General features: G+C 66.0%; 50 protein-coding genes (2 of these 50 cut by a window edge). 12 read left to right on the forward strand and 38 right to left on the reverse strand.

Annotated elements, in window-relative coordinates:
- The 3 genes from addA to FBZ93_RS12615 all read right to left on the reverse strand — a co-directional run.
- On the reverse strand, window positions 1-1880 hold the 5' portion of the coding sequence (addA, locus tag FBZ93_RS12605) for a double-strand break repair helicase AddA (protein WP_167529016.1). The gene continues 1600 nt to the left of window position 1, outside the view; only the first 1880 of its 3480 coding nucleotides appear in the window; its start codon is at window positions 1878-1880; its stop codon lies off the left edge, out of view.
- A complete protein-coding gene (gene addB / locus FBZ93_RS12610) occupies window positions 1874-5020 on the reverse strand; it encodes a double-strand break repair protein AddB (RefSeq protein ID WP_146986285.1) in 3147 nt (1048 codons plus the stop codon). Before addB ends, addA begins: the two co-directional genes overlap by 7 nt.
- Window positions 5021-5086: 66 nt before the next feature.
- Window positions 5087-6007 carry a LysR family transcriptional regulator gene (locus FBZ93_RS12615; protein WP_146986286.1) on the reverse strand — a complete coding sequence of 307 codons (921 nt, stop codon included), beginning with the start codon at window positions 6005-6007 and terminating at the stop codon, window positions 5087-5089.
- A 91-nt stretch (window positions 6008-6098) separates the two neighbouring features.
- Here FBZ93_RS12615 and FBZ93_RS12620 point away from each other — a divergent pair, with 91 nt between their 5' ends.
- Both FBZ93_RS12620 and FBZ93_RS12625 read left to right on the forward strand, forming a co-directional pair.
- On the forward strand, window positions 6099-7025 hold the full coding sequence (locus FBZ93_RS12620) for a hypothetical protein (protein WP_246667458.1): 927 nt from the start codon (window positions 6099-6101) through the stop codon (window positions 7023-7025).
- Window positions 7022-8035, forward strand: a complete 1014-nt coding sequence (locus FBZ93_RS12625) for a DUF2891 domain-containing protein (protein ID WP_146986287.1) — start codon at window positions 7022-7024, stop codon at window positions 8033-8035. The genes FBZ93_RS12620 and FBZ93_RS12625 overlap by 4 nt, the downstream gene beginning before the upstream one ends.
- 12 nt (window positions 8036-8047) lie before the next feature.
- On the opposite strand, the gene FBZ93_RS12630 is transcribed toward FBZ93_RS12625, so the two are convergent.
- The 8 genes from FBZ93_RS12630 to ubiE form a co-directional block, all read right to left on the reverse strand.
- Window positions 8048-8770, reverse strand: coding sequence for a nucleotidyltransferase family protein (locus FBZ93_RS12630; protein WP_146986288.1), 723 nt, complete (start codon window positions 8768-8770; stop codon window positions 8048-8050).
- A 178-nt stretch (window positions 8771-8948) separates the two neighbouring features.
- Window positions 8949-9266 carry a PilZ domain-containing protein gene (locus tag FBZ93_RS12635; protein ID WP_035653764.1) on the reverse strand — a complete coding sequence of 106 codons (318 nt, stop codon included), beginning with the start codon at window positions 9264-9266 and terminating at the stop codon, window positions 8949-8951.
- 98 nt (window positions 9267-9364) lie between these two features.
- Window positions 9365-10888: a tRNA (adenosine(37)-N6)-threonylcarbamoyltransferase complex ATPase subunit type 1 TsaE gene (gene tsaE / locus FBZ93_RS12640; RefSeq protein ID WP_146986289.1), complete on the reverse strand. Its 1524-nt coding sequence runs from the start codon at window positions 10886-10888 to the stop codon at window positions 9365-9367.
- Entirely contained in the window at window positions 10885-13395 is a 2511-nt protein-coding gene (locus FBZ93_RS12645; RefSeq protein ID WP_146986290.1) for a sensor histidine kinase, read from the reverse strand. The genes tsaE and FBZ93_RS12645 overlap by 4 nt, the downstream gene beginning before the upstream one ends.
- Before the next feature lie 319 nt (window positions 13396-13714).
- The gene (dut, locus tag FBZ93_RS12650) at window positions 13715-14173 is read right to left on the reverse strand and encodes a dUTP diphosphatase (protein ID WP_146986291.1); all 459 of its coding nucleotides are present in this window, start codon (window positions 14171-14173) and stop codon (window positions 13715-13717) included.
- Window positions 14170-15594 carry a bifunctional phosphopantothenoylcysteine decarboxylase/phosphopantothenate--cysteine ligase CoaBC gene (gene coaBC, locus FBZ93_RS12655; protein ID WP_146986292.1) on the reverse strand — a complete coding sequence of 475 codons (1425 nt, stop codon included), beginning with the start codon at window positions 15592-15594 and terminating at the stop codon, window positions 14170-14172. The genes dut and coaBC overlap by 4 nt, the downstream gene beginning before the upstream one ends.
- A gap of 65 nt (window positions 15595-15659) precedes the next feature.
- Complete coding sequence (ubiB, locus tag FBZ93_RS12660) at window positions 15660-17234, reverse strand: 2-polyprenylphenol 6-hydroxylase (protein ID WP_146986293.1); 1575 nt, start codon at window positions 17232-17234, stop codon at window positions 15660-15662.
- Window positions 17231-17992: a bifunctional demethylmenaquinone methyltransferase/2-methoxy-6-polyprenyl-1,4-benzoquinol methylase UbiE gene (ubiE, locus tag FBZ93_RS12665; RefSeq protein ID WP_146986294.1), complete on the reverse strand. Its 762-nt coding sequence runs from the start codon at window positions 17990-17992 to the stop codon at window positions 17231-17233. The genes ubiB and ubiE overlap by 4 nt, the downstream gene beginning before the upstream one ends.
- 139 nt (window positions 17993-18131) lie before the next feature.
- Between ubiE and mutM the strand changes: the two genes are divergently transcribed.
- Entirely contained in the window at window positions 18132-19013 is an 882-nt protein-coding gene (gene mutM / locus FBZ93_RS12670) for a bifunctional DNA-formamidopyrimidine glycosylase/DNA-(apurinic or apyrimidinic site) lyase (protein ID WP_146986295.1), read from the forward strand.
- Between the two features lie 37 nt (window positions 19014-19050).
- The gene (gene ggt, locus FBZ93_RS12675) at window positions 19051-20730 is read left to right on the forward strand and encodes a gamma-glutamyltransferase (protein WP_146986296.1); all 1680 of its coding nucleotides are present in this window, start codon (window positions 19051-19053) and stop codon (window positions 20728-20730) included.
- 198 nt (window positions 20731-20928) lie between these two features.
- Here ggt and FBZ93_RS12680 read toward each other — a convergent pair whose 3' ends face one another.
- On the reverse strand, window positions 20929-22302 hold the full coding sequence (locus tag FBZ93_RS12680) for a serine protease (RefSeq protein ID WP_146986297.1): 1374 nt from the start codon (window positions 22300-22302) through the stop codon (window positions 20929-20931).
- A 110-nt stretch (window positions 22303-22412) separates the two neighbouring features.
- Here FBZ93_RS12680 and FBZ93_RS12685 point away from each other — a divergent pair, with 110 nt between their 5' ends.
- Complete coding sequence (locus FBZ93_RS12685) at window positions 22413-23216, forward strand: HesA/MoeB/ThiF family protein (protein WP_146986298.1); 804 nt, start codon at window positions 22413-22415, stop codon at window positions 23214-23216.
- A gap of 9 nt (window positions 23217-23225) precedes the next feature.
- On the opposite strand, the gene FBZ93_RS12690 is transcribed toward FBZ93_RS12685, so the two are convergent.
- Window positions 23226-24233: an aldo/keto reductase gene (locus FBZ93_RS12690; RefSeq protein WP_146986299.1), complete on the reverse strand. Its 1008-nt coding sequence runs from the start codon at window positions 24231-24233 to the stop codon at window positions 23226-23228.
- Between the two features lie 123 nt (window positions 24234-24356).
- Between FBZ93_RS12690 and FBZ93_RS12695 the strand changes: the two genes are divergently transcribed.
- A complete protein-coding gene (locus FBZ93_RS12695; RefSeq protein ID WP_146986300.1) occupies window positions 24357-25268 on the forward strand; it encodes a LysR family transcriptional regulator in 912 nt (303 codons plus the stop codon).
- A 427-nt stretch (window positions 25269-25695) separates the two neighbouring features.
- Here the strand turns inward: FBZ93_RS12695 and FBZ93_RS12700 are convergent, their stop codons facing one another.
- The gene (locus FBZ93_RS12700) at window positions 25696-26700 is read right to left on the reverse strand and encodes a 2-hydroxyacid dehydrogenase (protein WP_050425405.1); all 1005 of its coding nucleotides are present in this window, start codon (window positions 26698-26700) and stop codon (window positions 25696-25698) included.
- 349 nt (window positions 26701-27049) lie between these two features.
- On the opposite strand from FBZ93_RS12700, the gene FBZ93_RS12705 reads away from it, so the two are divergent.
- Window positions 27050-27574 (forward strand): SH3 domain-containing protein, encoded by a 525-nt coding sequence (locus FBZ93_RS12705; protein ID WP_433995406.1) that lies wholly within the window; start codon window positions 27050-27052, stop codon window positions 27572-27574.
- Window positions 27575-27722: 148 nt separating this feature from the next.
- Here the strand turns inward: FBZ93_RS12705 and irrA are convergent, their stop codons facing one another.
- Complete coding sequence (gene irrA / locus FBZ93_RS12710; RefSeq protein ID WP_026192029.1) at window positions 27723-28214, reverse strand: iron response transcriptional regulator IrrA; 492 nt, start codon at window positions 28212-28214, stop codon at window positions 27723-27725.
- 330 nt (window positions 28215-28544) lie between these two features.
- Between irrA and fabA the strand changes: the two genes are divergently transcribed.
- From fabA to fabV, 3 genes are all read left to right on the forward strand, one after another.
- Complete coding sequence (fabA, locus tag FBZ93_RS12715) at window positions 28545-29066, forward strand: 3-hydroxyacyl-[acyl-carrier-protein] dehydratase FabA (RefSeq protein WP_146986302.1); 522 nt, start codon at window positions 28545-28547, stop codon at window positions 29064-29066.
- Window positions 29067-29109: 43 nt separating this feature from the next.
- Window positions 29110-30333, forward strand: coding sequence for a beta-ketoacyl-ACP synthase I (fabB, locus tag FBZ93_RS12720; protein WP_146986303.1), 1224 nt, complete (start codon window positions 29110-29112; stop codon window positions 30331-30333).
- A gap of 78 nt (window positions 30334-30411) precedes the next feature.
- The gene (fabV, locus tag FBZ93_RS12725; RefSeq protein WP_146986304.1) at window positions 30412-31584 is read left to right on the forward strand and encodes an enoyl-ACP reductase FabV; all 1173 of its coding nucleotides are present in this window, start codon (window positions 30412-30414) and stop codon (window positions 31582-31584) included.
- Between the two features lie 111 nt (window positions 31585-31695).
- On the opposite strand, the gene FBZ93_RS12730 is transcribed toward fabV, so the two are convergent.
- From FBZ93_RS12730 to rimP, 11 genes are all read right to left on the reverse strand, one after another.
- The gene (locus FBZ93_RS12730; protein WP_146986305.1) at window positions 31696-32292 is read right to left on the reverse strand and encodes a glutathione S-transferase family protein; all 597 of its coding nucleotides are present in this window, start codon (window positions 32290-32292) and stop codon (window positions 31696-31698) included.
- Window positions 32289-32765 carry a GNAT family N-acetyltransferase gene (locus FBZ93_RS12735; RefSeq protein ID WP_146986306.1) on the reverse strand — a complete coding sequence of 159 codons (477 nt, stop codon included), beginning with the start codon at window positions 32763-32765 and terminating at the stop codon, window positions 32289-32291. The genes FBZ93_RS12730 and FBZ93_RS12735 overlap by 4 nt, the downstream gene beginning before the upstream one ends.
- Window positions 32766-32890: 125 nt before the next feature.
- Window positions 32891-33625, reverse strand: a complete 735-nt coding sequence (locus FBZ93_RS12740) for a superoxide dismutase (protein ID WP_146986307.1) — start codon at window positions 33623-33625, stop codon at window positions 32891-32893.
- Between the two features lie 189 nt (window positions 33626-33814).
- Entirely contained in the window at window positions 33815-35971 is a 2157-nt protein-coding gene (gene pnp / locus FBZ93_RS12745; RefSeq protein ID WP_146986593.1) for a polyribonucleotide nucleotidyltransferase, read from the reverse strand.
- A 313-nt stretch (window positions 35972-36284) separates the two neighbouring features.
- A complete protein-coding gene (gene rpsO / locus FBZ93_RS12755; protein ID WP_050406190.1) occupies window positions 36285-36554 on the reverse strand; it encodes a 30S ribosomal protein S15 in 270 nt (89 codons plus the stop codon).
- A gap of 2 nt (window positions 36555-36556) precedes the next feature.
- Window positions 36557-37666 (reverse strand): tRNA pseudouridine(55) synthase TruB, encoded by a 1110-nt coding sequence (truB, locus tag FBZ93_RS12760; protein ID WP_146986308.1) that lies wholly within the window; start codon window positions 37664-37666, stop codon window positions 36557-36559.
- The gene (gene rbfA / locus FBZ93_RS12765; protein ID WP_050406192.1) at window positions 37663-38076 is read right to left on the reverse strand and encodes a 30S ribosome-binding factor RbfA; all 414 of its coding nucleotides are present in this window, start codon (window positions 38074-38076) and stop codon (window positions 37663-37665) included. Before rbfA ends, truB begins: the two co-directional genes overlap by 4 nt.
- Window positions 38077-38250: 174 nt before the next feature.
- Entirely contained in the window at window positions 38251-40956 is a 2706-nt protein-coding gene (gene infB, locus FBZ93_RS12770; protein WP_146986309.1) for a translation initiation factor IF-2, read from the reverse strand.
- Between the two features lie 108 nt (window positions 40957-41064).
- On the reverse strand, window positions 41065-41751 hold the full coding sequence (locus FBZ93_RS12775; RefSeq protein ID WP_146986310.1) for an RNA-binding protein: 687 nt from the start codon (window positions 41749-41751) through the stop codon (window positions 41065-41067).
- A 15-nt stretch (window positions 41752-41766) separates the two neighbouring features.
- Window positions 41767-43383, reverse strand: a complete 1617-nt coding sequence (gene nusA, locus FBZ93_RS12780; RefSeq protein WP_146986311.1) for a transcription termination factor NusA — start codon at window positions 43381-43383, stop codon at window positions 41767-41769.
- A 3-nt stretch (window positions 43384-43386) separates the two neighbouring features.
- Complete coding sequence (rimP, locus tag FBZ93_RS12785; RefSeq protein WP_146986312.1) at window positions 43387-44172, reverse strand: ribosome maturation factor RimP; 786 nt, start codon at window positions 44170-44172, stop codon at window positions 43387-43389.
- A 346-nt stretch (window positions 44173-44518) separates the two neighbouring features.
- Between rimP and FBZ93_RS12790 the strand changes: the two genes are divergently transcribed.
- The gene (locus FBZ93_RS12790) at window positions 44519-45589 is read left to right on the forward strand and encodes a DUF2336 domain-containing protein (protein WP_146986313.1); all 1071 of its coding nucleotides are present in this window, start codon (window positions 44519-44521) and stop codon (window positions 45587-45589) included.
- Window positions 45590-45807: 218 nt separating this feature from the next.
- Entirely contained in the window at window positions 45808-46647 is an 840-nt protein-coding gene (locus tag FBZ93_RS12795; protein WP_146986314.1) for a phytanoyl-CoA dioxygenase family protein, read from the forward strand.
- Window positions 46648-46697: 50 nt separating this feature from the next.
- On the opposite strand, the gene FBZ93_RS12800 is transcribed toward FBZ93_RS12795, so the two are convergent.
- The 12 genes from FBZ93_RS12800 to tsaB all read right to left on the reverse strand — a co-directional run.
- Window positions 46698-47438, reverse strand: coding sequence for a tRNA (guanine(46)-N(7))-methyltransferase TrmB (locus FBZ93_RS12800; RefSeq protein ID WP_146986315.1), 741 nt, complete (start codon window positions 47436-47438; stop codon window positions 46698-46700).
- Window positions 47435-48559 (reverse strand): M20 family metallopeptidase, encoded by a 1125-nt coding sequence (locus FBZ93_RS12805; protein WP_433995410.1) that lies wholly within the window; start codon window positions 48557-48559, stop codon window positions 47435-47437. Before FBZ93_RS12805 ends, FBZ93_RS12800 begins: the two co-directional genes overlap by 4 nt.
- Before the next feature lie 106 nt (window positions 48560-48665).
- Window positions 48666-49082: a helix-turn-helix domain-containing protein gene (locus FBZ93_RS12810; protein WP_021082652.1), complete on the reverse strand. Its 417-nt coding sequence runs from the start codon at window positions 49080-49082 to the stop codon at window positions 48666-48668.
- A gap of 262 nt (window positions 49083-49344) precedes the next feature.
- Window positions 49345-50958 carry an apolipoprotein N-acyltransferase gene (gene lnt / locus FBZ93_RS12815; protein WP_146986317.1) on the reverse strand — a complete coding sequence of 538 codons (1614 nt, stop codon included), beginning with the start codon at window positions 50956-50958 and terminating at the stop codon, window positions 49345-49347.
- Window positions 50955-52067, reverse strand: a complete 1113-nt coding sequence (locus tag FBZ93_RS12820; RefSeq protein ID WP_167529017.1) for a hemolysin family protein — start codon at window positions 52065-52067, stop codon at window positions 50955-50957. The genes lnt and FBZ93_RS12820 overlap by 4 nt, the downstream gene beginning before the upstream one ends.
- A gap of 1 nt (window position 52068) precedes the next feature.
- A complete protein-coding gene (gene ybeY / locus FBZ93_RS12825) occupies window positions 52069-52566 on the reverse strand; it encodes an rRNA maturation RNase YbeY (RefSeq protein WP_146986319.1) in 498 nt (165 codons plus the stop codon).
- A gap of 68 nt (window positions 52567-52634) precedes the next feature.
- Window positions 52635-53705, reverse strand: a complete 1071-nt coding sequence (locus FBZ93_RS12830; RefSeq protein ID WP_083632723.1) for a PhoH family protein — start codon at window positions 53703-53705, stop codon at window positions 52635-52637.
- A gap of 5 nt (window positions 53706-53710) precedes the next feature.
- The gene (gene miaB / locus FBZ93_RS12835) at window positions 53711-55099 is read right to left on the reverse strand and encodes a tRNA (N6-isopentenyl adenosine(37)-C2)-methylthiotransferase MiaB (protein ID WP_146986320.1); all 1389 of its coding nucleotides are present in this window, start codon (window positions 55097-55099) and stop codon (window positions 53711-53713) included.
- Between the two features lie 94 nt (window positions 55100-55193).
- Window positions 55194-55856 (reverse strand): HAD family hydrolase, encoded by a 663-nt coding sequence (locus FBZ93_RS12840; protein ID WP_146986321.1) that lies wholly within the window; start codon window positions 55854-55856, stop codon window positions 55194-55196.
- A 24-nt stretch (window positions 55857-55880) separates the two neighbouring features.
- Window positions 55881-56333, reverse strand: a complete 453-nt coding sequence (locus FBZ93_RS12845) for a Fur family transcriptional regulator (protein WP_146986322.1) — start codon at window positions 56331-56333, stop codon at window positions 55881-55883.
- Window positions 56334-56401: 68 nt separating this feature from the next.
- On the reverse strand, window positions 56402-56887 hold the full coding sequence (gene rimI / locus FBZ93_RS12850) for a ribosomal protein S18-alanine N-acetyltransferase (RefSeq protein WP_146986323.1): 486 nt from the start codon (window positions 56885-56887) through the stop codon (window positions 56402-56404).
- Window positions 56884-57135 carry the 3' end of a tRNA (adenosine(37)-N6)-threonylcarbamoyltransferase complex dimerization subunit type 1 TsaB gene (tsaB, locus tag FBZ93_RS12855; protein WP_146986324.1) on the reverse strand. Its footprint extends 444 nt past the window's final position, so 252 of the gene's 696 nt are visible here — the last part of the coding sequence; the start codon falls outside the window, past its right edge; the stop codon is at window positions 56884-56886. The genes rimI and tsaB overlap by 4 nt, the downstream gene beginning before the upstream one ends.

Genomic DNA, 57135 nt, shown 5'->3' on the forward strand with positions numbered 1-57135 from the left:
TCGGCGCCGGCGACCGGAATGCCCGCGTGCTTCAGCGCCTGGATCACCGCGTCGAAGGCGTTGCCGCGCCGCCGCACCAGGATCAGCATGTCGCCATAACGCAACGGCCGCCGCCCGCCGGCGCTGCCGGTCATGGTGCCGCTGGTGACCAGGCGCTTGATCTCGGCCTGGATGCGCCGTGCCAGCTTCACCTCGGGGCTGGTCACCGAGACGCCGTCGAACGGCGCGCGCCAGCCTTCGATATCCTGGCGATCGTCGGCGACCGCGAGATCCCACAGCTCGATCTGGCTGGGGCCGGCGTCGGCCATCGCGTTGTGGATCGGGTAGCCGTTCTCGACGGCGTGGATGCTGCGGAAGATCTCCTGTTCGCGGAACACGTGGTCGACCGAATGCAGGATCACCGGCCCCGAGCGGAACGAATAGGTGAACGACACCGGATCGAATTTCAGCCCGGCCTCCTCGAACCGCCGCTTCAGCTCGCGCCGGCGCAGGTCGAATTCGCGCGGCGCGGCGCCCTGGAACGAGAAGATCGACTGCTTCTCGTCGCCGACCGCGAACACCGTGCGCACCAGCCCATCGCGTGCGCCGGCGCCGGAGGTGAACTCGGAGATGATGTGGGCGACGATGTCCCATTGCCGGGGGCTGGTGTCCTGCGCCTCGTCGATCAGCACGTGATCGACGCCGCGGTCGAGCTTGTAATGCACCCAGCCGGAGGAGACGCGGTCGAGCATCGAAAGCGTCTTGTCGATCAGGTCGTCATAGTCGAGCAGGCCGCGTTCCAGCTTCTCGCGCCGGTAGTGCGCAGCCGCCGCGGTCGCGATGTGGATCAGCGCCTCGCTGCGGTCGCGCGTCACCACGGCGCGGCGGCGTTCGATCAGGGGGCCGATGCGCCGGATTTCGGCTTCGAACAGCCGACCGACTGCGGGATTGTTGTCGCAAAACTTTTTCGTCACCACCGATTTGCGCGGTGTGCGGTCGGCATCGGTCAAAAACACGGCCAGATAGGCATCCACCCGCGCGGCGCCAGTGAAGACCAATGCTTCGCGCAGTCGCGCGGCTTGGTCCTTGTCAGACTTGGCGCCGGTGTCGAGCGTGGCAGCGATCCCCTCCCAGCCGGTGTGCCTCAGATGGGGACCATCAACGATCTCACTCTCGACATCCTCGATGCGATCATCAGCGGCGACGCCGAGCGCGGCCGACATCTGCGCGGCGGCGGCCGCGGCGTTGCCGGCGGTATCGGTCCAGGCCATGAAATGGTCGCGGCTGAGGCAGGCCTCGCGGACCACCTCCTTGAAGGTGACGTCGGCGGCATTCGCCATCGCCGTCCGCAGCGCGCGGCCGATCGGACTGTCGGGAATCCGCGACGCTTCGAGGAACACCGCGAGATTGGCGCGTTCCATCATCTCGTTCTGGTCGCGGTCGTCGAGCACGGCGAAGCGCGCCGGCACGTTGGCCTCGAACGGGAACTGCTGCAGCAGGCGGGTGCACAGCGCGTGGATGGTCTGCACCTTCAGGCCGCCCGGCGTCTCCAGCGCGCAGGCAAACAGTTTTCGTGCCTCGCGCCGTAGCGAAGCGCCGGGATGCGCGATGCCGGCTTCGCGGATCGCGGTATCGAGCCGGGCGTCATCCAGCGTCACCCAATGGCCGAGCGTCGTGAACACCCGCTCCGCCATGTTCGCCGCTGCGGCCTTGGTGAAGGTGATGCAGAGGATCTTCTCCGGCGGCACGCCCGACAGCAAAAGGCGGATCACGCGCTGCACCAGCACATGGGTCTTGCCCGAGCCGGCATTGGCCGACACGAAGGTCGAGGCCTTGGGATCGGACGCGCGGGCCTGCGCATCGCGCACTGCAGGCGGAATCGGACGCGGGGCTTTCACCATTCCTCGATCCCCAGGCCGCCGGCGGCGGACCATTCCTTGATCCGCGCAAGGTCGTCATAGGCGCCGTAGCGGTTGGCCCACATCGAGAGGTTCAGCGAGGTGTAGGCCTGGCTCTCGTCGTCGAAGGCGCGGATCAAGGCTTCGAGCTTGCGCCGCGCGCTGTCGGCGGCTTCATCTGGCGGCTGCGGCGTGTCGTTGGTCTTGATCTTCAGCTCCAGCGAACGCTGCTCGCCCGGCGGGTTGTTGCCGCTCAGCCTGACATAGACGAGGTCGCCGACCGAGGAATCGGCCGGGATGTCGGCGAAGCCGCCTTCGCGCAGGATCGCAGCTTCCAGCGTGAGCTGCGGCGACAGCCCCATCCGCACCTGCTTGCCGGTCGGCGGCTGGCCGGTCTTGTAGTCGAGGATCGCGAAGCTGCCGTCGTCGCGCCGCTCGATGCGGTCGGCGCGCGCGGAGAGCGTGAATGTCCTGGCATCGTCGAGCGCAATGCCGATTTCGCCGCGGATCTCGGCCTTGATTGCGTCGATACCGCCGCGCCGCGCCTGTTCCCATTCGGCAAACCACGCCGCGATGCGCTGGAAGCGCGGCCACCACAGCGCGCGCGCCTCGGGCCGCTCCATCAACGGCGCAAAATGCTTGGCCCCGATGTCGCGCAGCGCGCTCTTGATGTCGTCCGGCAGCGCATCGGCATAGACCTGTGTGAACTCGCCGAGCGATTCGTGGATGGCGGAGCCGCGATCGGCCGCCGACAGCGCCATGTCGACCGGGTCGAGCGGATCGAGCCGCAAAATGTAGCGCGCGTAGATCGTGTAGGGATCGCGCAGCCAGTCCTCGATAGCGGTGACCGACATCTTCAGCGGCCGCGCCTCACGCGGCGGCCGCGGCTCCGGCTGCGGCACCGGCTCGACCTTGTCGGGTCGGTCGAGCTCGGCGGCATATTGCACATAAATCTCGCCGGCCGATGTCGCGGCCTTCCAGCGCGCTTCGCCCGCAACCGCTTCGAGCCGGTGCAGGAAGCGCGAGGCGACCGCAGGCGCGCCGCCAACCTTTGCGGCGTGGGTCAGGATCACCTCGTCATGGCCGAGCAGCTGCGCAAAGTCGTGCGCGGAAAGGCCGATGCGCCGCTCGGGCAGATCGAGCCCGAGCTCGTGCCGCATCGGCCGGCTCAGCCACGGATCGATCCGCGGCGCCGGCGGCCAGACACCCTCGACCAGGCCGCCAAGGATGATGCGATCGGCTTCGGTCAGACGCGCTTCGAGCGAGCCGTAGATATTGAGCTGCGCGCGCGCCGCTTCCGGCCGCCGCACCATGCGGTCGGCGAACGCGGTCTGGAACACCTCGGGATAATCTGACAGCGGCGTCATCAGCCCGCTCGGCTGCTGCCTGGCGAGCAGCTCGTCGAAGGCGGACGCGAGCGATGCGCCGGCGCGCTCCTCGAACACGATTGCGACGCCATTTTGATCGGCCGACAGTGCGATCAGCGCCTCGCGGTGGCGCGCGGCCAGCTCGGCGAAATCAAACGGCTTTGACGACGCCATGCCTTCGAGCGGCGCCAGCGCCGCCTGCAATCTGGTGATCAGGTCCTGGGCCTGGTTGAGCTCGTTGTCGCGCAGCCGGGCGCGCGGCTCCATGGCGTGCAGCGACGAGGTCTCGCCGCCATGCAGCTTGACCAGCTCGGCGCGGAAGCGCGCGAAGTCGCGCGCAAGCCCGCCGGTCCCCGGTTGCGGTCGCGTGCCGCGCAGCAGCGCGATCTCCAGCACCTCGATCGCGCGCTTCAGTGCGTTATGCGCGCCGCCGAGCCGCAACAACGGATGCTTGAGCAGCGCGAGCAATGTCGGCGGCTCCAGCCCCTTGGCGGCAGCCTCCGCGGTAAGGCGCGCGAACACGCCGGCCGGCGTTTCCATCAGCGCATCGCCGCCGGAATCGTCGAACTCGAGATTCCAGCGTGTCAGCGAGGCCATCACGCGGCGCGCCAGCGCGCGATCCGGCGTCACCAGCGCGGCCGATTTGCCGAGATGCCGCGCCTCGCGCATCGCGACCGCGATCGCCAGCGCCTCCATCTCCGGATTGGGCGCCTCGACCACGGTGAGATTGGTCATCCCGGCGGAAATCCGCGCCACGATCTCCGGCCGCTCCAGCCGGTCATGCCATTGCGCGGTCGCGGTCGAGGGACGCATCGTCTCCGACACCAGCACCTCGCGGCCGAGCGGTGCGGGCTGAGCAAGGCTCTCGACATCGCGGCGCTTGATGCCGAAGCGGTCGAGCAAAGCGTGCATCGCGAATTGCGGATGGTTCGACGAGGGCGGCGTCGTGAATCGGCCATCGTCGCCACGCTCGCCGCCGATCGTGTCCCAGCTGTCCTCGTCGAGATCGGTGTCGAGCCCGGGCAGCACCACCGCGCCGTTCGGCAGCTTCGCCACCGCGTGCAGGAATTTCGCGGTCGCCGGCATCGAGCCGGTCGAACCGGCAGCGATTACCGGGCCCGTGGGGTGCGCGGTCAGCCGCGCCGCTTCCGCCTCGATCAGCAGATCGCGGCGCGCCGCGGGTTCGATCCGGCCGATCTCCTTGAGGTAGTTCGGCCAGGCGTCGCGCGCGATGCGCAGGAAGTCGAGCGAATGCTGCCAGTATTTGTCGAGCTGGTCCGGCACCAGACGGTCGAGCTGGCGCCAGTCGACGCCGCGCGTCACCATGTCGTCCATCAGCCGTGCGAGATCGCCGGCGAGTTGCAACGTCGAGGCGGGTCCGCCGACCACCAGCGGCGCCGACACCGGCGTCTTCGCCCACGCCGCGACCAGATGCGCCAGGGTCAATCGGCGCTCCAGCTCGCCGAGCCGTGGCGGAATTTCCAGCGGCGCAGCGCCGCCGACATCGTCGCCTTGGTCCGCGAAGGCAAGCTCGTCCTCGTCGATCTCGCCGAGGGCTACGATGCGCGGCAGCACCGCGGCGTCGGAATCGAGCACGTCGAGGAAGATTTCGCGCGCCAGCCGGCCGGCGCGGCGGGTCGGCAGATACAGCGTGGCGTTGGCGAGCTTGGCCGGATCGTTGCGTGCCTCGAATCCCGCCACCAGGCGGCCGTCGACCAGCGCCGAGATGACGGTGCGCAGGAACGGCGCGGAAACGGGAACGCTGAAGACGCGCATGGGCTGCCTTGTTCGAATCAGGCGCCAATATAGGAAGCGGCGGCCGTCGTTAGCCACCCCTTACGCTTAATGTCGTAGCGGGCCCGCGCAGCGATCGACGGCATCCAGGAACCAGCGCAGCGCCGGATCCTGCGCGGCGCGGCTGGTATGGATCAGGTCGATTGCGAAGGCGGGGATCTCGATCGGCGGCATCACGACGGCAATGTCGGCAAGATGCGTGAAGCGCCTGGCGACGCGCTCGGAGAGCGTGGCGATGAGATCGGTGCCGGCCACGGCGAACGGAACGGCCACCACATGCGCAAGTGTCACGGCCAGGCGCCGCTTCAACCCATGACGCGCCAGCAGCGCGTCGATCACGCTCGGCAGGCCATCGCCGCCGGCCGCCGAGAACAGCGCGTGCGGCAGGATCGCATAGTCCACCAGGCTGAGCGCCTCCGACCGGCTCGCGCGCGCACCGTCGCGGATGCAGACGAAGCGTTCCTCGAACAGCCGGTGCCGGACGCAGCGCGGCGTCTCCGGCAGATGGCCGCCGATCAGCGCATCGAGCTCGCCGCGCTCGAGCTTTGCGAGAGCCGCCGTCGCATCCGTCAGCGGGCGCACGGCAAGGTCGATGCCGGGCGCTTCCATGCGCAGCAAGCGGGTCAGCTCCGGCACCAGGACGAGATCGCCATAGTCGGTCGCAGCGATGGTGATGCGCCGTCGCGCGGTGGCCGGATCGAAGCTCCGATCGGGCGCCAGCGCGCCCCGGATTTGCCGCAGCGCCTCTCCGATCGGGCCCGCCAGCGCCAGCGCTTTCTCGGTCGGCTGCATGCCCGCGCCCGCGCGCAGGAACAATTCGTCCGCAAACAGCGCGCGCAGCCGCCGCAACGCGCTGCTCATCGATGGCTGGGCGAGGCCAATGCGCTCGGCCGCGCGGGTGACGTGGCGCTCCTCCATCAGCGCCTCGAAAGCGACCAGCAGGTTGAGATCGACGGTGGCTAAATTCATCACAACAATAATGGTAATAATAATAATCGATTTCAACAATGATCTGGATCGGCCTAGGGTCGTCGCAGGCACGACGACGAGGCCGGAAGATTTGGGACGACCATTTGCGAGACTGATGCCGCGCGGGCCGACATTGCTGATCATCGGCGTGTTGGCCGGGCTGGCCTTGCCGTCCCTGGCGGACGGCCTGCGCCCGCTGATGGCGGCCGCGATCTTTATGCTGGTGCTCGGCACCTTCCTCCAGGTCGACGGCGCCGCGTTCCGGGGCGCGTTGCGGCGTCCGCTGGTCTGGCTGCTGTTGCCGGCGCTTGCGATGCTGGTGAGTCCGCTTGCGGTCGGTTTCGCGGCGCGCGGCGCCGGATTTGCGCCGGAGCTCGTCGTCGCGCTGGTGCTGTCTGTCTGCGCGCCGCCGTCGAGCGGCACCGCAGCGGTCGCGCGCATGCTCGGCTTCGATGCCACCGTTCCGCTCGCCGTAACGTTGCTGTCGATGGCGCTGGCCCCGGTCACCGTGCCGCTGATCGCAGCAGGATTTGCCGGCCTTGCGCTCGATCCGCTGGCGCTCGCGGCGCGGCTGGCGCTGCTGGTCGGCGGCGCCGGCGCGCTGGCGTTGCTGCTGCGCCGTCAGGCGGCGGCGCAATTGGTGCAGCATGCGCGTCTCATCGACGCCCTCGTGCTTGCTTCGCTGCTGCTGTTCGCGATTGCCACCATGGCCGGGGTGCGCGCGCAGATCGAGGCGCAGCCGATCGCTGCGGCGACCTGCGTCGGCCTTGCCTTCGCCTGCAATCTCGCCTTGCAAGGGCTGGGCGCACTGCTGACGCCGGGCCCGCTCGCCGAGCGATTGACCACGGGCCTCATTCTCGGCAACCGCAATGTCGGACTGGTCTGGTCGGCGATGGGCGCGGCGGTGTCGCCGATGACGGCGCTGTTCTTTGCGGCGACACAGTTTCCGATCTACATGACGCCGCGCCTGATCGAGATGCTCGTTCGCCGCGCGCGAAAGGAGAATGCCGCACCATGAGCGAGACGATCCTGACCGAACAGCTCGCCGTCCGTTTCGCGCGCATCGCGCTCGGCCATGTCGGCCGCGAATATCCGAACAAGCCGGATCATGTGCTGGCGGGGGCGCAGGACGCGCGCACGCCGCGCGAGCTGCATCCGGTGTTCTTCGGCAGCTACGACTGGCACTCCTGCGTCCATAGTTATTGGATGTTGGCCTGGCTGCTGCGCCGTTATCCGGCCTCCGAAGCGGCGGATGCGATCCGCGCTCTGTTCGACGCGCAGTTCGTTGCGGAGAAGATCGCGGCCGAGTGCGCTTATCTGGCGGCCCCGACCGCGCGCGGCTTCAAGCGGCCTTACGGCTGGGGCTGGCTGTTGAAGCTCGCGGCGGAGCTCGCGCTGCTCGACGACGTCGGCTGGCGCGAGCAAATCGCACCGCTTGCCGCAATCTTCGCGCAGCGCTTTCGTGATTTCCTGCCGCTCGCCACCTATCCGGTGCGGGTCGGCACCCATTTCAACACCGCGTTCGGGCTCCGCATGGCCGCCGACTACGCCGCGGCGACGCGGGACGATGCGCTCAGTGCGCTGCTGCGCGAGACGGCACTGCGCTGGTACGGAGCCGATCAGGATTGTCCCGCCTGGGGCGAGCCGAGCGGCGACGATTTCCAGTCGTCCGCGTTGATCGAAGCCGAGTGCATGCGCCGGCTGCTGTCGCCTCGCGACTTCCCGCCCTGGTTCGATCGCTTCCTGCCGCACCTCGCGCAACGCGAACCCGCAACCTTGTTCCGGCCCGCGACGGTGACCGATCGCAGCGACGGCAAGCTTGCGCATCTCGATGGGCTCAATCTCAGCCGGGCGTGGTGCTGGCGTGCGCTGGCGGGCGCGTTGCCGGAGGGCGATGCGCGGCGTCCGATCCTGCTGGATGCGGCACAACGTCATCTCGACGCCGGCCTGCCGCATATCGCCGGCGACTATATGGGCGAGCACTGGCTGGCGAGTTTTGCGGTGCTCGCCATCGATACGGATAGCTGAGGATGAAGCCGCTTACGCGACGCTTTCGAGGTAGGCTTCTTCCGCGGCCTGGATCGCGTCGGGGGTTCCGACATGCATCCAGACGCCGTCGAGGCGCAGGCCGAACAGCCGCTCCTGCTCGTTGGCGCGATCGAACATCTTGGTCAGCGAGAACTCGCCGGTCGGCGCGTCCGCGAACAACGCGGGCGACATGATCGCGGCGCCGGCATAGACGAACGGCACCACCTGGTTTTCCCGCCGCTTGCGCAGCGCGCCGTCCGGCAGCATCGAGTAGTCGCCGCGGCCGCTATAGCCGATGCTCGAGGCGGTCGGTGCCATCAGCAGCAGGATATCCATCCGCGCGGGATCGAAGGTCTCGGCCAGCCGCGCCAGATTGGAGCGCACGCCGTCGATCCACATCGTATCGGCATTGAGATGGAAGAACGGCGCATCGCCGAGCAGCGGCAGCGCCTTCACCACTGCGCCGCCGGTGCCGAGCACCTGGTCGCGCTCGTCGGAGATGATCACATGCGGGCGGCTGCGGGGCTTGACGTGCTCGATGATCTGGTCGGGCAAATAATGCACGTTGACGACAGCTTCGCTGACGCCGGCGCCGGCGAGCTTGTCGAGCACATGGTCGAGCAGCGGCTGGCCGGCGACGCTGACCAGCGGCTTCGGCATTGTGTTGGTCAGAGGGCGCATGCGCACGCCGAGGCCCGCAGCGAGCACCATGGCTTTATGGGGAGTGACGGGCATTTTCCGGATATTCTCGGTCATCATCTCTCATGCGCCGATCATATCACGGCGATTCGGCAAGCACATCAATCAGACGCCATAGTCATGAGACATGACGGCCGTAAGACGGCAATAACGACGACCCTTTGTTGGAGCATGATCTTGCCGGAAAACCGTCTCCACTCTTCCGGATCATGCTCTAGACGTCGGCTTGCGCACCGCGTCTGGCAGTTTTCTTCTTCTTGTCGCCTTGTTTGAGGAAGTTGACGCCAATCTGGTCGCCATTGACCCATGCCAGCTCGCAGCGGCGATAGGCCAATCCTGTGGACGACAGCAGCAGAAAAAACTCCTTCAGGGCCAAGCCCTCGACCGAACCCTCGACGGTCAGCTTGGCGCCCGTCTCGGACACGTCTTCCATGGTGCAGTCGCGCCGCCAGGTGCCGTCGATGCCCATCATGTGCGCGGCTATGCCGCGCTCAAACGTGACACGATCGCCCCTGCGTCGTTCCGTCCCCATCGTGTGGTCCCGCTCCCGATCCGGCCGCGCCATGGATGAGGTGCGGACTCTGCGAGCTTAGGGGACCCAAGACTAATAAAGGGCTAATAACCCGTAAACTAAGGTACCGGGGGAGGGACGTTGGCCGTGTACCAGATGCGGAAGGTCGTCAGCGCCGGATGGGCGAGCGAGCGTTCGAGATAGGTCCAGATCCGCGGCTGGTGCTTGAGATATTGCGGCTTGCCGTCGCGGCGGTTGAGCCGTGCGAAGGTGCCGAGCAGGCGGGTGTTGCGCTGCGCCGACATGATCGCATAGAGCTCGGCGAAGCCGGCCGGATCGAAGCTCGCGTCGGTGGCGCGCCGCGCCTTGATGTAGCGGGTCAACAGCGACAGTTCGAGCTGCTCAGGCACGTCGATTCGCGCGTCCTGCAACAGCGACACCACGTCGTAGGCCGCAGGCCCGAGCAGCGCGTCCTGGAAGTCGATGATGCCGACGCGCAGGATGCCGGTGCGCTCGGCAAGCCAGATGATGTTCGGCGAATGGAAGTCGCGGATCACCCAGGTCTGCGGCGCCGCGGCGGGCTTTTCCAAGAGGCCGCGCCACATCCCGAGGAATTCGGTGCGCAGCTCCTCGCTCGGTTGCACGCCGCGCTCGGGCAGGTACCATTCCAGCATCAGCCCGATCTCGATCAGCCAGGCGTCGATATCGAACACCGGGATGTCGTAGTTCTCGTCTGCCGTCAGCGGCAGCGTGTCGGGCAGTGACTCGCGATGCAGCGCCGCCAGCATGTCGACGGCGGCCTCGTAGCGCTCGGCGGTCGGCTGCGGCGGATCGCCCTCGATGATGCCTTCGGCGCCGAGATCCTCGGTGATGAGGAAGCCGGATTCGAGATCGATGTGCCGGATCGCCGGTGCGGAGAAGCCATGTTTGCGCAGGCCGTTGCCGATCGCGACGAAGGGCCTGACATCCTCGGCGAGATGCACCGCGGCGCTGTAGGAGCTGCCGTTGTAGATCGCCGGGCCGTCGGGACGGCGCGGCGAGTTCATCAGGATGACGCTGCCGTCGTCGTTGCGCAGCCGTGCATAGGAGCGCGTCGAGGCATCGCCCGGCATGCGCTCGCGCCGCGCGTTGAGGAAGCCTGCGCGATCGAGGAACTGGCGCAGCTCGTTGAGCCGCGCGACCTTCGCGGCGCCTTTGCCGTAGCCGGTGATCTCGGCGGCCCGCGCCGCCGATCCAAGCGCCGGGCGGTGGCTGAAGGCGATATCGATGCGGTCAGCGGGCATCGCGCCGGGCGCGCGTTCCGGCCACTCGATCAGCGCCACGATGTCGTCGGGCAGCGGCGACAGCCCGATCTCCTCGAGCTCGCTGGCATCGTTGATGCGGTAGAGATCGGCATGAACGAGCGGGAACGGCGGCAGCTCATAGGTCTGCGCCAGCGTAAAGGTCGGGCTCGGCACTTCCAGCGTGTCGTCGGCGGCGAGGTAGCGGATCAGGGCGCGGGCGGCCGCGGTCTTGCCGGCGCCGAGGTCGCCCGAGAGCGTGACGACGTCGCCGGCGCCGATCAAGAGCGCAAGGTCGGCCATCAGCTCTGACGTCGCGGTTTCGTTCGCGAGCGCCACCGAGAATGTCGAGGTCGCCGTCATTCAGCAGCGTTGCGGTGTGCGGTCTGGTCGATCGGGAAGTCGCAGGTCACGGTCGTGCCGCGGCCGACGGTCGAATCGACGCGCACCCGGCCACCATGCAGTTCGACGAAGGAGCGCACCAGCGAGAGGCCGAGCCCCGCGCCGCGATGCCGCGAGCCGTGCGAATGGCTCTCGAACCAGTTGAACACCTTGTCGCGCATCTCGGCCGGAATGCCGGGACCGGCGTCGGTCACCGCAAACACCACGCTGTGCTCGGTGCGGTGCGCGCTGATCGTGACGGTGGCGTCATGCGGCGAGAAGCCGACGGCGTTGGCGAGCAGATTGTAGAGCACCTGCACCACGCGCCGCTCGTCGCCGACGAAGGCGCCGATGTTGGGCTCGATATCGACCTTGAGCGTGATGCGGTCGGTCGCGAGGCGGTCCTGGATGCCTTCGGCGGCGGCCTCGATCGCCTGGCCGATATTGACCGGGCCGAGCTCGAGCTTCATCGCGCCGGCGTCGATGGTGGCGAGATCGAGGATGTTGTTGGTCAGCGCCAGCAGCGCGTTGGTCGATTTGGTGACGTAGTCGAGATACTCGGCCTGTTTCGGCGTCAGCGGTCCGGTCGAGGGATCGCTGAGGAAATGCGCGAAGCCGATGATGGTGGTGAGCGGCGCGCGCAGCTCGTAGGAGACGTGGTGGACGAAGTCCACCTTCATCTGGTCGGCGGTTTCCAGCGCCTCGTTGCGCTCGCGCAGCGCCCGCTCGACATTCTCGGTGTCGGTGATGTCCTGGAAGGCCAGCAGGGTCTTGCCGTCGGGCAACGGGATGGTCATGCAGTTCAGCACGCTGCCGTCCTTGCGCTCCAGCTTGAGCGCGACCTGGGCGCGGTTCTCGATCGCGGTGATCGATTCGCGCAGCGTGCGCCAGGTCAGCGCGTCGTCGAACAGCGGCCGGCACAGCGCTTCCACCTGCTCGATGTGCGGTTCGCCCTGCAGCGCGTCGGCCGGCAGCTTCCACATCTTGGCGAAGGGCGGGTTGAACAGCTCGGCGCGGCCGTTGCTGCCGAACACCGTGACCGCTTCGCCGAGATTGTCGAGGGTCTCGCGCTGCACCCGGGTCAGGCGGTCGTAGCGGCGCGCGAGATCGAGGCTCTCGGTGACGTTGTCGAACAGATAGGTGACGCCGCCCTCGAGGTTCGGCGTGGTGACGACGCTGATGGCGCGGCCGTCGGGCAGGAACCAGGTGTAGGTCTCGGATTCGACCGCGCGATAGGCTTCGTGCAGCTTGGCCTTCCAGGCGCGAAAATCAGGCTGCTCGGGCAGCTTGCGGTTGGCGCGCAGCCGGTCCAGCACACTTGAATCGTCGGGATTGCTGTCGAGGAAGGCCTGGTCGAGGCCCCACAGCCGCCGATAGGACTCGTTGTAGAAGGTGAGCCGCCGGTCGGCATCGAACACGGCGACGCCCGAGGACAATTGGTCGAGGGTGCGGCGGTGCGCTTCGACCATCCGCGCGATCGCCGCGCGCAGCGCTGCGGCCTCGCTGGCGTCGATCGCAATCCCGGCGCTGCCGCCGGAGAGCTTCAGCGCCTGCACGTCGTAGATCCGCCGCTCGCCGCTGACGACGATCGGCAGCCGCGCGGCATAGCTCGCATTGTCATTGAGCGCGCGGGTCAATTCGCCGCGCTGGTCGCTTTCGAGCAGTTCGAGATTGCGCTGCAGCGCGTCCGACACGCTTTTGCCCTCGGTGGCGCGGACATAGGCGGCGTTGGCATAGCGCAGATTGCCCTCGAGGCTCTTGGCCCAGATCGGCCAGGGGGCTGCGGCGGCGAAATCGCGCAGCAGCTCGGTCTCCTCCTGCAGCGTCTTGTAGCGCAGGTTGGATTCGGCGAGTTCGCGGCGCAGCCCGCCGAGCTCGCGGATCCGCACGATGGCCTGGCCGCCGATGGCGCGGCCCATCGCCTCGATGGCGCGGCCGGCCGAGGTCGAGATGTTGAGCAGGAATGCCTCGCCCTTCTCGCGCAACGCGTCGACCGCGTGGTCCATCTGCAGCGCCGGCTCGGGCGGCAGCCAGGTTCCGAAGGCGAGGATGCGTTGCGGCGAGCCCTCCTGCGACATCACCAGCGAGATGTCACCCGAGATCTGCGGCCGGTTGTCGCCGGCGGCCCAGGAGATCAGCACCTGCGGCTCGACGAACAGCAGCGCGCGCAGCCGGTCCGACTGCGCCTGCAGATCCGTGATCTCGGATTGCAGCTGCTCCTCGTTGCGGGTCGCGCGCAGGCGGGTGCGCATCAACAGGATCGCGGCGACGGCGGAGAAGCCGACCAGCGCGAACGACGTCGCGAGAACCGCAACTTCCTGGTGATTGAAGCCGAAATGATCCGACATCGCCTGGGCGACCAGGCTCTCGGCGGCAAACGAATTGCGGGCCGGCAGCAATGCTGACATGGCGAGCCCAATCATGCCGTCGCGCGCCAGTGAGGTGCATGACAGCAGGGTTCGACGCATTGCCGCGACTACGCCCGACATATGTTGCCCCAGAACGCACAAACCTTAGGGCATGATCCGGAAAAGAGGAGACCGGTGTTCCCTTACGGCAAACGTACGACGCTTGTCCGGGGATCATGCCCAAGCAGGACCCGACAGCCCGACGAAGACCCCCCGTCGCGCTCGAATCAATCCAGAATAATCCCAACGGGACTCGGCGAGTAAGAGTCCAGACCGTGAACGCAGAATCCGCTGTGAAAAAATGCCGCCGGTGGTGTGGATTTTACGCGAATTGACTCCGTAATCGTGCGGAGAGCGCGCGCGAAGCGTGATCCCCTAGAGGCGGTCCGCACACTTCGCGCTAGCGGCCGGTCGAGCCGAAGCCGCCGCCGCCGCGCTCGGTTGACGACAGCACGTCGACCGGAACCAGCTCGGCCCGTGTGACCGGCGCGATCACCATCTGCGCGATGCGCTCGCCGCGCCGGATCGAGAACACCTCCCGGCCGTGATTGATCAGCAGCACGTTGATCTCGCCGCGATAGTCGGCGTCGATTGTGCCGGGCGAGTTCAGCACCGTGACACCGTATTTGGCGGCAAGGCCGGACCGCGGCCGGACCTGCGCCTCATAGCCCGGCGGCAACGCGATCGTCAGTCCGGTCGGAACCATCTCGTAGCGGCCCGGCAGCAGCAGCAGCGGCGCCGACCGCGGCACCGCGGCCAACAGGTCCAGCCCGGCTGCATCAGCGGTCTGGTAGATCGGCAGCAGGAGATCTGCGCCGTGCGGCAATTGATGGACTTCGACCTTGATGGTGGCGCTCACGATCCGGTTCCTACTTCTCGTGCGATCCGCGACACCAGCGCGGTCGCGACTTCTTCCTTGGTCATGACCGGCCAGGAGTCGACGGTGACGTCCTTGCCCTCGCGCGAGAGCAGGTGAACGGTATTGCGGTCGCCGCCCATCACGCCGGTCGCCGGCGAGACGTCGTTGGCGACGATCCAGTCGCAGCCCTTGCGCGCGAACTTCGCCTTGGCGTTCTCGATCAAATGCTCGGTCTCGGCGGCAAACCCGATCACCAGCGGCGGCCGTTTCTCCTTGAGCTTGGAGATCGTCGCGAGGATGTCGGGGTTCTCGACCAGTTGCAGCGGCGGCATGCCGGCCGCGGTCTTTTTCAGCTTCTGGCTGCCTTCGCTGGCGACCCGCCAGTCGGCGACCGCGGCGGCAAAGATCGCAACGTCGACCGGCAGCGCCGCTTCGACCCGGTGCAGCATGTCGCGCGCGGATTCGACGCGCATCACGGAAATGCCCTGGGGATCGTCGAGCTCGACCGGGCCGGTCACCAGCACCACCTCGGCGCCGGCGGCGCGCGCGGCGGCGGCAATGGCAAAGCCCTGCTTGCCGGACGAGCGGTTGGCGATGTAGCGGACCGGGTCGATCGCCTCATGGGTCGGCCCGGCGGTGATCAGCACGCGCTTGCCGGCGAGCGGGCAGGGCTGCGGCGGCCGCAGCATGCGGTCGGCGGCAGCGGCGATCTCGGTTGGCTCCGCCATCCGCCCGACCCCGGCCTCGCCGGCTTCCGCCATCTCGCCGGCATTGGGGCCGACGGTGTGGACGCCGTCACGGCGGAGCTGCAGCAAATTGCGGCGGGTGGCCGGGTTGTTCCACATCAGCGGGTTCATCGCCGGCGCCAGCAGGATCGGCCGGTTGGCCGCCAGCAGCGTGGCGGTGGCGAGATCGTCGGCGTGTCCCTGCGCCATCTTGGCCATCAGGTCGGCGGTGGCGGGCGCCACCACGATCAGGTCGCAGTCCCGCGCCAGGCGGATATGGCCGGCGTCGAATTCGCTCTCGGCGTCGAACAGGTCGGTGTAGACCCGCTCATGCGACAGCGCGCTGGCGGCGAGCGGGGTGACGAATTGCTGGGCCGCCCTGGTCAGCACGCAGCGGACCTGGATGCGCCGCTCCTTGAGCCGCCGGATCAGATCCAGCGCCTTGTAGGCGGCGATGCCGCCGCCGATGATCAGGGTCACCTTGGGCTCGCCGGCCGCGCTGGCGGTCCGTGGGGCCGGGGCTGCAACGGTCAGGGAACCGGCGCCAAGTGCCTCCGTGGGCTCCGTACCGCCGTCTGCGAGCTCCCGGAGGATGACCCGGACCTCCTCCTCGACCGAGCGCCCGTTCTTGGCGGAGCGAAGCCGCAGATAGGCCTTCAGCGTGTCGTCGAGTTTGCGGATGGTCAGGCTGGCCATGGCGTGCCCCAGGCATCATGCTCAAACAGTGATAGCGATGCTATCACATCATGCATGCATTGCAATCAATGGGCCCGGATGGCGAAGTAGATTGCGATCGAGGCGATGGCAATGACCCAGAGGCCGACGGTCTGCACCCGCGCCTTGCGGGCCTCGGCGCGGGCCATTTCATCGATCGAGTCCGACGACAGCATGTGGCCCTCCCGCGTCATGGTCTCGAGCTGCTCGAGCACCGTCACGGCGCGGCTGGCGATCGACGGCAAATTGGCGAGGACGCGGCCGAGCTCGCCGGCGCCCGAAATCGCGCCCTGGATGCGCCCGGCGGGGCCGAGATTGTGCGTGATCCATTCGCGCACCACGGGGTCGGCGATCTTCCAGATGTCGAGCTTGGGGTCGAAGCCGCGCGCCACGCCTTCGACCACCACCATGGTCTTCTGCAGCAGGATCAGTTCGGGCCGCGTCTGCATGTCGAACAGGCCGGTGACCTCGAGCAGAAGCGTCAGCAGCTTCGCCATCGAGATTTCCTCGGCGGTGCGATTGTGGATCGGCTCACCGATGGCGCGGATCGCCTGCGCGAAATTCTCCACCGAATGGTGGCCCGGCACATAGCCGGCCTCGAAATGCACCTCGGCGACGCGGCGATAGTCGCGGGTGATGAAGCCGAGCAGGATCTCGGCGAGGAAGCGACGCTCCTTCAGCCCGAGCCGTCCCATGATGCCAAAGTCCACGGCAACGAGCCGGCCGGCCTCGTCGAGGAACAGATTGCCCGGATGCATGTCGGCATGGAAGAAGCCGTCGCGCAGCGCGTGGCGCAGGAAGCTCTGGATCACCTTGCGGCCGAGATCGGGCAGGTCGACCTTGGCTTGCGCGAGGCGCGCGTGATCGTTCAGCGCGATGCCGTCGATCCACTCCATCGTCAGCACGCTGTGCGCGGTGCGATCCCAATCCACCGTAGGCACGCGGAAATCCGGATCGTCGCGCGTGTTCTCGGCCATCTCGGACAGCGCGGCCGCCTCGAGCCGCAGGTCCATCTCCATCGCGACCGAGCGCGACATCGTGTTGATGACTTCGATCAGCCGCAGCCGCCGCGCCTCGGCGGAATGCGCCTCGGCCTTGTGCGCGACGAAGAAGAAATCGCTGAGGTCGCGGCGGAAGCGCGCGGCGACATTGGGTCGGAGCACCTTGACCGCAACCTGCTGCCGCACGCCGTCGCGCTCGACCTCGCCGCGATGCACCTGAGCAATCGAGGCCGCGGCAACTGCAGGCCCGAGATGCACAAAGGCCTGCGCCAGCGGCCGTTCCAGCGATTGCGTGACGACGGCTTCGGCCTCTTCCTGCGCGAACGGCGGCAGCCGGTCCTGCAGGCTTTCGAGATCGCGCGCCATCGCAACGCCGACCACGTCGGGCCGCGTGGCGAGGAATTGGCCGAGCTTGAGATAGGCCGGCCCGAGCCGGGTCAGCGCGCGGGACAGCCGTGGACCGGACTTGCCGTCGCGGCGCTCGATCAGCCGCGCCATTTTCAGCGCGAGCTGGCCGGGCGGCGGCACCAGCGCAGGATCGACGACGCCGAACACGCCCTCGCGCGCAAACACGAAACCGGCGCGGGCAAGGCGCGTAATGTGGGACAGTGCAGAGATCACAAACGCCAGCCCGAATGCAGCGCCACGATGCCGCCGGAGAGGCTCTGCCACTTCACGCGGGCAAAACCGGCGGCGGTGATCATCTCGGCGAACGCGCTCGGCCGCGGGAATTTGCGGATCGACTCGACGAGATATTGATAGGACTCGGCGTCGCCGGTGACGGCGCGGCCGAGCGGCGGGATCACCTTGAAGGAAAACAGGTCGTAGATCCTGTCGAGGCCGGGCACGTCGACGGTGGAGAATTCCAGGCACAGGAAGCGGCTGCCCGGCTTGAGCATCCGATAGGCCTCGCGCAGCGCCAGCTCGATCTGCGGCACGTTGCGGATGCCGAACGCGATGGTGTAGGCGTCGAACGAACGGTCGGCGAAGCCCAGCGCCTCGGCATTGCCCTCGACGAACGAGACGCGGTCATCGAGGTGCTGCCTGGTGGCGCGCTCGCGGCCGACCGCGAGCATGTCGGTATTGATGTCGCAGACGGTGGCGTGGAAGCCGGTGCCCGCGGTCTTGGCGGCGCGGAACGAGATGTCGCCGGTGCCGCCGGCAACGTCGAGCAGCGCGAACGGCCGGTCGCCCTTCGGCGGATCGAGCGTCGTGATCATGACGTCCTTCCAGGCCCGGTGCAGGCCGCCCGACATCAGATCGTTCATCAAGTCGTAGCGCTGTGCCACGCTGTGAAACACGTCGTTCACCAGCGTCTGTTTCTCGCCCAGGGGCACGTCCCTGAAGCCGAAATGGGTGGTTTGATCCGGCCGATCCATCACTCAGAACTCTTACCTTTTTGGTCGCGTTTTCTTCACGCGAACCGGGGCCCGCTTCGCTCGAAAACGCTCCAGCCAAACCATAGCGCGGCGGCCGCAATGGCGCTATCACGTCACTTCCAAAAGGTGAATGCCTGCCATGCCGGAATTACCCGAAGTCGAGACCGTCCGCCGCGGCCTGCAACCGGCCATGGAAGGCTCCAAAATCCTCAAGGCCGAGGCCCGCCGCAAGGATTTGCGGTTTCCGTTTCAAAAAGACTTTATCGCCCGGCTCGAGGGCCAGACCATCACCGGGCTCGGCCGACGTGCCAAATATTTGATGGCGGATTTGAACTCCGGCGACGTGCTGCTGATGCATCTGGGCATGTCGGGCTCGTTCCGGGTGCTGAAGGGCGAAGGCGGGGCGACGCCGGGACAATTCCACCATCCGCGCAGCGACGATCGCGCGCATGATCACGTCGTGTTCCACATGTCGTCGGGCGCGGCGGTTGTATTCAACGATCCCAGGCGCTTCGGCTACATGAAGATCATCGCCCGCAACGCAATCGAGGATGAGCCATTGCTGAAGGGGCTCGGGCCCGAGCCGCTCGGCAACGAGTTCGACGCGGCGATGCTGGCGCGCTCCTGTCACAACAAGAAGACCAGCCTGAAGGCCGCGCTGCTCGACCAGCGCGTGGTGGCGGGACTTGGCAACATCTATGTCTGCGAGGCGCTGTTTCGCTCGCATCTGTCGCCGCGGCGATTGGCCGCGACGCTTGCGACCAAGAAGGCAGAGCCCACCGACCACGCCAAACGGCTGGTCGACGCGATCCATTCGGTGCTCAACCAGGCGATCAAGGCCGGCGGCTCCTCGATCAGCGACCATCGCTTGACCAACGGCGATCTCGGCTATTTCCAGCATTCGTTCCAGGTCTATGACCGCGAAGGCGAGACATGCCGCACCTCTGGCTGCGAGGGCATCGTCAAGCGCTTCACCCAGAACGGCCGTTCGACGTTCTGGTGCCCGAAATGTCAAAAATAACAACGACGCAAAAATAACAACAAAGGGAGTGCGGATGATGGGCGGCAACTGGCGCGATCGCGCCGCGACAAGTTTTCAGTGCGAGAAGCAGCCGGCGACCAGCAGCCGCGGCATGGTGGTGAGCAATCATCCGCTGGCCTCAGCTGCGGGCGCCGAGATGCTTGCGGCCGGCGGCAATGCGATCGATGCGGCGATCGCCACTCTGTTCACGCTGACCGTGGTCGAGCCGATGATGGTCGGCATCATCGGCGGCGGCATGGCGCATATTCGCCTCGCCGACCGCAGCCATCGCTTCATCGACGGCCAGAGCACGGTGCCGCAGGCGGTGAAGCCGGATACCTACACCTCGAGGCCCGGCTCGGCGCATGACGTGTTCGACACCGTCGGCAACGAGAATCTGAACGGGCCGAAGGCGGTCGCAGTGCCGGGCTCGCTGAAGGCGTGGTGCGAAACCTTGCGCCGCTTCGGCACCATGAGCCTTGCCGACGTGATGCAGCCCGCGATCAAGCATGCCGCGCGCGGCTATGCGGCGACGCCTTACCTGCATGAATGCATCACCGACGGCGCCGAAGAGATGCTGAAGGACAAGCCGATCGCGGCGATCTATCTGCCCAACGGCATCCCGCTGAAGCCGGGCGAGCGCGTGGTGCAGGCGGAATATGCCGAGACGCTGAAATACATCGCCGACCATGGCGACAACGCGCTCTACCAGGGACCGCTCGGCGACATCCTGGTCGACTACATGAAAAAGAACGGCGGCTTCATCGCGCAGCAGGATCTTGCGACCTACAAGACCGTCGAGCGGCAGCCGATCCGCTGTGACTATCGCGGCTGGGAAATCCTCGGGCCCCCGCCGCCGGCAGCGTCAGGCGTGCACATCACAGAGATGCTCAACATTCTCGAAGGTTATGACATCGCGCGCCTCGGCTTCGGCACGACCGAGACGATCCATTATCTCGCCGAGGTGCTGAAGATCGCCTTTGCCGATCGTGAAGCTGCGAGCGGCGATCCCGCCTATATCAACGTGCCGGTGGAGCAGCTGACCTCGAAGGCCTATGCCGAGGAACGCCGCCGCGCGATCGACCCCGACCGCGCGCAGGCGTGGGGCGCCGGCGTCACGCAACTGGAAAGCGCGCACACCACGCACATGACGGCGGCGGATGCGATGGGCAATGTGGTCGCGACCACCCAGACCATCAACAATCTGTTCGGCCCCAAGATCCTGATCCCGGGCCTCGGCACCGTGCCGAACAACTACATGAATCTGTTCGATCCGCGGCCGGGGCACGCGCTGTCGCTGGCCGCCGGCAAGCGCGTCACCACCTCGATGTCGCCGATGATGGCGCTGCGCGACGGCAAGCTGGCTTATGCGCTGGGCTTACCGGGCGGAAAGCGCATCTTCCCGAGCGCGATGCAGGCGCTGATCAACCTCATCGATCACGGTATGGACCTGCAGGAAGCGGTCGAGGCGCCACGGGTCTGGACCGAGGGCAATGCGCTGGAGGTCGAGCAGGCGGTGCCGGAGAGCATCCGCGCCGCGCTGTCAGCGAAGGGCCACAAGGTGCAAGTCGTGCCGACGGTCGCCGGCGGCATGAACGCGATCCAGTTTCACGCCGACGGCACCATGTCCGGCGCAGCCTGCTGGCGCGCCGACGGCACGCCGGTCGGCATTGCCGGTGGCTTGGCGCGGGCGGGGGTGCGGTTTGCGCTGAGGTGACGTCGACTACGCTGTTGGCAGGTTGAGCCGAGCACCATCCTCAACGTCGTCCCGGCGAAGGCCGGGACCCATAACCACAGCCCGCCATTGTTGTGCGCTGCTGAAACGACGAGTCCCGCCTACAACGCCTGCTGCGGCGTATGGGTCCCGGCTTTCGCCGGGACGACGAATGGACAGAACCCGGGCTGCTCTGCCGAACTACTTCCTGACGCAGATCACGCGGACCACGGCTGATTTGGCATCAGCGGATTCGCCCGTCGCGTTGACGCCATGCGCCTTCAGGAAATTGCGCACCGTGTCGGCCGGCACCAGCGCGGCCTGCGCCGGTGGTGCCGCGTTTGCGGGACCTGCAACGATGACGGGCTTCAGCAATGCGATGCCGGCAAACTTGCCGCCGCCGTCGAGCGCCGCTGCGCCCGAGAACCCGAGCGCGGGCGGTGGTGACAGTGCCTGATCGCCGCCGCCGAGCTGCGCCACCGAGGCCTTGACGCTGCTTGCGGCCGCGCCGCCGCCCTGGTTCTGCGGATCGGCGATGCCGGTGACGTCGAGCGCGGTCTGCGTCGCCTGGCCTGCGATATTGAGCGGCTTCAACCCGTGCGCGCCGTAGATGCGCAGCAATGCGAGATCGTGATCCTTGTCGTCGGCGACCCGATCGGCATTGCCGTAGCCCGGGATCGTCAGCGCGATGCAGTCGCTGGTCGCCACGCGGTCAGTTATGATCGCGCCATCGTCGCTGACCACGACGCCGGTGGCATATTCGACGGTCTTGCGCGGCGGCGGGCCGGCCTGCACGCCAGATGGAAATGCGTTGAAGGCGCTCGACATCGCGATCACCACCGGCTCGACGGTGGTCTGCATCGCCTGGTCGTAGAGGATGGTGAGGATGCGGACCTCGTCGCCCTTCAAGGTGCCGCGCAGATAGAACTTCTTCAGCCCCTGCATGCCCGACAGCACGAAGAAGTCCGGCTTCACCACGGTGTAGTCGATGGTGCGGCCGGCCGGCTCCTTCTTCTCCTGCTCGGCAAGCTTCGCGGTGGTCGGGCTCGCCTCCTTGCGCCGGGCCAGCAGCACCTGGACGGTGCCGGTCGGCGAGGTCCATTTGGCGCCGGAGGCGTCGCTGGTGAGCTGCGGCACCAGTTTGGTGGGAATGCCGAGCCGCGCCCCGGTGGCAGGCTCGGTGACGATCCGCCAGCCGACGCTCTCCTGCTTGCGCCGCGCGGTGTCGGCGAGCGCGCCGCGCTCCTGCGGGTTCAGCACGCCGGTCGGCTTGCCGCCGCGGTTCTTCTGGAATTCCTTGATCGCATTGACCATGCGCTCGCTGAGGTCGCCGGTAATGGCGCCGTTATATTCGCCGACCCAGGCGAGGTCGGATTGCAGCGCCAGCCGCTCGGCCTGCGCCATCGCATTGGCGGTATCCTCCGGCTTCTGCAGCGCGGGGCGGATCGGCACGGTCGTCACGGTCTTCGGCTTGGCCCCGGCCGTCGATGGCGGCGTCAACTGAGCATGTGCCGCGCCCATACCTCCAACCGTCACGGCCGCGACCATCAATGTTGCCGAAAGCATCAATCTCATGACAAATCCGGGGAAATGACTGAAACCATTGACGTCGACGCAATTAAGCACATCTGCTTGGTCGGCAACAACCGCGCTCCGGTTCAGGGAACAGCGCGCAGGACATCAAGATGCTGAGTGCCGATGAACTTGAACGCTATGCCCGCCACATCGTGCTGCGCGAGGTGGGCGGTCCCGGGCAGAATGCGCTGAAGCAGGCCTCCGTGCTGGCGATCGGCGCCGGCGGCCTCGGCGCGCCGGCGCTGATGTATCTGGCCGCGGCCGGCGTCGGCCGCCTCGGCGTGATCGATGACGATGTCGTCTCGCTCTCCAATTTGCAGCGCCAGATCATCCATACGACGTCCGACATCGGTAAACGCAAGGTCGACAGCGCGGCGGCGCAAATCCATGCGCTCAATCCGCATGTGGCTTTCGAGGCGCATCCGATGCGGCTCACCGCCGACAATGCGATGGCGCTGATCGGAAATTACGATCTCGTGCTCGACGGCTCCGACAATTTCGAGACCCGCTACCTCGTTGCCGATGCCTGCTTCCTCGCGAAGCGGCCGCTGATCACGGCGGCGCTGGGCCAGTTCGACGGTTCTCTGACCACGATCCGCGCCCATGAGAAGAATGCGGACGGCGTCTTCAACCCGACCTATCGCTGCCTGTTCCCGGAGGCACCCCCGCCGGGTACCGTGCCGGCCTGCGCCGAGGCCGGCGTGATGGGGGCGCTGGCCGGGCTCATGGGATCGATGATGGCGCTCGAAGCGATCCGCGAGATCGTCGGCTTCGGCGAGGGGCTGGTCGGCCGTCTCCTGATGGTGGATGCGCGCGCGATGCGGTTCGAAACCCTGCGCTACGCGCGCGATCCGCAGAACCCGCTTAACGGCGATGCTGCCGTGATCACCGATCTGAGCGGGCATCGGACCTGATTGCCGCCGTTATCGGGTGGCCGGCTTCTCGCTGTCGAGATGCGCCATCTGCTCGGCCGCATAGCGCGTGCCGGCAGCGATATCCGGCGGGAAGGCTTTCGCCAGTGCTGCGAGATGTGCCTGCGTTAGCGTCAGCCTGGTCGCGCCGAGCGCTTCGGTGAGACGGTTGCGGGTGCGGGCGCCGACCAGCGGCACGATCTCCTTGCCCTGTGCCGCCACCCAGACGATCGCGACCTGTGCCGGTGTTGCCCCGATCTCGGCGGCAATGGCGCGCAACTGCTCCGCCAGCGCGAGATTGGCGTCGAGGTTCGCACCCTGGAAGCGCGGCGTCATCAGCCGATAGTCCCTGCCGATCTTGCCAGAATCCTTCGACCAGTGACCGCTGATCAGCCCGCGCGCCAGCACGCCGTAGGCTGTGATGCCGATGCCAAGCTCGCGGCAGGTCGTCAGGATGTCGCGTTCGATGCCACGCTCGATCAGCGAGTATTCGATCTGGAGATCGACGATCGGATGCACGGCATGGGCACGGCGGATGGTGTCGGAGCCGACCTCGGACAGGCCGATATGTTTGATGTAGCCGGACTTCACCAGATCGGCGAGGCCGCCGATCGTCTCCTCGATCGGAACGTTGGGATCAAGACGTGCCGGGCGGTAGATGTCGATGTAGTCGGTGCCGAGACGTTGCAGCGAATAAGCGAGGAAGTTCTTCGTCGCGGCCGGCCGCGTGTCCATTCCGGCGAATTCGCCCGCGGGGCCGCGCAGTGCGCCGAACTTGACGCTGATCTGGAGCCGGTCGCGCGCGACATCCTTCAGGGCTTCGTGCACCAGCATCTCATTGTGGCCCATGGCATAGAAGTCGCCGGTATCCAGCAGCGTGATGCCGGCATCGAGCGCCGCATGCACCGTGGCGATGCTCTCGCCGCGATCGGCTGGGCCATAGACCTCAGACATGCCCATGCAGCCGAGGCCGATCTGCGAGACGGTGGGGCCGGTGAAACCGAGTTTGCGTGTATCCATGGTGGTGTTCCCTGCGTGTCGCGGCGTGCGATCACGCCGCCAAAATCGCGAGGCTGATATGGGCCGACCCGGGTTTCGGGATAAGCTGGACAATCCGGAATAGCTTGTTCACTATATCGAACAATGCAGGATTTCGACCTTCGCGACCTCGACGCCTTCGTGGCGGTGGCGCGCACCCGCAACTTCCGGCGTGCCGCGCTCGAGCAGCGCGTCTCGGTGTCCAGCCTCAGCCAGCGGCTGCGCGACATGGAGGAGCGGCTCGGCGTCCGCCTGATGAACCGCACCACACGAAGCGTATCGCTGACCGAGGCCGGCGAGCTGCTGCTCGCCCGCGTCGCGCCGGCCATGGTCAATGTCGCGGATGCGATCACCGAGGTGCGCGGCCTGCGCGCCGAACCGTCCGGGCGCCTGCGCATCAACGCGCCGCCGCCCGCGGTCGATCTGGTGCTGGCGCCGATGATCGCGCCGTTCCTCGCCAGATATCCGCAGGTCGATCTCGACCTCGTGGCCGAGAGTGCGTTCGTGGACATCGTCGCGCAGGGATTTGATGCCGGGGTGCGCTACGGCGAGCATCTGGCGCAGGACATGGTGGCAGTCCCGCTCGGCGCGCCGCAGCGCTACGCGGTCGTGGCGTCGAGCGACTATGTCGCGAAGCATGGCCGGCCGATGCATCCGAAGGATCTGCTGGCGCATGCCTGCATCCGCAGCCGCTTCAGCAACGGTGTGATGTTCGATTGGGAGTTCGAGAAGAACGGCCGCGTGGTGAAGATTTCGCCGCCGGCCAAGCTGACCGCGACCCATCTCGGCCTCGCGCTGCGCGCGGTCCATGACGGCGTCGGCTATTGGGCGACGTTCGAGGGCTATATCCGCTACGGCGTCAAATCCGGCGCGCTGGTCAGCGTGCTCGATGACTGGTGCCTGCCGTTCGACGGACCGTTCCTCTATTATCCCAGCCGTCGCCAGCCGCCACCGGCGCTCGCCGCCTTCGTGTCGTTCGTCGCCGACTGGCGCAAGCAGGCGCGGCGGAAGAAATAGGTCGAGCTGTCACCACCTCGTCGTCCCGGCGAAAGCCGGGACCTATAACCACAGCTCTTGCAACGACGAAAGCTGGAGCCGCAGCTCAGTCCAACCATGAACATCGGTGGTTATGGGTCCCGGCCTTCGCCGGGACGACACCGAATGTGTGTTTGCAGCACGTGCCGGCCGGCGCCGGCTCCTTTGCATGGGGTTGTTTTCGATATTTTGGCAGTAGCCGAATGACTGGCGCAAGCAGCAGCCGCGGCGGAAGAAATCGGGCGAGACAAACCCCCATCGTCGTCCCGGCGAAAGCCGGGAACCATAACCACAGCCCGCGCAGTGACGGAGGCTGGGGCCCCAGCTCGGTACAACCATGAACATCGGTGGCTATGGGTCCCTCCCGTGCGCAATTGCGCACTAGGCAGGGACGACACCGGATGTGTGTTTACAGCATGCTCGGCAGCACGCGATCCGGCGGCTTGTGGGCGTCGAGGAAGGTCCGGATGTTGATGATCACCTTCTCGCCCATCTCGACGCGGCCTTCGATGGTGGCCGAGCCCATGTGGGGCAGCAGCGTCACCTTGCCGGCCCTGGCGAGCCGCACCAGCTTCGGGTTGACCGCGGGCTCGTGCTCATAGACGTCGAGCGCCGCGCCGCCGATATCGCCGGCTTCGATCAGCTTGATCAGCGTGTCCTCGTCGATCACCTCGCCGCGCGCGGTGTTGACGACATAGGCCTCCTTGCGGATCAGCTTGAGCCGCCGCGCCGAGAGCAGGTGATAGGTCGCCGGCGTGTGCGGGCAGTTCACCGAGATGATGTCCATCCGCGCCAGCATCTGGTCGAGGCTTTCCCAATAGGTCGCCCCGAGCTCTTCGGCGATCATGGGCGCCACCGGGCGGCGGTTGTGATAGTGGATCTGCAGGCCGAAGGCCCGGGCGCGACGCGCTACCGCCTGGCCGATCCGGCCCATGCCGACGATGCCGAGCCTTTTTCCCCCGATGCGGTGGCCGAGCATCCAGGTCGGCGACCAGCCGGCCCAGTGCTGCTTGCCTTCGGTCAGGATCGAGGCGCCTTCGATCAGCCGGCGCGGCACCGCGAGGATCAGCGCCATGGTCATGTCGGCGGTGTCCTCGGTCAGCACCTTTGGGGTGTTGGTCACCGTGATGCCGCGGGCATGCGCCGCGGCGACGTCGATATTGTCGACGCCGTTGCCGAAATTGGCGATCATCTTCAGCTTGCAGTCGGGCTGGTTGATCACATCCTCGCGGATCATGTCGGTCACGGTCGGCACCAGCACGTCGGCGGTCTTCACCGCCTCGGCGATCTGTTCCGGCGTCATCGGCGTGTCGTCGAGATTCAGTCTGGCATCGAACAGCTCGCGCATCCGGGTCTCGATCGAGTCCGGCAGCTTGCGGGTGACGACGACGAGAGGCTTTTTCTTCACCGACATGTCCTGCTTTCATGAGGCGCGTGGCTCGCCAAAAACCGAGCCGTTGAGGCCTCATTAACCCGGTTGTTCGACACTGCTGATAGCCGCGCTGTCCCGGCGTTTCCTTCGCGTTTCCTAGGGTTCCCCGATACTTGCCCCGGCTTTCGTCAGGGGAAATTCGGGTGTTCTGGCTCTTTGGCGTTCCGTCCTCTCTAGCAGAAGGCCGGGCCAAGACAAGAACCCCTCGGACCTGCGGTGCGGGAGCGGACAGCGCAGGCGCAGGGGCCTGAGACTTTAGGCGTGGGTTTGGATTTGGGTTTGGGTTGCGGCTCGCCGAATGCGGTTGGGCATCCCGGCAGGAGACGAGTTGATGGTCTGGCGTTTCGGTTCATTGGTGACTCTGGTCGGGAGCATGCTGAGTGCGTCGGTCAGCCCCGGACATTCCGCCAAGGATTTGAGCCCCACCACCAGCGGCCTGCCGATTCCGCGCTATGTCAGCCTGAAATCCGATCATGTGAATGTCCGGGCCGGCCCGACCAAGGACAATGACGTCGCCTGGGTCTACACGCGCTCCGGGCTGCCGGTCGAAATCACCGCCGAGTTCGAGAACTGGCGCCGGGTGCGCGATTCCGAAGGTGCCGAAGGCTGGGTCTATCATTCGCTGCTGTCCGGCCGCCGCACCGCGGTCGTCACGATGAAGAACAAGGACGATCTGGCCTCGCTGTACGATCGTCCCGACGCCACCAGCTCCATCGCGGCGCGCCTGCAGGCCGGCGTGGTCGCACAGGTCAAGAAATGCGCCAACAGCTGGTGCCGGGTCACCGGCAACGGCTTCGACGGCTGGATCGAGCAGCAGCGCCTGTGGGGCGTCTATGCCGACGAGAAGGTGGACTGAGATTTGTTGTCGTCCCGGCCGAGTGCGCAATTGCGCACGGGGGCCGGGACCCATACCGCGTGATTTATCGTTGGCGCGCGGTAGGAGACGCCGTTAGCAGCAACCAAGATTTGTGGTTATGGGTCCCGGCTTTCGCCGGGACGACAAGTTAGCGCTTTTTGCGCAGCCGCACGACCATGTCGACGCGGGAAATCTCGTAGCCTTCCGGCACGTCGGGCATCTTCGACAGCACGAGGTTCGGGTCGGGAATATCGACCAGCTCGTGATTGTGTTCGAGGTAGAAGTGATGATGCGTCGACACGTTGGTGTCGAAATAGGTCTTGGTGCCGTCGACGCTGACCTGGCGCAGCAGGCCGGCGTCCGTCAGCTGGTTGAGCGTGTTGTAGACGGTCGCCAGCGACACCGGAACCTTGGCCAGCGTGGCTTCCTCGTACAGCATTTCAGCGGTCAGGTGGCGGGCACCCTTGCCGAACAGCAGCCAACCCAGCGCCATGCGCTGACGGGTCGGCCGGAGGCCGGCAGACTGCAGCATCTCGTTGACGTCATGCCACGGGCAGCCGGTCAGGGCAGGGTGGTGCCCAGCGCCCCGGGCAGCCGGGTGCACGGCATCATCGTTCACAGCCGGTACTTCCTCGTTCATATCCACTCTATGCACCCAACTCAGGCAATATTCCTCATAAATATAAAAAGGATGGCTATCAGATGCAAGTTTTTCGCAACTAGAACGAATCCAAGCTGCGGTAGAAACCTAAGGCAAGGCGGTCATTTATCATCGGAATGCCGCTTTGCTGGCCAGTTAACCCTATGTTAGAGAGCGCGCGGACCACATATGCGCTTTCGGCAGAGATAACAGGCCGGTCGCGTACCCAGGTAGCGCCAAGATGCGGGACGGGTTATTCCGGTTCCCGTGGGTAGATTAAGGTCCGACCAAGCAAAAGCGCTTCATCGGGACATCAGAGGTGGAAAGAGGATGCTGGATCGGCGCGGCGGTTACGAATACGAGGATTTGCTGGCTTGCGGACGGGGCGAGCTGTTTGGTCCCGGCAACGCCCAGTTGCCGCTGCCGCCGATGCTCATGTTCGATCGCATCAGCGAAATCTCGGAAACCGGCGGCGAGTTCGGCAAGGGGCTGGTGCGCGCCGAGCTCGAAGTGAAGCCGGATCTCTGGTTCTTCGGCTGCCATTTCAAGAACGATCCGGTGATGCCGGGCTGTCTCGGCCTCGATGCCATGTGGCAAATGGTCGGCTTTTACCTTGGCTGGATCGGTGGCGAAGGTCGTGGCCGCGCGCTCGGCCTCGGCGAGCTGAAGTTCTCCGGACAGGTGCTGCCGCACGCGCGCAAGGTTGTGTACAACATCGATATCAAGCGCGTGATGCGGTCAAAGCTCGTGCTTGGAATCGCCGACGGGTGGCTTTCCATGGACGACGAGATTATTTATCGCGCCAAGGACTTGAAGGTCGGATTGTTCAAGCAGGGCACGGCGCCATCTTGAGCAGGATCATCATGCGGCAACATAAAGGCAGGGCGAGGCGAACATGAGGCGGGTTGTCATCACGGGGATGGGTATTGTCTCGTCCATCGGTAACAACACCCAGGAAGTGCTTGCGAGCCTCTACGAGGCGAAGTCGGGCATTTCACGCGCGGAGAAGGCCGCGGAACTCGGCTTTCGCTCCCAGGTGCACGGTGCGCCGACACTCAATCCTGCCGAGGTGATCGATCGCCGCGCCATGCGCTTCCTTGCCGAAGGTGCTGCCTGGAATCACGTCGCCATGGAGCAGGCGATCCGCGACTCCGGCCTCGAGGAGAACGAAGTCTCCAACATCCGCACCGGCATCATCATGGGATCCGGCGGACCGTCGACGCGCACCCTGGTGGAAGCCGCCGACATCGCGCGCGCCAAGGGCCCGAAGCGCGTCGGTCCGTTCGCGGTGCCGAAGGGCATGTCGTCGACCGCATCGGCGACGCTCGCGACCTGGTTCAAGATCAAGGGCGTGAACTACTCGATCTCCTCGGCCTGCGCGACGTCGAACCACTGCATCGGCAATGCCTACGAGACGATCCAGATCGGCAAGCAGGACATCATCTTCGCCGGCGGCTGCGAGGAACTCGACTGGACGCTGTCGGTGCTGTTCGACGCCATGGGCGCGATGTCCTCGAAATACAACGACACGCCGGCCACCGCCTCGCGTCCCTACGATCTCAATCGCGACGGCTTCGTGATTGCCGGCGGCGCGGGTGTCGTGGTGCTCGAAGAGCTCGAGCATGCCAAGGCGCGCGGCGCGCGCATCTACGCCGAGGTCGTCGGCTACGGCGCGACCTCTGACGGATACGACATGGTCGCGCCGTCGGGTGAGGGCGCCGAGCGCTGCATGCGCATGGCGATGTCGACGGTGAATACGCCGGTCGACTACATCAATCCGCACGCCACCTCGACGCCGGCCGGCGATCCGCCGGAGATCGAGGCGATCCGCAAGGTGTTCGGCACCGGCGACAAGTGTCCGCCGATCTCGGCGACCAAGGCGCTGACCGGCCATTCGCTCGGCGCGACCGGCGTGCAGGAAGCGATCTACTCGCTCTTGATGCTGAACAACGGCTTCGTCTGCGAGAGCGCCCATATCACCGAGCTCGATCCGGTGTTCGCCGACATGCCGATCGTGCGCAAGCGGATCGACAACGCCAAGCTGACGACCGTGCTGTCGAACTCGTTCGGCTTCGGCGGCACCAACGCGACGCTGGTGTTCAGGCGGCTTGACGCGTGATTTCGCCTCTCCTCGCTTGCTGAGGGAGGTCCACAGCAAGCGCATGGGAATATTGCAACGATCCGGAATGGGGTGGGAATGATTATCGAACCGCGCGTGCGAGGCTTCATCTGCACGACGGCACATCCCGTCGGCTGCGCCACCAATGTCCGCGAGCAGATCGCCTACGTTCTGAAGCAGGGCCCGGTCGCCGACTGTCCGAAGCGCGTCGCCGTGCTGGGCTGCTCAACGGGCTATGGCCTCGCGAGCCGCATCGTCGCGACCTTCGCCGGTGGCGCCGATACGATCGGCGTGTCGCTGGAGCGCGAGCCGTCGGAAAAGAGGAGCGCCAGCGCCGGCTGGTACAACAACCGCGCCTTCGAGATCGAGGCCGCGAAGATCGGACGCTCGCCGCTCACGCTGGAGGGTGATGCGTTCTCCGACGAGATGAAGAAAGACTTCATCGAGCGGGTGCGCGAGAAATTCGGGCAGCTCGATTTGCTGGTCTACAGCATGGCCGCGCCGGTCCGCACCGATCCCGACACCGGCAAGACCTATCGCTCGGTCATCAAGCCGCTCGGCGCCCCGGTCGAGATCAAGACGCTCGACACCGAGACCGGCGAGGTGTTCCAGACCACCCTTGAGCCTGCGAACGAGGAGCAGACCGCGGCGACCGTCGCTGTGATGGGCGGCGACGACTGGAAGCGCTGGATCGACCAGCTCGCCGATGCCGGCGTGCTGGCGCCGGGCTTCCGCACGCTCAACTACACCTATATCGGCAGCGAACTGACCTGGCCGATCTACTGGAACGGCACGCTCGGTCGCGCCAAGGTCGATCTCGATGCCAAGGCGGAAGCGATCCGCGGACGGCTCGGCGCGGACGCCGCCCGCGTCGTCGCGCTGAAGGCCGTCGTCACCCAGGCAAGCTCGGCCATTCCGGTGGTGCCACTCTATGGCACGGTGCTGTTCAAGGTGATGAAGCAGCTCGGGCTGCATGAGGGCTGCATCGAGCAGATCGATCGCCTGTTCCGCACCCGGCTCGGCAAGGACGTCGCGCTCGACGATGCGCAGCGCATCCGGGTCGACGATTGGGAGCTTTCGCCCGAGGTGCAGACGGAAGTGTCGCGGCGCTGGCCGCTGCTCACCACCGAGACGCTCGGCGAATTGGCGGATCTCGGCGAGTACAAGAGCCAGTTCCTGCGCCTGTTCGGCTTCGGCATCGACGGCGTCGACTACACGCAGGACGTCGATCCGCGCGTCGTGCCGGGTTAAGCTGGCCACTGCTTCGTAGCCCGGATGAAGCGCAGCGCAATCCGGGACTTTTCTCCGCGGAGAGACCACCCCGGATTGCGCTTCGCTCCATCCGGGCTACGCGAGACTATCTCATCCCGCCGCGATCTTCTCTGCGCGCTGGAACGCAGGCCGTGTCACGCAGCGGTCGATGTAGGCCTCGAATGACGGCCGCGGCGGCACCATCTTGAAGATGCGCACCGCAAAGTTCAGTCCTGCGCCGATCGCGATGTCGGCGGCGGAGAATTGCTCGCCAAGGATCCACGGGCCCTTCTGCAGCTCGGCATCGAGCACGTCGAACACCTGCGCCGCGCTGCCCCACGCCGCGGTGCTGGTCGGCACCTCGAGCTTGGTGAAGAGCTGGATCAGCGCCGGCTCGATGCAGCTCGGCGAGAAGAACAGCCATTGCAGATAGCGGGCGCGCTTCGGGTCGGTCGTGGCCGGCGCGAGCTTGGTCTCGGGATAGCGATCGGCGATATAGGCGCAGATCGCCGCCGCCTCGGCGAGCTGTGCATCGCCATCGGTCAGCGCCGGCACCTTTCCCATTGGGTTGATCTTGAGGAACTCCGGCGACTTCTGCGCGCCGGTGCTGATGTCGGTCAGCACCCGCTCATAAGCCAGGCCGGATTCCTCCAGCAGCCAGATGGCGGAGAACGAGCGCGAGCGCGGCGACCAGTACAGCTTGATCATGGGTTAACCTCCGACGTGTGGTTTGCTCTCTTCCACCGGTAGTGCTTCATCGTGAAGCCGGTCACCGGACTGAGGGATTCCTTCTCGAACCCAAATCCTTCGCGCTCGTACCAGCGCCAGGCCTTGTCATTCTCGCGGACGCATTTCAGCCAGATCTCGTCAGGCATTTGCCGGCGCGTGAAGGCGAGCAGATGGCGTCCGAGGCTACGGCCCTGATGGCTTGGCGCGACCATCAGCTGGTCGAGCAGCAAGGTCGGCAGATGCAGCGCCAGCATGGCGGCGATGGTGCCGTGATCGTCGGCGACGAACAGGCTCCAGCCGCCGGCGATCTCGCGCGGCGGGCGGGCGCGCAGATCGTTCAACAGGCTCTCGCTTGCCTGTGAGAGCCCGGTCGAGACCCAGCTCTCCATCCAGACGCGCGCGATCACGTCATGTTCGTCGGGGCGGCCACGGCGGATGGTCGGCAGCGTCATCGGCGATCCCTATGGCGCTCGACACCGGCAGCGCGACGCCGTGGACGTAAGGGTGAAAGCCCCGCGGAGCGATCGCGGGGCGCTCGAACGTAACGCAGTTCCTGGCGAGCGGCGAGCCTAGCGGCTCACACGCCGAGCGTGCCGGCCTTGGCGGCCGCATAGCGCTCGGCCACGGCCTTCCAGTTCACTGTGTTCCACCACGCCTTGAGGTAGTCGGGCCGGCGGTTCTGGTAGGTCAGGTAATAGGCGTGCTCCCAGACGTCGTTGCCGAGCAGCGCACGCTTGCCGTCCATGATCGGATTGTCCTGGTTCGGCCGCGTTTCGATCGCGAGCTTGCCGTCCTTGGTTACGGTGACGAACACCCAGCCGGAGCCGAACACGCGTCCGCCGGCGGCATTGAAGTCGGTCTGAAGTTTCTCCATGCCGCCGAGGTCGCGGTCAACAGCGGCGAGCACCTCGCCGTCGGGCTTGCCGCCGTTCGGACCCATGATCTGCCAGAACATCGTGTGGTTGGCGTGGCCGCCCATGTTGTTGCGCACGCCGGTGCGGATCGCCTCCGGCACGTTGCCGAGATTGGCGAGCACCTCGACGACCGGCTTCTCGGCGATCTGCGGATTGTCCTTGGCGAAATTATTGAGGTTGCTGACATAGGCCTGGTGATGCCGGTCGTGATGGATCTCCATCGTCTTGGCATCGATATGCGGCTCCAGCGCATTGGCGGGATAGGCCAGCGGATCCATCTTGAACGGTCCGCCCGGCGCCGGCGTCGCGGCCTGCGCGAATGCGGCGCGTGACGAGGCGGCGGCTGCGGCGAGGCCGCTTGCTGCGATGATCAAGTGGCGTCGGGACATCAAGGACATCGTCGTTCTCCATGCTGGAAAGTGTCCTGATGTTAGGCGCAAGTTGTGAACGGGTTCCAACAGAGCCGGTCACAATGTCGGGTCAAAATCGCGCGCGCGGATAAGCGGGGATTGATTTGCGGCTCCTGCGACAAACTAAAAAGGGCGGCCACAGGGCCGCCCTTTTCGCAACAATCGATTTGCCTTGGCTTACTCGCCGGCGGCTTCGCGCGGCGCCGGAGCGTCGCTCTTCTGCTTGGCCTCGAGGTCCTCGCCGGTCTCCTGGTCGACCGCCTTCATCGACAGGCGGGTCTTGCCGCGATCGTCGAAGCCGAGCAGCTTGACCTTGACCTTGTCGCCTTCCTTGACGACGTCGGAGGTCTTCTGCACGCGATTGGCCGCGAGCTGGCTGATGTGGACGAGGCCGTCCTTGGCGCCGAAGAAGTTCACGAACGCGCCGAACTCCATCACCTTGACGACGGTGCCCTCGTAGATCTGGCCGACCTCCGGATCGGAGGCGATCGACTTGATCCACTTGATCGCAGCCTTCATCGCCTCGCCGTCATTGGAGGCGACCTTCACGGTGCCGTCGTCCTCGATGTTGACCTTGGCGCCGGTCTTCTCGACGATCTCGCGGATCACCTTGCCGCCGGTGCCGATCACTTCACGGATCTTGTCGGTGGCGATCTTGAAGGTCTCGATGCGCGGCGCGTATTCGCCGAGCTCGGCGCGCGCCGCGGTGAGGGCCTTGGCCATCTCGCCGAGGATGTGGATGCGCCCTTCCTTGGCCTGGCCAAGCGCAACCTTCATGATCTCCTCGGTGATGCCCTCGATCTTGATGTCCATCTGGAGCGAGGTGATGCCCTGGTCGGTGCCGGCGACCTTGAAGTCCATGTCGCCGAGATGATCCTCGTCGCCGAGGATGTCCGACAGCACCGCGAAGCGCTGACCCTCGAGAATCAGGCCCATGGCGATACCGGCGGTCGGCCGCTTCAGCGGCACGCCGGCGTCCATCAGCGACAGCGAGGCGCCGCAGACCGAAGCCATCGAGGACGAGCCGTTCGACTCGGTGATCTCGGAGACCACGCGGATCGTGTACGGGAACTCGTGGTGCGGCGGCAGCACCGGGTGGATCGCGCGCCAGGCGAGCTTGCCGTGGCCGATCTCGCGGCGCTTGGTGCCGCCGAGGCGGCCGGTTTCACCGACCGAGTAGGGCGGGAAGTTGTAGTGCAGCAGGAACGTTTCCTTGTACGTTCCCGACAGCGCGTCGATGTACTGCTCGTCCTCGCCGGTGCCGAGCGTGGTCACCACCATCGCCTGGGTCTCACCGCGGGTGAACAGCGCCGAGCCGTGGGCGCGCGGCAGCACGCCGGCTTCGGCGATGATGTTGCGCACGGTCTTGACGTCGCGGCCGTCGATGCGCTTGCCGGTGTCGAGGATGTTCCAGCGAACGATCTTGGCTTCCAGTTCCTTGAACACGGCGGCGACGCGGAGCTTGTCGTATTTCGGCTCCTGGCCTTCCGGGAAGAAGTGCGCCAGCACCCTCTCCTTGACGGCGCCGACCGCGGCATAGCGTTCCTGCTTGACCGGGATCGCGTAGGCCTTGCGGAGGTCCTGCTCGGCAAGGCCAAGCATTTCCTTCTCGATCTCCGAATTGTCGATCGTGGTGACTTCGCGCGGCTCCTTGGCAGCCTTCTCTGCGAGCTCGATGATCGCGTTGATGACAGGCTGGAAGTGGCGGTGGCCGAACATGACCGCGCCGAGCATCACGTCTTCGTTGAGCTCCTTGGCTTCCGACTCGACCATCAGCACGGCGTCGGCGGTGCCGGCGACGACGAGGTCGAGCTGGGTCTCGGTCATCTCGTCCAGCGTCGGGTTGAGGATGAATTCGTCATTGGCGAAGCCGACGCGGGCGGCGCCGATCGGGCCCTTGAAGGGGGCGCCCGACAGCGTCAGCGCGGCGGAGGCGGCGACCAGCGACACGATGTCCGGATCGTTCTCCATGTCGTGCGAGAGAACGGTGACGATCACCTGGGTCTCGTTGCGCCAGCCATCGACGAACAGCGGACGGATCGGACGGTCGATCAGGCGGGAGACCAGCGTCTCCTTCTCGGTCGGACGGCCCTCGCGCTTGAAATAGCCGCCGGGAATGCGGCCCGCGGCGTAGGTCTTCTCCTGGTAGTCGACCGTCAGCGGCAGGAAGTCGACGCCTTCGCGCGGCGCCTTCGCCGCGACGACGGTGGCAAGCACCACGGTCTCGCCGTAGGTCGCCATCACGGCGCCGTCGGCCTGGCGGGCGATCTTGCCGGTTTCTAGTTTGAGGGGACGTCCACCCCAGTCGATCTCGACGGAATGCGAATTGAACATTTCGGTTTCTTTCATGGTTTCACGAAAGCACGGCGCCCTGAAACACAAAGACCATGCCAAGACGGCGAGACACTGACGCGCTGCTGCGGTCAGCATCCGGCGATCCTGCCATGGTCCCTGGATTTCGGATGGCGTCCATCCTTTCGGTCATCTGGGCATCTTGCCCGGTCCAGCGGCCGGATTGCTGCTGGACGCTAGTTGGCATGGCGCGACTGCCATGCTGCGCATGATCATCTTTCGACAATTCGAAAGCCCGGGTTCACGGACGACCATGCGAAAACGCGCGCGAACCTTCGCGCGCGTGCTTCTCAAATCAACGACGGATGTTGTGCTTTTCGAGCAGCGCCTTGTAGCGCGCCTCGTCCTTGCGCTTGATGTAGTCAAGCAGGGAGCGACGCGTCGACACGAGCTTCAGGAGGCCGCGGCGTGAATGGTTGTCCTTCACGTGGCTCTTGAAGTGCTCGGTGAGGTTATTGATGCGTTCCGACAGGATCGCGACCTGAACCTCGGGCGAGCCGGTGTCGCCGGCTTTGGTGGCATTCGTCTTGATGACTTCCGCTTTGCGCTCTGCGGTAATCGACATCGTCAGTTACTTTCATTGTTGCGAGCCGGACCGGCAGTCAGTCCGTTCAGGTTGAACACGCGCTTGGGGATGAGTTCGCCATTGCCAATTTCAGCAAGCGCGAGAAGCCGGCCTGCCACCGTGACATAGACTGTGCCGCTAGTATTGGGCGCATCCCGTCCGCGCAACAAAACGGCCTGGCCCCTGTGGAGCCTTGCCGCATCAGCCCGTGTGACGGCCAGTGCCGGGATGTCGTCCAGCGCGGTCTCAACGGGCAAAAGCGCGTCGGCGAGGCTGCCCTCGCCAGACGCGGCTCTATTGCATAAAGCCTCCAACTGTTCCAGCGGAATCATGTCCGCTTCCGTAAACGGACCGACCAGGGTCCGCCGCAGGGCGCAGATATGGCCGAAACAGCCCAGAATCCGGCCCATATCGCGGGCCAGGGCCCGAACATAGGTTCCCTTGCCGCATTCGGCCTCAAACACGGATTGTCCGTTATCTCCATGTTCCACAAGGGTTAATTCGTGAATTTCGACCGGGCGGGGCTTCAGTTCCACTGTCTCGCCGTCGCGCGCCAGATCGTAGGCCCGCTCGCCCTGCACCTTGATGGCCGAATATTGCGGCGGGATCTGCTCGATCACGCCGGTGAAGCGCGGCAGCAGCTCGCGGATCGAATCGGCGGTCGGCCGGTTTTCACTGGTCCGGACCGGCCGCCCCTCGGTGTCGTCGGTGTCGCGCTCCTCGCCCCAGCACACCGTGAAGCGGTAACGCTTGCGGCCGTCCATCACGAACGGCACCGTCTTGGTGGCCTCGCCGAGCGCGATCGGAAGCCCGCCGGAGGCGAGCGGATCGAGGGTGCCGGCATGGCCGGCGCGCTTGGCCTGGAACAGGCGCTTGAGCACGGCAACCGCCTGTGTCGAGGTCATGCCGATCGGCTTGTCGAGCACCACCCAGCCATGGACATCGCGCTTGTCGCGGCGCGGCTGCTGGTTCTGCTTGCCCTGCCTCTGGCGCGGGTCGTTGTGGCTGCGGCGCGCATCGTCGCTGCGCTGCCCGGCAAAGGCATCCCGCTCAGCGTCGCGCGCGTCGGTATCCTTCGCGTCGATCACGCTGTTGGTCGTCATCACAATCATTCCTCGTCGTCCGAATCGGGTGCAAGGTCGCGCTGCACCGCAGGTGTCCGCAGTAGTTTTTCGATGCGCTCCGCCTCGTCGAACCGCTCGTCGACGCGGAAGCGAATGTCGGGTGCAAATTTCAGATTGACGCGATGCGCGATCTCACCGCGAAGGAACTTCTTGTTGCGCTCGAGCGCAGATATCACCGTGTCGGTGTCGCGGCCGCCGAGCGGCATCACGTAGATCGTCGCGAGCTTCAGGTCCGGCGACATACGCACCTCGGGCACGGTGATGATGTGGCCTTCGAGATCGGGATCGTGGACCTCACCCTGTGACAGAATCTCGGCAACCGCATGGCGAACCGTTTCGCCGACCCGCAGCTGACGTTGTGAGCCGCCGGGGCTGGAACTCTTCTTTTGACGGGGCATGACCTTCTTCCAAAACCGTCGCGCCCGCAGGCCGTGGCCGCGGGCATCAATGTCCTAGCTTTGCTTTCAATCGGGCAATGCGCGGGTGGCCGGACCAAAGTCCGGCCACGCCGTCGCATTTTCAATCAAATGGACCCAACGCTTAGTAAGATCTGCGCTTCGTAAGATTTGGACTTACAGAGAGCGCTGGATCGTCTCGATGCGGTAACACTCGATCACGTCGCCGACGCGCATGTCGCCGTAGTTCTCGAAGGCCATGCCGCATTCCTGGCCGGACTGCACTTCCTTCACTTCATCCTTGAAGCGCTTCAGCGTCGACAGCTTGCCTTCGTGCACCACGACGTTGTCGCGGATCAGGCGAACGTTGGCGCCGCGTTCCACGGTGCCGTCGGTGACGCGGCAGCCCGCGACCTTGCCGACCTTGGAAATGTTGAACACTTCCAGGATCTGCGCGTTGCCCAGCATGGTTTCGCGCAGCGTGGGCGCGAGCAGGCCGGACATCGCCTTTTTGATGTCATCCACGAGGTCGTAGATGATGTTGTAGTAGCGGATCTCGATGCCGTTGCGCTTGGCCGCGGCCGCCGCTTCCTTGTTGGCGCGGACCGAGAAGCCGATGATCGCGGCGTTGAAGCCTTCCGCCAGCGTGACGTCGGACTCCGAGATGCCGCCGACGCCGGCATGCAGGATGCGGGCGGCGACTTCGTCGGTGCCGAGCTTCTCGAGCGAGCCCAGGATCGCTTCCAGCGAGCCCTGCACGTCGGCCTTGACGATCAGCGGGAACTCCTTGCGGCCCGCGGTCTTGAGCTGCGACATCATCTGCTCGAGCGAGCCGCGCATGCCGGAGATCGAGGCAGCCGCGTTCTCGCGCTTCTGGTGCGCGCGGTAGCTCGTGACCTGGCGGGCGCGGGCTTCGTTCTCGACGACGGCGAGACGGTCGCCGGCTTCCGGCGGACCGTTGAAGCCGAGCACCTCGACCGGCACGGACGGACCGGCCTCTTCGAGATTCTCGCCCTGGTCGGAGATCAGTGCGCGGACGCGGCCCATCTCGGCGCCGGCCACGATGATGTCGCCGACGCGCAGCGTGCCGCGCTGCACCAACACGGTCGCGACCGGGCCGCGGCCGCGATCGAGCTTGGCTTCGATCACGGTGCCTTCCGCCGGACGCTCCGAATTGGTCTTCAGGTCGAGGATTTCGGCCTGCAGCGCGATCATCTCGAGCAGCTTGTCGAGATTGGTCTTGTTTTTCGCCGAGACTTCGACGTCGACGACGTCGCCGCCGAGCGATTCGACCTGCACCTCGTACTGCAGCAATTCGGTGCGCACGCGCTCCGGCCGCGCATCGGGCTTGTCGATCTTGTTGATCGCCACGATCATCGGCACCTTGGCCGCCTTGGCGTGGTTGATCGCTTCGATCGTCTGCGGCATCACGCCGTCATCGGCCGCGACCACCAGCACGACGATGTCGGTGACCTTGGCGCCGCGGGCGCGCATCGCGGTGAACGCGGCGTGGCCGGGCGTGTCGATGAAGGTGATCTTGGTGCCGCTCTCGGGCGACAGCACCTGGTAGGCGCCAATATGCTGGGTGATGCCGCCGGCTTCGCCCGACACCACGTTGGCATGGCGCAACGCGTCGAGCAGCGAGGTCTTGCCGTGGTCGACGTGACCCATGACGGTGACCACGGGCGAGCGCGGCTCGGTATCGGTGGAATTGTCGACGACGTCGAACAGGCCCTCTTCGACGTCGGACGCGGCGACGCGCTTGACGCTGTGGCCGAGCTCTTCGGCGATCAGCTGCGCGGTGTCGGCATCGATCACGTCGGTGATCTTGTGCATCGCGCCCTGCTTCATCAGCATGCGGATGACGTCGACCGCGCGCTCCGACATGCGGTTCGCGAGTTCCTGGATCGTGATCGCTTCCGGGATGGTGACTTCGCGGATCAGCTTTTCCTTGGGTTCGTTCGACGCGTGCCCCTTCAGGCGCTGGGTGCGGCGGCGGAACGAGGCGATCGAGCGCTCGCGTACGTCATCGGCGTTGAGCGCCGTGGTCAGAGTGAGGCGGCCGCGCTCCTTCTGCGGACCGGGCTTGTGGGTGGTCTTCGGGGCCGCGGCGGGGCGCACGGCGCCGCCGGGGCGCCGCACCAGGCGCGGACCCTCGTCTTCGTCCGGCCCGGCCGCAACCGCCGCCGGCCTCGGCGCAGAGGTCGGTGTGCGCGCGGTGGTCGTGGTCGCCGGGCGTGCCGCGGGAGCGCGGGCGGCCGGAGCAGATGCAGCTGCGGCCGGCTTGGCCGGTGCAGCGGCGGCCGGCGCCGCGCCAGGCTTGGCCTCACCTTCGCCGAACCGGCGCTTGGCCTCGACCTCGGCCTTGCGCTTGGCCTCTTCCTCGTGGCGATGGCGCTCCTCTTCCGCCTTGCGGCGGGTTTCAGCGGCCTCGCGCTCTGCCTTCTCGGCAGCCTCGCGGACGGCACGGCGCTTGGCTTCCTCTTCGGCCTGGCGGCGCTCCTCGATGTCGCGCTGACGGGCGTCGGCAAGCGCGTTGGCGCGCGCCGAACGCTCATCCTCGGTCAGGGTCGGCAGCACCACGCCGGAGCGGGTGTTACGCTGCGGCTGGCCCGACGACGGAGCTCCGGGGCGGCCGAGCGGCGGCCTTGCGGCCGGCGGCGGCGGGGCGGCGGGCTTTGCAACCACGGGCTCCGGCGCATGCGCCTCGCCGGGACCATCGCCACCGACGCGGCGCTTGCCGCGCTTCTCGACCACGACCTGCTTGGTCCGGCCGTGGCTGAAGCTCTGGCGCACGGTGCCCGTCTCGACGCGCGGCTTCAGCGACAACGTCTTGCTCGGGACACTCAAAGTCTTGTCGCCAGGGGTCTTGGTATCAACCATTCAGCAGTCCTAATCTCGTTTCGCTGTGCGTTTGCCGCACAAATCGTTCAACCTGTCGTCGTTTGCTGAGCATGATCCGGTCGGAAAGACGGCGTCCGCCTTCCTGGATCACGCTCTGGAATTTCTGGCCGCTTCGGCGGTCTTGTCGTCGTCGGCCATCCGGTATCGGACCAGCATCTGGCAGCGCGACAGGAACGTCTTGCTCGCTGGGCCCGCGAGCAGCGCAGCATGTATCACATTTGACCGCCCAAGTGCCAAATCCAATTCTTCCGACGTCAAAACATTGACGACGGCAATTACCGGCGATTCACCACGTTTTTCGCCCCTTTGCCTGACGATCGCGTCCAATTTGCGGATTCCGTCCGCTGCGCCGTCGGAAGCGTGGATCAGGGCTGCAGTTTCGTTCCGGTTGAGTGCGTCCTCGACCTTGCCGAAGCCCGCGACGACCTGACCGGCCTTGGCGGCCATCGCCAGGGCCTCGGTGACGCTGCGCACCAGCAGTGCGTCGGTATCGGCGGGAAGGGTCGGCGCGACACGGACATCGCGCTTGAATCCCTTGTTAAATTGGTGACGGCGGACCGCTTCCGCAACGCTGCGCCGCGATGCGGAAACCCATAATCCGCGGCCGGGCAGCTTGCGCTTCAGATCCGGGATCACCTCGCCCGTGGGCGCGACGACGAACCGGATCAGCTCGTCGATCGGACGCACCTCGCGGCTGACCGCGCACATCCGCGTGGTCGCGGACTTCTGCGTCCGCGGCCCATCGTCGAGATCGGGGTCAGCCTGAGCGAGCATCCGTGAGCCATCTCCTTACGACGCCGCTGTTTCTGCTTCGGCGGCGTCGGCCTCCTCGGCAGGCTTGGCGAGGTCGGCCTCGGTGATCCAGCCGGCCTTGACGCGGGCCTGCATGATCATGGCCTCGGCCTCGTCGCGCGAGATCTCGATGCCATCGAGGAACCCGGCATGCTTGGTCGGCTCGCCGCCTTCCTTGCGCTCGGTCCAGCCGACCAGGTCGTCGGTGGCGCAGCCGGCGAGGTCCTCGACGGTCTTCACGTCGTTCTCGCCGAGTTTGACCATCATCTTGCCGGTGATGCCGGGGACGTCCTTCATGGCGTCCTCGACGCCGAGTTCCTTGCGCTTGGCCTCCAGTTCGGCCTCGAGCTGTTCCAGATATTCGCGGGCGCGGGTCTGCAGCTCGGTCGCGGTTTCCTCGTCGAAACCTTCGATGCCGGCGAGTTCCTTGACGTCGACCAGCGCGAGTTCCTCGACCGAGGTGAAGCCTTCGGAGGCGAGCAGCTGGCCGACCACTTCGTCGACGTTGAGCGCTTCCATGAACACGCGGGTCGAGTTCTCGAAGTCGGCCTGGCGGCGCTCCGACTCTTCCTGCTCGGTCAGGATGTCGATGTCCCAGCCGGTCAGCTGCGAGGCGAGGCGAACGTTCTGGCCGCGGCGGCCGATCGCCAGCGACAGCTGATTGTTGGTGTCGGGAACCACGACCTCGATGCGCTCGCGGTCTTCGTCGATCACGACCTTGGCGACTTCAGCGGGCGCCAGCGCGTTGACGACGAAGGTCGCGATGTCGGGCGACCACGGAATGATGTCGATCTTCTCGCCCTGCAGCTCGTTCACCACGGCCTGCACGCGCGAGCCGCGCATGCCGACGCAGGCGCCGACCGGGTCGACCGAGGAATCGCGCGAGATCACGCCGATCTTGGCGCGCGAACCGGGATCGCGGGCGACCGCCTTGATCTCGACGATGCCGTCGTAGATTTCCGGCACTTCCTGCGCGAACAGCTTGGCCATGAACTGCGGATGGGTGCGCGACAGGAAAATCTGCGGACCGCGGGTTTCGCGGCGGACGTCGAAGATATAGGCGCGGACGCGGTCGCCGTTGCGGAACACTTCGCGCGGCAGCATCTCGTCGCGGCGCACGATCGCCTCGCCACGGCCGAGGTCGACGATCACGCTGCCATATTCGACGCGCTTGACGATGCCGTTGACGATGTCGCCGATGCGGTCCTTGAATTCCTGGTACTGCCGGTCGCGCTCGGCCTCGCGCACCTTCTGAACGATCACCTGCTTGGCGGACTGCGCCGCGATGCGGCCATATTCCAGCGGCGGCAGCGTGTCGGCGATGGTGTCGCCGACCTGGGCGCCCGGATTGGCGCGCTGCGCATCGAACAGCGAAATCTGGTTGGAGGAGTTCTCGACGACGTCGACGACCAGCATGTGGCGCGTCAGTCGCAGCTCACCCTTTTTGGCGTCGATCTCGGCATGGACGTCGGTCTCGCTGCCGTAGCGGGCGCGTGCGGCCTTGGCGATGGCGTCTTCCATCGCCGCGATCACGATGGAGCGGTCGATCGACTTTTCGCGCGCAACTGCGTCTGCGATCTGCAGCAGTTCGAGTTTGTTGGCGCTGACTGCCATGGCTTAGTCTCCTTCGAATGGATCGATCTCGCCACGGCGCGCGCGCTCGGCGGCCAGGCGGTGCTTTTTCGTGTTGGTCGGGGCCGGCTTCTTGCCGGGCTTGTGACCAGTATGATCGGGCTTGGGTTTCGGCTTCTGGCTCTTCGCCGGATCGCTCTTCTTGGCGTGGGCCGGCTGCGGCGGCGCGAGGCCGAGCTCGCGGCGCAGCTCGCGCTCGGCGGCCTTGCCGCGGCGCATCGATTCCTCGATCAGCTCATCGGTCAGCACCAGCCGCGCGTCCGAGATGTCTTCCATCACCAGCAGAACTTCGGCGTCCTCGGTGGGACGCGGATCGTCGCGCTTGACGCGCACCGCATTGCCCTCGACGCCGGCGAGCAGGCCGCGGAACCGCTTGCGGCCCTGATGCGGCACCGCCATCTCGATCTTCACGAGATGCCCGGTGTAGCGCTCGAAGTCGGAGCGGCGCACCAGCGGGCGGTCGATGCCGGGCGACGAAATTTCCAGCCGGTAGGCGCGCTCGATCGGGTCGGCGACATCGAGCACCGGCGACAGCGCGCGCGAGATCGCCTCGCAATCCTCCAGCTGCATCGAGCCGTCGGGGCGTTCCGCCATGATCTGCACGGTGCAGCCGGCATCGCCCGAAACCTTGATGCGCACCAGGCGATAGCCCATGCCCTGCAGCACCGGCACCGCGACTGCGGCGACGCGGGCCGCGACCCCGGGCTCGACGACGAGCCTCGGCTCGGCGAGCAGTTCGGTGTCCACGGACGTGGCGGTCGGGTCGGTCATATCGAGTGTCAAAGGCTGTCTAAGGTCTAGAGGCTGATGAGGTCTGTTGTGTTGTTCAGGTGGCCTTAAGGGGCCGCTAACGCTACCCAAACTGGATCCGGCCTCGCCGGGTCCCGTCAGGTAATAAAAAAGAGCGGGTCCCGGGGGGCCCACTCTCCTACGCGATCGTATGAGATACCATAAGTTGCGCTGGATATAGCCCTTTTGCCGGGGTCCGGCAAGGCCTCCTGTCCCGGCGGAAGGCGATTTTGCCGCTTCACGGGTGCAGGTTTGACCTAACCCTCCGTTTACGAACGGGGCCATAGATTGCCGAAAATCGGCAGAAGTCGCCGGTTGGACAAGGCTCATGACGACAGCCCCCGCGCTGATCCCGGAACTCGACGACATCGTTCGACGCGGCGACCCCAAGCGCCGCGCCGAGGCCGCACGGCGGCTCGGCGAGCTGTTCCTGCAGGGCGCCGCGAGCTTTCGCCCCGACCATATCGACCTGTTCGACGGGGTGCTGACCAGCCTGGTGCCGCATGCCGAGCTTGCGGCGCGGATCGATCTCGCCGAACGGCTGGCGCTGCTCGCCAACGCGCCGCGCCATCTGATCGGGCAACTCGCCCGCGAGGACGAGGTCGCGATCGCGGGGCCGGTGCTGCGCAAATCGCCGGTGATTGACGAAAAGGTGCTGGTCGAGATCGCCAATGCCAAGGGTCAGGGCCATCTGCTGGCAATGGCCGAGCGGTCCAAGCTTTCGACCGCGCTGACCGACGTCATCGTCCGCCGCGGCGATCGCGATGTCATCCGATGTGCGGCCGGCAATGAAGGGGCCGCGTTCTCGGACGCATCCTTCACGACGCTGGTGCGGCGCGCCGGCCAGGACGGTGTGCTGACGCTGCGGATCGGACGTCGCGACGATCTTCCGCCGGCGCATTTGAAGAACCTGCTGGCCGGTTCGATCGACGTGATCCGCCGCCGCTTGCAAGTCGTCGCCAAGCCGGAGCGGCAGGCCGAGATCAAACTGGCGATGAGCGAGATCGAGGGCGTCGTCGCGCAGGTCGAGGGCCGCGATTTCGCCGCCGCGCAGCGCGCGATCCTGGCGCTGCATCGCGCCGGCGAGTTGAACGAGGCCGCGGTGGCAGGCTTCGCAAAGGCCTTCAAATATGAGGAATGCGTCGCGGCAATCGCCGCGATGACCAGCGTGAAGATCGTCACGCTCGATCGCCTGATCTCCGGCGATCGCTACGACCCGATCCTGATCGCCAGCAAGACGATCGGCTTCGAATGGCCGACCGTGCGCGCCCTGATCCTGATGCGGCTCGGGCCGAACCGCGTGCCGTCGCCGGCCGATATCGAAGGCGCGCGGGTGAACTTCACGCGCCTGATGCCGTCGACTGCGCAGCGCGTCGTGGATTTCTGGAAGTCGCGGTAGTTGAAGCGCCTAACGCCACCATCGGCGACGAACTCTCTCCCCGTCATTGCGAGGAGCGAAGCGACGAAGCAATCCATATCTCCGATGAGGAAGCATGGATTGCTTCGCTCGCAATGACGAGGTGTGAGGCCGCCGCGTATAAAAACGGCTTCCCCAAAATTGCATCGGCCAGCTATGCTTTCCGCAAGGCGCGACACAGCGCCAACGGGGAGATCGCCATGCTGACGGACGCCGACATCCAATCGCACGCCGAGCGGATCCGCGACGACGGATACACCGTGATCGAGCGCGCCGCCTCGCCCGACCTGGTAGAGGGATTGAAGGCGGCGGTCGAGCGGATCGAGCGCGAGCACAATCTCGGCCTTGCCCGGACATCGTTCGAAGGCTTCAAGACGCTGCGCATCAACAACCTCCTGACCTATGATGAGCTGTTCTGGGAGGTGCCGCTGCATGGCAACGTGTTGCCGGTTGTCGAGTGTGTGCTCGACAAGGAATGCCTGCTGTCGTCGTTCTGCTCGCTGGTGCTTGGCCCCGGCCAGGAGGCGCAGCCGATCCATGAAGACACCCAATTGATCCCGCTGCCGCGGCCGCACATCCCGATCACCATCAATGCGATCTGGGCGCTGTCCGATTTCCGCGACGACAACGGCGCGACGCGGATCATCCCGCGTAGCCACAAATTCTCTTCGTCGCCGGAATACGGCAAGGACTACGACGCGGTCACCGCGACCATGCCGGCGGGCAGCGTGATGCTGTTCGACAGCGCGCTGTGGCATGGTGGCGGCGCCAACTCCAGCGATGCGCGGCGCTTCGCGTTCTCCTGCGCCTATTGCTGGGGCTGGATGCGGCAGCAGGAAAACCTGCAGCTCGGCATTCCGCGCGAGACCGTGGCGCGCTTTCCGCGCCGCTTGCAGGAATTGTGCGGATACAGCGTTTACAAGGGCCAGTTCGGCCACATCGACAATCACGATCCGATCGAGCTACTCGGCCGCGAGCGCGGCAAGCGCATGGTGTGGGAGGCGACCGATGTCAGGAAGGCGCGGATGGCGGGGCAGTAGTCCCTCGTCATTCCGGGGCTCGCGATTTCGTCGCGCCCCGGAATGACAGACTACGGCAACCGCCTGAACCTCAAATACGCCGCCTTGCGCCCTTCTCGCTCGGCCTTGGCGCCGTAGCGCGTCATCGTGTAGTTCGGCCACGGCTTGAGCCAGTCGATCGCGCGCTCGGCGAGCCAGGCGAAGTCGGGCGAGCGCATCAGGTGCGCCAGCGTCCAGGCGCAATAATCGTCGATGTCGCTGACGAAGCGGAATTCGCCGCCGGGCGGCAGCAGCCGCGTCATCGCGGCGACCGTTGCATCCTGCACGAAGCGCCGCTTCCAGTGCCGCCGCTTCGGCCAGGGATCGGGATGGATCAGGTCGATGCGCGTGAGCGAGCGCGCCGGCGCCCAGGCCAATAGCTCGGCGGCGTCGCCGGCGAACAGGCGGATGTTGCCGATATTCAGCGCCTCGATCTGGGTCAGGATCTTCGCCATCCCGTTGACGTAGGGCTCGCAGCCGATGAAGCCCGTGTTCGGAAACGCATGGGCTTCCGCGATCAGATGCTCGCCGCCGCCGAAGCCGATCTCGAGCCTGACATTCCCGGTGCCGTCATCGAACAATTCGGTCAGCGCCGCGGGCGCCGGCAGCGCGATGTCGATCGAAAGATGCGGCAGCAGATTGTCGATCAGGTCGGCCTGGTGCGAACGCAGTTTGTGGCCCTTGCGCCGCCCGAAGAACGAGCCGCGCGAATGGGCCATCGCGCCGTCCTCTGGGGAATCGCGATCGCTGGTGTCGTTCGGAGCCGGCGTCATCGTAGCGTCTGATAGAGCCGGTAGAGCAGGCGCGCGCGCGGCTCGAGCGAGGAGATGTAGAGCTGCTCGTAATGAGTATGCGCGCCCTTGCCGTCGACGCCGAGGCCGTCGAGCGTTGCAGTATGCGGCGCGGTGAAATTGCCGTCGGAGCCGCCGCCGGTGAACACATCGAGCAGCTCGAAGCCGAGTTCGGTGGCAAGCTCCCGGGCGTGCTCGTAGAGCGCGGCGCCGGCATTGCTCTTCTCATAGGGCGGGCGGTTCAATTCCCCTGAAACCTTCACGCTGACGCCCCCGGTGCGCGAGGTGATGCCGAGGATCTTCGGCACCAGCTCGTCGGCGTCGGCCATGGTCGGCACCCGCATGTCGACTTCCGCATAGGCCTCTTCGGCGATCACGTTCGGCTTGGTGCCGCCGCGGACCACGCCGACATTGACGGTGACGCCGCGCTTGAGGTCGTTCATCGCCTCCAGCGTCTGGATCACATTGCCGAGCTCCCGGATCGCGCTGCGGCCATCCTCGGGGCGCGTGCCGGCATGCGCGGGCGCGCCCTTGATGAACACGTCGAACCGCGCGACGCCCTTGCGCCCGGTAACGATCTTGCCGCCGTCGCGCGCCGGCTCGGTCACCAGCACGTATTTGGCCTTGCGTCCCTCGGCCTCGATCAGCGCGCGCGAGGTCGGGCTGCCGATCTCCTCGTCCGAGACGTAGAGCTGGGTGATGCCGAGCGGCGGGCGCGCATCATCGGCGCAGATCTGCCTGAACGCGTGATAGGCGAGATAGGCGCCGCCCTTCATGTCGTAGATGCCCGGACCGAACGCGCTGTCGCCTTCGATCTTGAATGGTAACCGTTCGATGAATCCCATCGGATGAACTGTGTCGAGATGGCTCAACACCAGAATGCCCGGGGCGTCCTGCCCCCAGGACGAGCGCGTGACCAAATGATCGCCGCAGCCGTCGCGTCCCGCAACGCGATCGACGGTGGCCGGCAGATCGCGATAGCCGGACGCGACGAGGTCAGCCAGTCTGTTGACCTGGTCCGGCCGCTCGGTCGGCGATTCGATCTCGACCCAGCGGCGAATGCCGTCGAGGATATCAGCGGTTTCGAACGGGTTGCTGGACATGCTGTTGTCGTCGCTCAGGAATTGCGTTGTCATTCAGCGCACGCCTTAACGTACGCCGGAATGACATATTCCAGATTTGACGATCTCTCAAACGGATAAGGCTGGATCAGACCTGTTCGGCCGCCTCGCGCGCCGCGATCTGCTCGACCAGTTCGACGATGCTGCGGCGAAGCTTGGCGTCCGCGATCCGCGTGAACGCACGGGTCAGGGCCAGGCCTTCGGCGGTTGCCAGAAAGTCGGACACATAGGCCGGCGAGGAGCCCTCGCTGAAGCCGTCGGCGGTCTTGACGCCGCTCGGGCCGCCGTCGAACAGGAAAGAGACCGGCACCTGCAGAATCTCGGAGATCTGCTGCAGCCGGCTCGCGCCGACACGGTTGGTGCCCTTCTCGTATTTCTGCACCTGCTGGAACGTCAGGCCTAACGCCTCGCCCAGTTTTTCCTGGCTCATGCCGAGCATGATGCGTCGCATTCGGACGCGGCTGCCGACATATTTGTCAACAGGATTGGGCGCTTTGGTGGACATCTCCAACTCTCCTAAGGGATTGCGCGCCCGGGGGGTGAGGCAAGTTGGACGTGGAGTATGCCTCAGGCGCCGGTGCCGTCAAATCCTGCAAGGAGGATCGGGACGAAATGCGGACAATTTGCGCAAAGGGGCTGACTTGGCTTGTGATTTCGCGTGGACCCGTACAATGCGAAGTGCACGGTCGATCTGTCAACTGGTGGAATCGCGCTGAGGTAAATTTCGACGTTTTTTCGGGTTCGGCGACAACCGGCGATATGCAGGATCAGGCTTTTCGCCTGACAAAACGTCTCCGCAATACGATTGCGAGGGCAACCAACACAATCACAGCGGCGGGGATGTTCCCGGCACGCGCATAGATCGTCGGCGCGATCGCCGCCGGCAGGCCGGCATCGAGCACGCCTTCGGTGCCGAGCCCGAGTTGCGCGACGATTCGCCCGAGCGGGTCGATGATCGCCGAGATGCCTGTATTCGCGGCGCGCACCAGCGGCAGGCCTTCCTCGATCGAGCGCAGCCGGGCCTGCTGCAAATGCTGATAGGGGCCGGTCGAGATTCCGAACCAGCCGTCATTGGTGACGTTGACGATCCAGCCGGGACGATCGTCGCGGCTCACGACATTGCCGGGAAAGATCGCCTCGTAGCAGATCAGGGGCAGCGCCCGCGGCGCATTCGGAATGTCGAGCGTGCGGCGGATCGTGCCGGGAATGTAGCCGCCCTGCACCTTGGTGAGCTGCACCAGACCGAGCTTCTCCATCCAGTCCTGGAACGGCAGATATTCTCCGAACGGGACCAGATGCAGCTTGTCGTAGACCGCGAGCACGCTGCCGTCATGGTCGATGACGTAGATGGAATTATAGGCGCGCGTGACGCGGACGTTCGGCGGCAGATCGGGCGCGCGCACCGAGCCGGTGATCAGCACGGTTCCCTTCGGCAGCAGGTCGGCGATCTGCGCCATCGCATCGGCTTCCTTGGTCAGGAAGAACGGAAACGCGGATTCCGGCCAGATCAGGATGGTGGCATCGCTCACGCCGGTCGAATGCGGCCCCGACGCGCGATCCGACAATGTGAGATATTTCTGCATCACCGCCGCCTTGGCGGAGTAGTTGAACTTGGCGTCCTGCTGCAGATCGGGCTGCATGATGCGCAGCTTGACCCCGCTGACCATGCTGGTCGGCTGCTGCGAGAGGCGGAATGCACCGAACGCCAGCATCGCGGCGAGAACCAGCACCGCGGCCACCGGCGCGCGCCACGGCTTGCGGCCGCGCGAGGCGCCGTCGATCAGCACAGCCGGACTCGCGAAGATCGCGACGGCCAGGAACGTCATGCCCCACAGTCCGATCAGCGACGCGGTCTGCGCGAGCGCCAGCGGCTCGGTCAGCGCGTAGCCGAACGCGTTCCACGGAAAGCCGCTGAGCAGATGGCCGCGCAGCCACTCAGAGACCGTCAGGCTGACCGCCAGCGCCAGCACGCGCGAAGCGTCGCGCGGCCAGATCAGCCGCGCCAGCGCGAAGCCAAAGGCGGTGAACAGCGCGAGATAGGCAGGCAGGCCGAGCACCGCGAACGGCGTCAGCCAGGCGAAGGTGTCCGCATCGACGAAGAAGGCGTAGCCGATCCAGTACAGTCCCGGCACGAAATAGCCGAGGCCGAACCAGAAGCCGGACAGCGCTGCGGCGGGCACGCCGCGCCAGCGCCCGGCAGCAGCGCCGTCGATCAGCCAGACCGCGATGGAGAAGGTCAGGAACAGCACCGGCCAGGCGTTGAACGGCGCCATCGCCAGCGAGGACAACGCGCCGGCCGTGAGCGCGAGGACCGCGCGCTTCCATCCCCAGGTCAGGATGACGGCAAGGCCGATCGATCGGAGCTTGTCGGAGAGCCTCACTGCGGACCGGCTCCCTCGCCGGGCGGCGGCATGTTGTCATTCGCCTGCGGGTTTCCGGAGTCCGGTGCCTGCTCGCGGCGCCGCTCGCGTTCCTTGCGCGGCGCCGGCCGCTCCTTGCGCGTCGTGACCCGCACGCGCTTGACCCGCCGCGGGTCGGCGTCGAGCACCTCGACCTCGTAATTGCCGGGCCCCGAGATCACTTCGCCGCGCACCGGCAGGCGGCCGACGAACGAGACCAGATAGCCGCCCAGCGTCTCGACTTCCTCGCCGGCCTCGCCGGTCACGAAGTCTTCGCCGATCACCGAGCGGACATCGTCGAGGCTGGCGCGTGCGTCGGCGACAAAGGAGTTGTCGGGCTGGCGAACGATCGACGGCGGCTCGTCGGAATCGTGCTCGTCGTCGATCTCGCCGACGATCTGCTCGACAATGTCCTCGATCGACACCAGCCCGTCGGTGCCGCCGTATTCGTCGACCACCAGCGCGAGATGGATGCGCGAGGCCTGCATCTGCGCCAGCAGGTCGATCGCGCGCATCGACGGCGGGATGTAGAGCAGCTTGCGGATGATATGGGCCTCGGCCAGCGGCAGCGCGAGATCGACGCTGCGCAGATCGAGCCCGGCCGGAAACGGCTTCTTGCGCTTCGTCTTGGTGGCATCGGTGACGCGCGCCTTCGCGGTCATGAAGGCGAGCAGGTCGCGGATGTGGACCATCCCCTCGGGATCGTCGAGGGTTTCGTTGTAAACGACGAGGCGCGAATGCGCGGCGCTCTCGAACAGGCTCATCAGCTCGCCGAGCGGGATGTCGCGTTTCACCGCGACGATGTCGGCGCGATGGATCATGACGTCGGCGATCCGCCGCTCGTTCAGCGACAGGATGTTGCGCAGCATGGTGCGCTCGATCGCCGAGAAGCCGACATCGTCCGGCGTCGAGGCGTCGAGCACCACTTGCAGATCGTCGCGCACCGAGCCGGCCTTCCAGCCGAACAGCGTGCGGATCGCGCGCACCAGCCAGCCCTCGGCGGCCGGGCGCTGCACCTCGCCGTCGTGCACGACCGCGGGCAGGTTGCTCACGTTGCGCGGATTGTCATGGGTTGGTTCGGAATCCGGCATGTCAGGCGATCCGATCCGCATAGGGGTCGGGAATGCCGAGCGAGGACAGGATCTCGCGCTCGAGCGACTCCATGTCCTCGGCATCGTCGTCGTTCTCGTGGTCGTAACCGATCAGATGCAGGAAGCCATGCACCGCGAGGTGGCTCAAATGATGGTCGAACGGTTTCTGTTCGTCATCGGCTTCCCGCCGCGTCGTCTCATAGGCGATCGCGATATCGCCGAGCATGCGCGGGGCATCGTCGGGTCCGCCGCCGCCTTCCGGCTGCAGCGCCGGAAACGACAGCACATTGGTCGGCTTGTCGATGCTGCGCCAGTTGGCGTTGAGGGTGCGGATCCCGGAATCGTCGGTTAGCATCACCGCAAGCTCGGCATCGGCGACATCAGCGTCGGCGATGGCGGCGGCAGCCTCGATGGCGCGATGGATCACCGCGTCGGCGTCGGGCTCGGCCTGCCAACATTCGGCGGTGACGAGAACCTCGGTTGCAGGAAAAGCGGACACGTTCGTTTCAAAATCTGCGTTATGGCCGGAACCCGCATCGCGCGGGCTCGCGGCCGAAGCTATTGGTCTCAAGATCTGGCGTTTGCCGGCTTTTGCGGCAATCCCTCATAGGCGGCCACGATGCGCGCCACCAATTCATGGCGGATGACGTCCTCGGCCTTGAAATGCACCTGCGCGATGCCTTCGACGCCGTCGAGCAGCTTCACGGCTTCCGTGAGCCCCGAAGCCTGGCCGTGCGGCAGGTCGACCTGCGACGGGTCGCCGGTGACGATCATCCGGCTGTTCTCGCCGAGACGCGTCAGGAACATCTTCATCTGCATCGTCGTGGTGTTCTGCGCCTCGTCGAGGATGATGGCGGCATTGGTCAGGGTGCGGCCGCGCATGAAGGCGAGCGGCGCGATCTCGATCTCGTTGCCCTGCAGCGCGCGCTCGACGACGCGGGCGTCCATCAGATCGTACAGCGCATCGTAGATCGGGCGCAGATACGGATCGACCTTCTCCTTGAGGTCGCCGGGCAGGAAGCCGAGCCGCTCGCCGGCCTCGACCGCGGGCCGCGTCAGGATGATGCGGTCGACCTCCTTGCGCTCGAACAGCTGCGCCGCATGGGCGACCGCGAGCCAGGTCTTGCCGGTGCCGGCCGGGCCGATACCGAACACCAGCTCATGCCGCTTCAGCGCGCGGATGTAAGAGTCCTGCGCCGCGGTGCGGGCGCGCACCGGACGCTTGCGCAGATTGATGGTCTCGAAGGTCGGCTTGGCGGTCTTGTTGTCGAATTCGAACAGCGAGCCCTGCGCGATCACGGCGCGGATCGCGCCCTCGACTTCGCCCTGATCGAGGTCGTGGCCTGCGACGGCCTGCGCGTAGAGCGTCTCCAGCACGCGCCGCGCCGCGTCGCAGCCGTCGCGGGAGCCAGCGATGGTGACGTGGTTGCCACGGGAATCGACCACCACGCCGAGCCGCCGCTCGATCAGCGCCAGATTCTGTCCGTAGGGGCCGACCAGCGCGGATGCGGCGCGGTTGTCGTCGAAATCGATGACGACCTGTGTCTCAGGGGCCCGGGTCTCAGGTGGCATTTGCATGTCGCGGTCAGGTTTGCGGCTGGGAGCGAGCGAAGACGAATCCGATGCGCTTTTTGGCAAGGATTTCAGGCTCCAATGGTCTGCGAAATGAGGCCGGGTGCGGATTGCGTTGCGAGTTCGCCGATCAGGCTGTAGCGCTCGAGGCTGTCGATCCGCACGGAGCGGACCTGACCAATGATGTCAGGCGAAGCCATCACATGGGCGGGCTGCAGATAGGCGGTGCGGCCGACGATCTGGCCCGGATTGCGCGCGGCGCGTTCGAACAGCACATCGACCGTTGTGCCGATCGCAGCACGGTTGAAGGCCGATTGCTGGCTGTCGATCAATTCCTGAAGCCGCCCCAAGCGCTCGTCCATCTCGGCTGCTGACACCGTCTCCCGCATCTCCGCCGCCGGCGTGCCCGGCCGTGGCGAATACTTGAATGAATACGCTGCAGCGTACCCGATTTGCGTGACAAGCGCGAGGGTGGCGGAAAATTCTTCCTCGCTCTCGCCGGGGAAGCCCACGATAAAATCTGATGAAAAAGCAATGTCTTGCCGCGCAGCCCGGAACCGGTCGATGACACGGCGGTAGTCATCGGCGGTATGTTTGCGGTTCATGGCTGCAAGGATACGGTCCGCCCCCGACTGCACCGGCAGGTGCACGAATGGCATCAGTTCGGGCAGGTCGCGATGCGCCGCGATCAAATCATCATCCACATCGCGCGGGTGGCTGGTCGAATAGCGCAGCCGGATCACGCCCGGAATTGCGGCCAGCCGTTGCAACAATTTGCCGAGCGACCAGGCGCGGCCGTCGGGGCCTTCGCCATGATAGGCGTTGACGTTCTGTCCGATCAGCGTGAATTCGCGCACGCCATTGTCGGCGAGCTGCTTCACGTCGTCGATGATTTTCGCGACCGGACGCGAGACTTCCGCGCCGCGCGTATAGGGCACCACGCAGAAGGTGCAGAACTTGTCGCAACCTTCCTGCACCGTGACGAAGGCGGAGATGCCGCGCGCGCGGATCGCATCCGGCTTCGGCTGCGGCAGGAAGCCGAACTTGTCCTCGACCGGGAATTCGGTTTCCAGCGCGCGGCCGTTTTCCTTGGCGCGCTTCAGCAATTCAGGCAGATGATGATAGCTCTGCGGCCCGACCACGATGTCGACGGTCGGCGCACGGTGGATGATCTCGGCGCCTTCGGCCTGCGCGACGCAGCCCGCGACGGCGATCTTCATCTCGCGGCCCGCCCGCGCGGCTTCATCCTTGGCGACGCGAAGCCGCCCGAGTTCGGAGTAAACCTTCTCCGACGCCTTCTCGCGGATATGGCAGGTGTTGAGGATCACGAGGTCGGCGTCTTCGGCGCTCGCGGTCTCGACAAAGCCCTCGCCGGCCAGCGTGTCCACCATGCGCTGCGCATCGTAGACGTTCATCTGGCAGCCATAGGACTTGATGTGCAGCTTGCGCGGCGTCGTCATGGAACCCTGATTGCGAAAAGGAAACGGCGCCATCGGGGCGCCGGGGCTGAAATATAGCCTAAACCGGCGAAAATCCAGCGATCGACCCGTGTTTTTAGCCGGCTTTGGCGATCAAATCGGGCAATTGGCGCATATCGGCGAATGTGACGGCCGCGCCGGCCTGGCGCAGCAGATTCTCGTGTTCCGCCGTGCAATGGCTGCCGCCGTAAAACCCGAGCACGGTCATCCCGGCGGCGCGGGCGCCGGTGACGCCGGCCACGCTGTCCTCGATCACGACGCAGCGTTCCGGCCGTGCAGCCATCTGGGTGGCCGCGAACAGAAACAGATCGGGTGCCGGCTTGCCGCGCTGCACCTGGGTGGCGGAGAAGATATGCGGCGCGAGCTGGTCGTACAGCCCGGCGCAGGTCAGGCCGTGATGAATCTTTTCCGGCGTGCCGCTGGAGGCCACGCATTTCGGCAGAGTGAGCGCGGCGATGGCGTCACCGACATGCGCGATGGCGCTGAGATCGTCGGCATAGAAGCTCAGCGTCGCGTGCTTGACCTCGGCCTCGAACGTATCGGGCAGGGCGCGGCCGATCTCGCTTTCGACGATCCGCCGCGCCTCGCGGTCGGACACGCCGAGGAAACGCTTCAGTACGCCGTCGGGCGTGATCGGAAAGCCGTGACGCGTCAGCGTGTCGGCATGCGCGCGACAGGAGATCACCTCGCTGTCGACCAGCACGCCGTCGCAATCGAAGATGACGAGATCGAAGCTCATGGTCTGGCGATGCGTGGTGCGCGCCTACGGCTTGCTGTCGTCGTCCAGCGGCACGCAATACAGCTCGAGACGGTGATCGACCAGCTTGTAGCCGAGCTTGCGCGCGATCTCGGCCTGCAGCTTCTCGATCTCCTCGGAGGTGAACTCGATCACCTTGCCGTCGCGCAGATTGATCAGATGGTCGTGGTGGCTCTCGGGCATCTGCTCGTAGCGCGCACGGCCCTCACGGAAGTCGTGACGTTCGATGATGCCGGCGTCCTCGAACAGCTTGACGGTGCGGTAGACCGTCGAGATCGAGATCTTGTCGTCGACCGCCACGCAGCGGCGGTAGAGCTCTTCGACGTCGGGATGATCCATCGCTTCCGCCAGCACCCGCGCGATCACGCGGCGCTGTTCGGTCATGCGCATGCCGGTCGCGGCGCAGCGCGCCTCGATGCCGGTATTTTTCGGCGCAGGCGGGATTTTCACCGTGGTCATGGGTCTCAGGCCGTATTCTTCAAACCTTGGGTGGCAGAGCAGGGCGCTGTTCTGCCATCGCGCCGATGTTACGACAAGTCGCGCCGCATCAGAAGCGCGTTCAAATGTTCCCCGCCGGGTTGCTTGTAATAGCGTTCGCGGCGGCCGATCACGCCGAATCCGGCCCTTTCATAGAGCCGTCGCGCCGGCGCATTGTTCTCTTCGACTTCGAGGAAGATGGTGCGGATGCCGCGGCCGGCAAGATGGCCGAGATGGGTCAGCAGCAGGTCGCGCGACAGGCCGCGCCCGCGCTGATTGGAATCGATCGCAATCGACAGGATTTCCGCTTCGTCCGCCGCCATTCGCGAGACCGCAAAGCCGATCACCTTGCGACCCTGCCGCAGCCGATGCACCAGCGTGTTGCGCTCGGTCAGCATCGCCTCGAATTCGCCCTCGCCCCAGCCGCGGTGAAACGACGCGCCGTGCAATTGGGCCAGTCGCGCCGCATCACGCAGGGATGCGGGCTCGACCGCGGGCGTGCCGCCGCTCCACCATCGCGACAGCCAGCCGCTCATGTCGATGGCGGCGCGCTGATGACGAGGCGATCCTTCGGCGGCTTCGCATCGGGGGCGCGCAGATAGAACGGACGCGGCGGCGCAGTTTCGGGATCGACGGCTGCGCCGACCCAGGCGACCCAGGTGATGTCGGGCGCGGGTTGCCGGTCGATCTTCACCGGCGGCGTTGCGTCGGCGGGCCAGCGCTCGGCGAGGATATTTGCGGCGTTGCCGACCAGATGCAGCGCGCCGTATTGAGAGGCTTCGAG

The organism is Bradyrhizobium macuxiense, assembly GCF_007993935.1.
Taxonomy (GTDB): Bacteria; Pseudomonadota; Alphaproteobacteria; order Rhizobiales; family Xanthobacteraceae; genus Bradyrhizobium; species Bradyrhizobium macuxiense_A.

Excerpts from the sequence above, each read along its gene's own strand:
- infB (WP_146986309.1), bottom strand. The coding sequence starts at position 40,956 with ATGGTTGATACCAAGACCCCTGGCGACAAGACTTTGAGTGTCCCGAGC.
- rimI (WP_146986323.1), bottom strand. The coding sequence starts at position 56,887 with ATGAGCGGCTGGCTGTCGCGATGGTGGAGCGGCGGCACGCCCGCGGTC.
- FBZ93_RS12685 (WP_146986298.1), top strand. The coding sequence starts at position 22,413 with ATGCTGAGTGCCGATGAACTTGAACGCTATGCCCGCCACATCGTGCTG.
- FBZ93_RS12630 (WP_146986288.1), bottom strand. The coding sequence starts at position 8,770 with ATGCCCGTCACTCCCCATAAAGCCATGGTGCTCGCTGCGGGCCTCGGC.
- rbfA (WP_050406192.1), bottom strand. The coding sequence starts at position 38,076 with ATGCCCCGTCAAAAGAAGAGTTCCAGCCCCGGCGGCTCACAACGTCAG.
- FBZ93_RS12645 (WP_146986290.1), bottom strand. The coding sequence starts at position 13,395 with ATGTCGGGCGTAGTCGCGGCAATGCGTCGAACCCTGCTGTCATGCACC.
- FBZ93_RS12705 (WP_433995406.1), top strand. The coding sequence starts at position 27,050 with ATGGTCTGGCGTTTCGGTTCATTGGTGACTCTGGTCGGGAGCATGCTG.
- FBZ93_RS12730 (WP_146986305.1), bottom strand. The coding sequence starts at position 32,292 with ATGATCAAGCTGTACTGGTCGCCGCGCTCGCGCTCGTTCTCCGCCATC.
- addB (WP_146986285.1), bottom strand. The coding sequence starts at position 5,020 with ATGCGCGTCTTCAGCGTTCCCGTTTCCGCGCCGTTCCTGCGCACCGTC.
- fabB (WP_146986303.1), top strand. The coding sequence starts at position 29,110 with ATGAGGCGGGTTGTCATCACGGGGATGGGTATTGTCTCGTCCATCGGT.
- FBZ93_RS12680 (WP_146986297.1), bottom strand. The coding sequence starts at position 22,302 with ATGAGATTGATGCTTTCGGCAACATTGATGGTCGCGGCCGTGACGGTT.
- pnp (WP_146986593.1), bottom strand. The coding sequence starts at position 35,971 with ATGTTCAATTCGCATTCCGTCGAGATCGACTGGGGTGGACGTCCCCTC.
- FBZ93_RS12700 (WP_050425405.1), bottom strand. The coding sequence starts at position 26,700 with ATGTCGGTGAAGAAAAAGCCTCTCGTCGTCGTCACCCGCAAGCTGCCG.
- miaB (WP_146986320.1), bottom strand. The coding sequence starts at position 55,099 with ATGACGACGCCGCGCAAGCTGCACATCAAGTCCTATGGCTGCCAGATG.
- FBZ93_RS12810 (WP_021082652.1), bottom strand. The coding sequence starts at position 49,082 with ATGTCCACCAAAGCGCCCAATCCTGTTGACAAATATGTCGGCAGCCGC.
- truB (WP_146986308.1), bottom strand. The coding sequence starts at position 37,666 with ATGATTGTGATGACGACCAACAGCGTGATCGACGCGAAGGATACCGAC.
- ubiE (WP_146986294.1), bottom strand. The coding sequence starts at position 17,992 with ATGGATCGGCCGGATCAAACCACCCATTTCGGCTTCAGGGACGTGCCC.
- fabA (WP_146986302.1), top strand. The coding sequence starts at position 28,545 with ATGCTGGATCGGCGCGGCGGTTACGAATACGAGGATTTGCTGGCTTGC.
- FBZ93_RS12735 (WP_146986306.1), bottom strand. The coding sequence starts at position 32,765 with ATGACGCTGCCGACCATCCGCCGTGGCCGCCCCGACGAACATGACGTG.
- FBZ93_RS12790 (WP_146986313.1), top strand. The coding sequence starts at position 44,519 with ATGACGACAGCCCCCGCGCTGATCCCGGAACTCGACGACATCGTTCGA.
- FBZ93_RS12800 (WP_146986315.1), bottom strand. The coding sequence starts at position 47,438 with ATGACGCCGGCTCCGAACGACACCAGCGATCGCGATTCCCCAGAGGAC.
- tsaE (WP_146986289.1), bottom strand. The coding sequence starts at position 10,888 with ATGACGGCGACCTCGACATTCTCGGTGGCGCTCGCGAACGAAACCGCG.
- FBZ93_RS12820 (WP_167529017.1), bottom strand. The coding sequence starts at position 52,067 with ATGCCGGATTCCGAACCAACCCATGACAATCCGCGCAACGTGAGCAAC.
- FBZ93_RS12740 (WP_146986307.1), bottom strand. The coding sequence starts at position 33,625 with ATGTCCTTGATGTCCCGACGCCACTTGATCATCGCAGCAAGCGGCCTC.
- FBZ93_RS12635 (WP_035653764.1), bottom strand. The coding sequence starts at position 9,266 with ATGGGGACGGAACGACGCAGGGGCGATCGTGTCACGTTTGAGCGCGGC.
- rimP (WP_146986312.1), bottom strand. The coding sequence starts at position 44,172 with ATGACCGACCCGACCGCCACGTCCGTGGACACCGAACTGCTCGCCGAG.
- nusA (WP_146986311.1), bottom strand. The coding sequence starts at position 43,383 with ATGGCAGTCAGCGCCAACAAACTCGAACTGCTGCAGATCGCAGACGCA.
- FBZ93_RS12805 (WP_433995410.1), bottom strand. The coding sequence starts at position 48,559 with ATGTCCAGCAACCCGTTCGAAACCGCTGATATCCTCGACGGCATTCGC.
- irrA (WP_026192029.1), bottom strand. The coding sequence starts at position 28,214 with ATGAACGAGGAAGTACCGGCTGTGAACGATGATGCCGTGCACCCGGCT.
- fabV (WP_146986304.1), top strand. The coding sequence starts at position 30,412 with ATGATTATCGAACCGCGCGTGCGAGGCTTCATCTGCACGACGGCACAT.
- rpsO (WP_050406190.1), bottom strand. The coding sequence starts at position 36,554 with ATGTCGATTACCGCAGAGCGCAAAGCGGAAGTCATCAAGACGAATGCC.
- ggt (WP_146986296.1), top strand. The coding sequence starts at position 19,051 with ATGGGCGGCAACTGGCGCGATCGCGCCGCGACAAGTTTTCAGTGCGAG.
- FBZ93_RS12615 (WP_146986286.1), bottom strand. The coding sequence starts at position 6,007 with ATGAATTTAGCCACCGTCGATCTCAACCTGCTGGTCGCTTTCGAGGCG.
- mutM (WP_146986295.1), top strand. The coding sequence starts at position 18,132 with ATGCCGGAATTACCCGAAGTCGAGACCGTCCGCCGCGGCCTGCAACCG.
- FBZ93_RS12625 (WP_146986287.1), top strand. The coding sequence starts at position 7,022 with ATGAGCGAGACGATCCTGACCGAACAGCTCGCCGTCCGTTTCGCGCGC.
- FBZ93_RS12695 (WP_146986300.1), top strand. The coding sequence starts at position 24,357 with ATGCAGGATTTCGACCTTCGCGACCTCGACGCCTTCGTGGCGGTGGCG.
- FBZ93_RS12775 (WP_146986310.1), bottom strand. The coding sequence starts at position 41,751 with ATGCTCGCTCAGGCTGACCCCGATCTCGACGATGGGCCGCGGACGCAG.
- FBZ93_RS12840 (WP_146986321.1), bottom strand. The coding sequence starts at position 55,856 with ATGAGCTTCGATCTCGTCATCTTCGATTGCGACGGCGTGCTGGTCGAC.
- coaBC (WP_146986292.1), bottom strand. The coding sequence starts at position 15,594 with ATGGCCAGCCTGACCATCCGCAAACTCGACGACACGCTGAAGGCCTAT.
- FBZ93_RS12845 (WP_146986322.1), bottom strand. The coding sequence starts at position 56,333 with ATGACCACGGTGAAAATCCCGCCTGCGCCGAAAAATACCGGCATCGAG.
- FBZ93_RS12690 (WP_146986299.1), bottom strand. The coding sequence starts at position 24,233 with ATGGATACACGCAAACTCGGTTTCACCGGCCCCACCGTCTCGCAGATC.
- FBZ93_RS12795 (WP_146986314.1), top strand. The coding sequence starts at position 45,808 with ATGCTGACGGACGCCGACATCCAATCGCACGCCGAGCGGATCCGCGAC.